Genomic DNA, 55,412 nt, shown 5'->3' on the forward strand with positions numbered 1-55,412 from the left:
GTACGGCGCCGCCGTCGGGCTCGGTGATCCGCTGAGGGCCGGTGACTGCGTGCTCGCCGACTGGCCCGGCGCGGTCCCCTTCCAGGGCACGCCCCGGCTGAGTGTGGATCCCAGCTGCGGGGCGAAGGCGCCGGACGGGCAGGTGATGGCGTTGGTGGCGGCCGCGTCCGCCGCCGAGGCGCGCGAGAAGGGGCCGGCGGCGTGCGAGGAGCGGACGGCGGAGATCCGCGGGCGGCTCGCGGACGTCCGCGGCTTCGCCGTCGTACCGACTCGGGCGGGGTTCGAGGCGGCCGGGCGGCGCACCGCCTGTCTGGTGCTGGGCGCGCACGGGCCTGTGTACGGGCCGCTGGGCGAGCATCGGAAGGCGGGGTCGGCCTTCGCGGACACGGCGACCATGCAGCGGCGGGACTGTCTGGATGTCCGGTCCCAGCGGGACGCCCGCCTGGTGTCCTGCGCGGGTCCGCACGACGAGCAGGTGCTCGGATTCACCCGACTGGGCGCCGACGTCACGCCGGCCGAGGCACGCACCGAGTCGGACACGGCGTGCGCCCGGGAGGTGCCGCCGGGCGAGTACGGCTTCGACCCTTCCGTGTACACGGCGGGCTCCTGGACGAGCGAGGGGTCCTGGAAGAACGGCACTCATTTCGTCGTGTGCACCGTCCGGAGGCAGAACGGGGGCACCATGGAGGGGGACGAACCATGAGGAGGGTGTTGCGATGCCCGGTTCTAGCGGTTCCAGCGGTTCTACGGACGGTTCTACGAAAGCGATGGGGGTGCTCACCGTCGGCGGACTCGTCGTGGTGACGGCCTACACGGTGGCGCTCGGGAGCAATGGCTGGCTGTGGTTCGGGTGGGTGGTGCTGGGGCTGATCACGCTGGGGATGGTCGCCAGCCGCAGCACCTGAGTCTCACTCGCGGGTGAGCCGCCCTGCGGAGTGCACGCCCGGCTGGTACTTCGGCAGCCGGGCGGTGATCTTCATGCCCGCTCCCAGGGCGGTCTCGATGACGAGGCCGTAGTCGTCGCCGTACACCTGCCTCAGCCGGTCGTCGACGTTGGACAGCCCGATGCCACCCGACGGGCTGACCTCGCCGGCGAGGATGCGGCGCAGCAGGGCGGGGTCCATTCCGGCGCCGTCGTCCTCGATCACGACGAGGGCCTCGGCGCCGGCGTCCTGCGCGGTGATCTGGATGCGGCACTTGTGGGCCTTGCCCTCCAGGCCGTGCTTGACGGCGTTCTCGACGAGCGGCTGGAGGCAGAGGAAGGGCAGGGCGACCGGCAGTACCTCCGGGGCGATCTGGAGGGTGACCGACAGGCGGTCGCCGAAGCGTGCCCGGACCAGCGCCAAGTAGTGGTCGATGGCGTGGAGTTCGTCGGCGAGGGTGGTGAAGTCGCCGTGCCTGCGGAACGAGTAGCGGGTGAAGTCGGCGAATTCCAGGAGCAGTTCGCGGGCGCGCTCGGGGTCGGTGCGCACGAACGAGGCGATCACCGCGAGCGAGTTGAAGATGAAGTGCGGTGAGATCTGGGCGCGCAGGGCCTTGATCTCGGCCTCGATCAGGCGGGTGCGGGACTGGTCGAGGTCGGCCAGTTCCAGCTGGACGGAGACCCAGCGAGCCACCTCGCCGGCCGCCCGCACGAGCACCGCGGATTCGCGGGGCGCGCAGGCGACGAGGGCGCCGTGGACGCGGTCGTCGACGGTGAGCGGGGCGACCACGGCCCAGCGCACGGGGCAGTCGGGGGTGTCGCAGGTGAGCGGGAAGGCCTCGCCGCGGCCCGACTCCAGGGGTCCGGCGAGGAGTTCCATGATCTGCGTACGGTGATGTCCGCCGACCCCGTCCCAGACGAGGACCCGCTTCTCGTCGGTCAGGCACAGCGCGTCCGTGCCGAGCAGTGAGCGGAGCCTGCGGGCCGACTTGCGGGCGGTCTCCTCGGTGAGGCCGGCGCGCAGCGGGGGCGCGGCGAGGGAGGCGGTGTGCAGGGTCTCGAAGGTGGCGTGTTCGACGGGGGTGCCGAGGTCGCCGAGGTTCTCGGGGCGGGTGGTGCGCCGGCCGAGCCAGAAGCCGGCGGCGAGCAACGGCAGGATCGCCACGCACAGGCCCGCGATGAATCCGCTCATGCCTTCACCTCCGCCCGCAGCTCCTCCGGCAGATGGAACCGCGCCAGGATCGCCGCCGTCCCGGCCGGTACCCGGCCCGGGGTGGCCAGGGACACCAGGATCATGGTGAGGAAGCCCAGGGGCACCGACCAGAGCGCGGGCCAGGCGAGCAGGGCGTGCAGCGCCCCGGAGCCGGGGAAGCCCGCCATCGTCGCGGCGACGGCGAGGAGCGCCGAGCCGCCGCCCACCAGCATCCCGGCCGCGGCGCCGGGCGGGGTGAGCCGCCGCCACCAGATGCCGAGGACGAGCAGCGGGCAGAAGGACGACGCGGAGACCGCGAAGGCCAGGCCCACCGCGTCGGCGACCGGCAGCCCGCCGACCAGGGCACTCGCGGCGAGCGGGACGGCCATGGCGAGGACCGTGCCGAGCCGGAAGTGCCGTACGCCCCGGGACGGGAGCACGTCCTGGGTGAGGACGCCCGCGACGGCCATGGTCAGGCCCGATGCCGTGGACAGGAACGCGGCGAAGGCGCCGCCCGCGACCAGTGCGCCGAGCAGGTCGCCGCCCAGGCCGCCGATCATGCGGTCGGGCAGGAGGAGTGCGGCGGCGTCCGCGTCGCCGGCGAGGGTGAGTTCGGGGGCGTAGAGGCGGCCGAGGGCACCGTAGACCGGGGGCAGCAGGTAGAAGGCGCCGATCAGGCCGAGCACGGCGACGGTGGTGCGGCGGGCGGCGACGCCGTGCGGGCTGGTGTAGAAGCGGACGACGACGTGCGGCAGGCCCATGGTGCCCAGGAAGGTGGCGAGGATCAGGCCGTACGTGGCGTACAGCGGGCGTTCGCCGCGGCTCTCGGCCTGCGAGGGGGACAGGTCGCCGTTGGCCGAGCGGTCGGGTTCGGGGACCTCGGCGCCCTTGGCGAAGGTCAGGCGGGTGCCGCCCTCGATGTGGTGGGTGCCGGCGGGAAGCCGGAGCTGCTTGTCTTCGTGGCTGCGGCCGTCGATGGTGCCGGTCACCGTGACGGTCAGGGGGCGGTCGAGCTTCATGTTGAGGGTGTCGTCGACGCGGACGACGCTCTGTTGGCGGAAGGTCGCCGGTTCGTCGAAGGCGTGGCGGGGCGCTCCGTCGCCCTGCCAGGCGAGGATCAGGAAGAGGGCGGGGACGAGCAGGGCGGTGAGTTTGAGCCAGTACTGGAAGGCCTGCACGAACGTGATGCTGCGCATGCCGCCGGCGGCGACGATGGCGACCACGACGACGGCGACGATCACTCCGCCGAGCCAGTCGGGCGCCTCCGTGAGCACGGTCAACGTCAGCCCGGCGCCTTGGAGCTGGGGCAGCAGATACAGCCAGCCGGTGCCGACGACGAAGGCGCCCGCGAGCCGCCGTACCGCCGGGGAGGACAGGCGGGCCTCGGCGAAGTCGGGGAGGGTGTAGGCGCCGGAGCGGCGCAGCGGGGCCGCGACGAAGAGGAGCAGGACGAGGTATCCGGCGGTGTAGCCGACCGGGTACCAGAGCATGTCCGGGCCCTGGACGAGGACCAGGCCCGCGATGCCGAGGAAGGAGGCGGCGGAGAGGTATTCGCCGCTGATCGCCGCCGCGTTGAGGCGGGGGCCGACGGTGCGGGAGGCGACGTAGAAGTCGGAGGTGGTGCGGGAGATGCGCAGGCCGAAGGCGCCGACGAGGATGGTCGCGAGGACGACGAGGGCGACGGCGGGGACGACGTAGCTGGAGTTCACGGCCGCATCGGTTCCTCTGGCTCAGCGGTCTGGGCAGGTCGGGCGAAGTGGGCTGCGGTTCTGCGGTGCCCTGAAGGGGCCGGGGCCGTATCCATGTGCGGCTCCGCCGCGTGGGCGCGGCCGGCCACGATGGCGCTGCGGACGATCGACGGCATATCCCGGCCTTCCAGCGGAGCGCTCAGCGGTCTTCGACGAGCCGTACGAAGTCCCGTTCGTTGCGCTCCGCGCGGCGCACGAACCAGCGGGCCAGCAGGACCAGCGGTGCGTAGAGGCCGAAGCCGAGGACCGCCCATTCCAGGTGGCGGGAGGCCGGCATCGCGGCGAACAGCAGGGGCAGGGGGCCGACGAGCAGGCCGAGGACGGCGAACACGGCGAGGGCGCTGCGCAACTGGGTGCGCATCAGGGAGCGGACGTAGGTGTGGCCGAGGGTGGTCTGCTCGTCGATCTCGGTGCGCGGGCGGTAGTAGCCGGAGACGCGGCGGGCCTGCCGGGGCGGGCCGGTGACGACGACGCGGCGGTCGGCGGGGTTGCTGGGCATCGTCAGGGTCTCCTCATGAGCAGGTCCCGCAGTTCGCGCGCGTGCCGCCGGCTGACCTGGAGTTCCTCGGAGCCGACCATCACGCTGACGGTGCCGGCGTCCAGGCGGAGCTCGCCGATGTGGCGCAGGGCGACGAGATGGCGGCGGTGGATGCGGACGAAGCCGCGGGCGCGCCAGCGCTCCTCCAGGGTCGACAGAGGGATGCGGACGAGGTGGCTGCCTTTGTCGGTGTGCAGGCGGGCGTAGTCGCCCTGGGCCTCGACGTGGGTGATGTCGTCGACGGAGACGAAGCGGGTCACACCGCCGAGCTCGACGGGTATGTGGTCGGGGTCGGGCTCGCTGACGGGTATGCGGGGGGCGGTGTCGCGCAGCTCCGCGGCGCGCAGTTCGACGGCGCGGCGGACCGCCTCCGCCAGGCGCTCCTTGCGGACGGGTTTGAGGACGTAGTCGACGGCCTTGAGGTCGAAGGCCTGCACGGCGAAGTCCTCGTGGGCGGTGACGAACACGACCAGCGGCGGCTTGGCGAACCCGGTGAGCAGCCGGGCCAGGTCCAGGCCGTCCAGGCCGGGCATGTTGATGTCGAGGAAGACCACGTCGATCGCCTCGGGCCCGCCCGGCCCCGACTCCAGGGCGCGGTTGATCCGGCGCAGCGCCTCGGTCGCGTCGCCCGCGCCCTCCGCGCTGCCGATGCGGGGGTCGGCGTTCAGGAGGTAGAGCAGCTCCTCCAGCGAGGGGCGTTCGTCGTCGACAGCGAGGGCGCGCAGCATGAACCCGGAGTGTAGGAGTAATTCGCACGCTTGCACATGTGCTCCCGGTGGACGTTCGCGCTGCGTATCGCGCCGCTTACAGTGCCCTCATGAACAGCGGCGCGGCGTCCTTCGACGAACTCGACCGGAAGATCATCACCGCCCTCATGGCTAACGCCAGGACGAGCTTCGCCGAGATCGGCACGAGCGTCGGGCTGTCCGCGACGGCGGTGAAGCGGCGCGTGGACCGGCTGCGCGACACGGGTGTGATCACCGGGTTCACGGCGACGGTCAGGCCGTCGGCGCTGGGCTGGCGTACGGAGGCGTACGTGGAGGTGTACTGCGAGGGCGCGGCCCCGCCGCGGCGGCTGGCGGAGGTGGTCCGCAACCATCCGGAGATCACCGCGGCGATGACGGTGACGGGCGGCGCGGACGCGTTGCTGCATGTGCGGGCGCGGGACGTGGAGCACTTCGAGGAGGTGCTGGAGCGGATCCGCGTCGAGCCGTTCATCCGGAAGACGATCAGCGTGATGGTGCTGTCCCATCTGCTCCCGGAGAGCCCCGAGGCGGGCGCGAGCCAGCCCGCGCCCGAGCAGACGTCCCGTTAAACCTCGCGGTGCGCAGCAGGCCTGCGTCTGTCGAAGAAACTACGCAGGATTCCTGCGTGGACACGCAATATTCCTTCCTTGTCGCTCGTATCCGGCAGTTCCTACCTTGGTGTCAACCCTCAGTCGACACTCACAGGAAGCGGAGGAACCCCTCTGTGCCCGACTCCCGTGTGCCGCGCCGGCGGCGGTATCTCGTCTGCGAACCCAGACACTTCGCCGTGCAGTACGCGATCAACCCCTGGATGCGGCCCGACGCCCCCGTCGACGTCGATCTCGCCCAGGCTCAGTGGCAGGCGCTGATCAGCGCCTACCGGACCCACGGCCACACCGTCGACACGGTGGAGCCCGCGCCCGGCCTGCCGGACATGGTCTTCGCCGCGAACTCGGCGGTCGTCGTGGGCGGCCGTGTCTTCGGCTCCCTCTTCCACGCGCCGGAGCGGCGCCCCGAGTCCACGCACTACGACACCTGGTTCAAGACGGCGGGCTACGACGTGTACCGCCCGGAGTCCGTCTGTGAGGGCGAGGGCGATCTGGTCTGGACGGGCCGGTACGTGCTGGCCGGCACCGGATTCCGGACGACCCGCGAGGCCCATCGCGAGGTGCAGGAGTTCTTCGGCCATCCGGTGATCAGCCTGACGCTGGTGGACCCGCGCTTCTACCACCTGGACACGGCGCTGTTCGTCCTCGACGACGACAACATCGCGTACTACCCGGAGGCGTTCTCGCCGGGCAGTCGTGAGGTGCTGGCGCGGCTGTACCCGGACGCCGTGCTCGCCACCCTCGACGACGCCCTGGCCTTCGGCCTGAACTCCGTCTCCGACGGCCGCAACGTCTTCATCGCGCCCCAGGCCGAAGCGCTCACCTCCGCCCTCGCCGACCGCGGCTATGTCCCCGTCCCCGTCGACCTGTCGGAGTTCCGCAAGGCCGGCGGCGGCATCAAGTGCTGCACTCAGGAGATCCGCTGATGACCGCTCCCGTGACCACCCGCTCGTCCGCCGACCTGATCCGCGCCGAGGAGCCGGTCCTGGCGCACAACTACCACCCGCTGCCCGTGGTCGTCGCGCGCGCCGAGGGCACCTGGGTGGAGGACGTGGAGGGCCGCCGCTACCTCGACATGCTGGCCGGTTACTCGGCCCTGAACTTCGGCCACCGCCACCCGGCGCTGATCGAGGCGGCGCACCGACAGCTCGACCGGCTGACCCTCACCTCCCGCGCCTTCCACAACGACAAGCTGGCCGAATTCGCCGAGCGGCTCGCGCAGTTGACCGGCCTGGACATGGTGCTGCCGATGAACACGGGCGCCGAAGCGGTCGAGTCCGCGATCAAGGTGGCCCGCAAGTGGGCGTACGAGGTGAAGGGCGTCCCGGCCGACCGGGCGACGATCGTGGTCGCCGCGGAGAACTTCCACGGCCGTACGACGACGATCGTGTCGTTCTCCACGGACGAGACGGCACGGCAGGGCTTCGGCCCCTTCACGCCGGGCTTCCGGATCGTGCCGTACAACGACCTGGCGGCGCTGGAGGCGGCGGTCGACGAGACGACGGCGGCGGTGCTGCTGGAGCCGATCCAGGGCGAGGCGGGCGTCCTCATCCCGGACGAGGGCTACCTCACCGGCGTGCGCGAACTGACCCGCCGCAAGGGCTGCCTGTTCATCGCCGACGAGATCCAGTCGGGCCTCGGCCGCACGGGCCGTACCCTCGCCGTCGAGCACGAGGCGGTCGTCCCGGACGTGCTGCTGCTGGGCAAGGCGCTGGGCGGCGGCATCGTGCCGGTGTCGGCGGTGGTGGCCCGCCGTGACGTACTCGGCGTGCTGCGCCCGGGCGAGCACGGCTCGACGTTCGGCGGCAACCCGCTGGCCGCAGCGGTCGGCACGGCGGTCGTCGAGCTCCTCGAGACGGGCGAGTTCCAGCGCCGGGCCACCGAGCTGGGCGTGGTCCTGCGGGGCGGCCTGGCGGCCCTGCTGGGCAAGGGCGTCGTCGGCTTCCGCGCACGGGGTCTGTGGGCGGGCGTCGACATCGACCCGGCGGTCGGCACGGGCCGGGAGATCGGCGAACGCCTCCTGCGCGAGGGCGTCCTGGTCAAGGACACCCACGGCTCCACGATCCGCCTGGCCCCACCACTGACGATCACGGCGGAGGAGCTGACGGGGGCGCTGGGGGCGCTGGAGAAGGTGCTGGCGTAGCCGTCCCGGTATGCCGGGCCGGTACGCCGGCCCGGTCCTGGACGCCACCCCGCCAGGGCTCCACTCCAGGACCCCGCTTCCTCACCCCCGCCCCCCCCACGCCCGGCCCCCGCAAAGAGGCAGCGTTGACCGGAAGGGTGAAGATGGGGACATGAGGTGGTAGACCGCTCTCAGCGACAGAGAGGTCGGCCGTGGGCACACACGAGGAGCGGGGCGTTGCCCGGCAGGGGTTCGACGTGGCGGACGCCGTGCCTGTGCTGCTTGACGCGCAGGGCCGGGTGACGGGGTGGACCAGGGATGCTCAGCGGCTGCTGGCGTACGGGGCCTCCGAGGCGGTGGGCAGGAGCGTCGCCGAGCTGCTGAGCACCGACGACGCGGGCCGGGTGCCGGAGCTGATCGAGCGGTGCCGCGTGGAAGGCGGCTGGGCGGGGCTGCTGACCGCCCTGCGCAGGGACGGGCTGCCGGTCAGGCTGATGGTGCGGATCACCGCGGCCCGGGACAGCCAGGGGCCCTCGCGGTGGCTCGCGCTCCTGTCCGAGCTCGACGAGGCGCCCGGCTGGGACATGAGCCGGGCCGTGCTGGAGCAGATGGTCGCCCGCTCCCCCGTGGGCATAGCCATCGTCGACACGGACCTGCGCTACGTCTGGTCGAACAGCGCCCTCGCCCAGTACGGCGGCGGCCCGCCGGCCCGTCGGCTCGGTCTGCGGCTCGCGGACATCCAGCCCGGTCTGGACGCCGAGTCCATCGAGGCGCAGATGCGCCGTGTGCTGACGACCGGCGAGCCGATCGTCGGCTACGAGCACGTGGGCCACGCCCGCTCCGCACCGCTGCGCGAGACCGCGCACATGATGTCGTTCACCCGGCTCGACGACGGCCACGGCCACCCGATGGGCGTGTACTACACGGTCGAGGACATCACCGACCGGCACCGCGCCCGGCAGCGCCTGGCCCTGCTCGACCGGGCCGGCGAGCACATCGGCCGCTCCCTGGACATCACCCGGACCGCTCAGGAGCTGGCCGACGTGGCCGTACCGGGACTGGCCGACCTGGTCACCGTGGACCTGCTGGAGTCGGTGCTGCGGGGCGGGGAGCCCACCGCCGGGCCGCTGAGCGACAGGGGTCCGGTGCCGCTGCGCCGCGCGGGGCACCGTTCGGCCACCGCGCGGGTGCCGGAGGCCGTCGTCGACATCGGCGAGGTGGTCACCTATCCGGCGGACTCGCCTCCGATCCGCTGTCTGAGGACGGCCAGGTCGTGGCGCGAGGAGAGACTGGACCCGCTCGGCGAGGCGTGGACCCAGCACGCGCGCGGCGGGCGGGCCGCCATCTTCCTGGAGCTGGGCCTGCACAGCGTGATGATCGTGCCGATCCGCGCGCGGGGCGTCACCCTGGGCGTCACGACCTTCTTCCGCCGCCACCGCCAGGAGTCCTTCGAGGAGGACGACCTGAACCTGGCGGAGGACCTCGTCTCGCGGGCGGCCGTCTGTGTGGACAACGCCCGGCGCTACACCCGCGAGCGCGACGCGGCCCTCGTCCTGCAGCGCAGCCTGCTGCCGCACCAGCTGCCCGAGCAGGACGCCCTGGAGGTCTCCGCCTGCTACCGGCCGGCCGACGAGCTCACCGGCCTCGGCGGCGACTGGTACGACGTCATCCCGCTGTCGGGCGCCCGCGTCGCCCTGGTGGTGGGCGAGGTGCCCGGGCACGGCATCGACGCCGCCGCGGCGATGGGGCGGCTGCGGACCGCCGTACGCACCCTCGCCCTGCTGGATCTGCCGCCCGAGGAGGTGCTGGCCCACCTCGACGACCTGGTCGCGCGGTCGGCCCGGGAGGAGGCCGTCCAGATGGGCGCGGAGGAGGCCGCCATCGCCCAGTCCGTGGGGTCCGGGTGCGTGTACGTCATCTACGACCCGGTCGACGGGCAGTGCACCATGGCGGCCGCGGGCCACCCGGCGCCGGCGGTCGTGCGGCCCGACGGCGGCGTCACCTTCGTCGATCTGCCGCAGGGAGCGCCGCTCGGGGTCGGCGGCCCCCCGTTCGAGTCGGTCGAACTGGCCCTGCCGGCGGACAGCACGCTCGCCCTGCACACCGACGGGCTGCTCGCGCGCGGGGACGACTGGGCCATCGACGCCGACCGGGACCGGCTGCGGGCGGCCCTGGAACGGCGCGCCGACTCGCTCGAACTGCGCTGCCGGACCGTGGTCGACGCGCTGGTCCCGGACCGCCCGCACGACGACGTGGCCCTGCTGATGGCCCGCACCCGCCTCCTCGGCAACGATCAGGTCGCCGACTGGGACCTGCCGACCGACCCGGCCGCCGTGGCCGACGCACGCAAGACGGCGACCCGGCAGCTGTCGGAGTGGGGGCTGGAGGAGTTCGCCTTCACGACGGAACTGGTCGTCAGCGAGCTGGTCACCAACGCGATCCGGTACGCCGACGGCCCGATCCGCCTGCGCCTGATCAGGGAGCGCGCGCTGATCTGCGAGGTCTTCGACGGCGGCGCCACCGCCCCGCATCTGCGCCATCCGCGGACCACCGACGAGGGCGGGCGCGGGCTGCTGCTGGTCTCGCAGTTCACCCAGCGGTGGGGCACCCGCTTCGTCCCCGAGGGGAAGATCATCTGGGCCGAGCAGTCCCTGACGGATCCGTCGCCCTGACCAGTCCTACTCACACAGACGCACCGGATCGGCACATAAGTCATACACCGTGGGAAACTGGTCTGATCCCGGTGGTGAGGCGGGAGCCATGAACGAGAAGGCGATCGACTACGAGGCAGTGTTCCAGGGCCTGCCCGGCATGGTGGCGCTGCTGACCCCGGAACTGGTCTACGCCGACGCCAACGAGGACTTCCAGCGCCTGTCCGGGCGCACCCGCGCACAGCTGGTAGGCCGGTACATCTTCGACGTCTTCCCCGACAACCCCAACGACCCCGCCGCCACCGGCATGCGCGACGTCCAGGCGTCCATGCTGCGCGTGGTGGCCACCGGCGAGCGCGACACCATGGCCCTGCAGCGCTACGACGTCGAGGACCCCGTGCGCCCCGGCCACTGGGAGGAGCGCTACTGGAGCCCCGTCAACGCGCCCGTCTTCGGCCCCGACGGGCGGGTGGCCCTCATCGTGCACCGGGTGGAGGAGGTCACCGAGCTCATCCGCCTCCGCGGCACCCAGGGCGGTGACTCCCGGGCGCGGGTCCTGGAGGCCGAGCTGTACACCCGCGCCCGCGAGCTGCAGGAGCTCAACGAACGGCTGCGGCAGGCCCACGCCCGCGAGCGCGAGGTGGCCCTGGCGCTGCAGGAGGCGATGCTGCCCGCCGGCCGGCAGGTGCGCAACCACCGGGCGGCCGTGCGCTACCGGCCCGCGCTCGGCGCGCTGAACGTGTGCGGCGACTGGTACGACGTGGTCGACCTGGTGGGCGGCGACCGTATCGGCGTGTCCGTGGGCGACGTGGTGGGCCACGGCTTGGAGGCCGCCGGTGTCATGGGTCAGCTGCGCAGCGCGCTCAGCGCCACCTCGCGCGTCGCCGACGGCCCGGCGCAGGCGCTCGATGTGCTGGGGCGGTACGCCCATGTCGTCGACGGCGCCGAATCGGCCACCGCGGTCACCACGTTCGTCGACTTCGACGCCCACACGATCACCTACAGCAGCGCGGGCCATCCACCGCCGGTGCTGGTCCACGCCGACGGCCGCGTGGAGTTCCTCGACCTGGCCACCGACCCGCCGCTGGACGCCCGCCCCGATCCGATGCCGAGACCGCAGGCCGTCACCGGCTTCACCGACGGCGCCACGCTGGCGCTGTACACCGACGGCCTGATCGAACGCCGCCGCGAGGACATCGACACGGGCCTGGCCCGCCTGGCCGACTCCCTCGTGCGCCACCGCCAGGCCGACCCCGAACCGCTCGCCGACTCCGTCCTGCTGGAGTTGCTGCCGCCGGGAGGCGCGACGGACGACACGGCGCTGATCATCGTGCGGCTGTGATGAACGAACAGAAGAAGGAGCAGACAAAGGAGCAGATGAACGAGCAGACCAGAAGGCTCCGCGCAAGTGCGGGCGCCCTGCCACCCGGTCACCGTGATCACGCCAAACCGCGCCATCGGGTTGCCGCGCCCCTGCCCATGACACCAGGCTGGTCCGGCGGTCCTCCCCACCCGCAAGTCACGCCGACGGCCGATCTCCTGACCTCCACTCGGGACATTCGGTGTCGGTCGGCATCCGCACGACCCGACCCGGTTCCGGCCTGTCACCCCTGCGCCTACACTGGCAGCCCCACGGCACGCCGGTTGACCTGCCAGAACGCGGCGGTAGGAACTGATCCGCCGGAGTGAGGAGCGACCCCTTTGTTCTACTACGTACTCAAATACGTGTTGTTGGGACCTCTGCTGAGACTGGTCTTCCGCCCTCGAATAGAGGGCCTGGAGCACGTGCCGGCCACCGGCGCGGCCATCGTCGCCGGCAACCACCTGTCGTTCTCCGACCATTTCCTGATGCCGGCGATGCTCAAGCGCCGTATCACCTTCCTCGCGAAGAAGGAGTACTTCACGGGCCCGGGCATCAAGGGACGCCTGACCGCGGCCTTCTTCCGCAGCGCCGGGCAGATCCCGGTCGACCGCACCGGCAAGGAGGCGGGCCAGGCCGCGATCCGCGAGGGGCTCGGGGTCCTGAGCAAGGACGAACTCCTCGGCATCTACCCGGAGGGCACCCGCTCGCACGACGGCCGCCTCTACAAGGGCAAGGTCGGCGTCGCCGTGATGGCTCTCAAGGCCGGGGTCCCGGTCATCCCCTGCGCCATGATCGGCACGTTCGAGGCACAGCCGCCGGGCAAGGTCATTCCGAACCTCCACCCGGTGACGATCCGCTTCGGCGAGCCCCTCGACTTCTCCCGCTACGCCGGCATGGAGAACGAGAAGGCGATCCTGCGCGCGGTGACCGACGAGATCATGTACGCGATCCTCTCGCTCTCCGAGCAGGAGTACGTCGACCAGTACGCGGCCGTCGCCAAGGCCGAGGAGGCCGCCGCCAAGGCCGAGAAGGATCGCAAGTTCCCCCGGATGCCCATCAGTTGACGTGTCGTGTCGTCCGGCAGGCCGGGGCGGCGACCTGACGGCGGGCGACACCACGACCGACACCCGGCGAAGGTGCGGGCTGCCGCCCGCCGATGCCCGCCCGACGGTAGCGGCAGCCGCCCCGGCAGAGTTCGCGAAGGCGCCGGGCGACCCGCCCGGCACGGACGGCTCCAGCAGGACCGCCCGAAGGAGCCGAGCAGCCCAACAGGCCCGGCGCAAGAGCCACCCGCCCGACAGAACCGACGGGGGGCGCGCCCGGACTCGACGAAGACGCACCTCCGCCCGAGAGACAGGCGCCCACCCGGCGAGGCTCATTCGAGAGACTCAAGCACCCCGCGCAGCCGTAACGCGTCCGCCGCCGCGCTCACCAACACGGCGGGAACGGATCCACCCGGCATGCTCAGCCGAGAGACTCAAGCACCCCGTCAAGCACCCCGCGCAGCCGCAGCGCGTCCGCCGCCACCGCGCTCACCAACACGGCGGGACCGGCGAGCGGTAGGACGGCGGCGCTCTCCCCCAGCACCCGAGCCGCCACCGGAGACTCGGCGAACTCGGGGCGGACGACGACGAGTTGGCCGACGGCCCGATGGCCGCCGAGTCCGGCGGGCCCGTCCCAGCCACCCGGTGCACCGGGACCGCAGACAAGCTCCTGATCGAGTACGACCCGACCCGCGACGCTCACCCGGATCCGACTGCTGAGCCGGCCCGGTTCCTCCCCCACCCGCCCGAGCACCTGCTCCTCACGCAGTACGAGCCGCCCCGCCGCACCGACGTCGACGCGTGTCGTGACGTAGAGATCACTGCCTCGGGCGGAGATCAACTGCTCGGGCAGCCAGTGCAGTTCGCCCCCGTCGGCGACGGAGAGCCGTACGTCGTAACGGGCCTCGCCCTTGCTCTGTCCCGGCAGCGCGATGGTGGCGGCCGCCGATCCGACGCGCAGCCGGGCGCCGGCCTGAACGTCGGCCTCCACGGTGAAGTGGTCGCCGCCGAGAGGCCCGCTCATCGCCCCGACGAGCATGACCCGCGCCTCGGCGCCGCTCCCCCGGGTCCGCCGCAGCGCCAGCGGCCCGTCACCCTCCAGCACGGGCAGCGAGGTGCCGCCCCGCCCGTCGTCCCGGGCGGCGATCCGCGCGACGGCCCGTACGCCACCTGTCACGGTCACGCCGTCCACGCCGCTAGCCGCGTCCGCACCCAGTCGGCGACGTCGCGCACGCCGGGCTCGCTGCGCAGCGACTGGAAGACGACCGGCAGTTCGGCCCGCTGCGTCTTGGCGTCGGCCGCCATCCGCGCCAGGTCGGAGCCCACGTACGGCGCGAGGTCGGTCTTGTTGACGACGAGCAGATCGGCGGTGGTGACGCCGGGTCCGCCCTTGCGCGGGATGTCGTCCCCACCGGCGACGTCGATCACGAAGATCTGCGCGTCGACGAGCCCCTTGGAGAAGGTCGCGGTGAGGTTGTCCCCGCCGGACTCGACGAGGATGAGGTCGAGGGGGCCGACCTCGTCCTCCAGGTCCTCGACGGCTTCGAGGTTCGCGGAGATGTCGTCCCGGATGGCGGTGTGCGGACAGGCCCCCGTCTCCACGGCGGTGATCCGCTCGGGCGGCAACACGGCCTCCCGCAGCAGGAACTCGGCGTCCTCACGCGTGTAGATGTCGTTCGTGACGACGGCGAGGGAGAGCTCGTCACGAAGGGCACGGCAGAGCGCGGCAACGGTGGCCGTCTTACCGGACCCGACGGGCCCCCCGAGCCCGATGCGCAGCGCACGGCGCGCCCCGTCGGGACGGTGAGCGTCGGCACTGACGGCGGAGGGGCCGTGGTGGGAGTGGTCGAGGTGCATGGGCGGCTCCTTTGGACTCGGGGCTTCATTCAGCCCGTCCGGCGTTTGAGGACGAGGCCGTTCAGGCCGAAAGCGGGGGTCTGGGGGCGGCAGCCCCCAGGGGCGGGGTCGAAGGGGCGGCAGCCCCTGGGGGATGGGACGGGTAGGGGCGGCGGGGGCGAAAGAACCCTAGGAGGCGAACAGCCGCACACCCCAAGCCGCATGCACCTCCGCCCCGATCTCCAGCAACGGCCCCGAAGTGGCAGGCAACTCGTCGACTCCCCCGTCGACGACCAGTCGCCCCGCCTCCACCGCCCGGTCCACCACCCGATCCAGCTCCGGCGCCAACCGAGCCAGCACCGCCGTGGCGTCGAACGGATCAAGACTCAGCAACCGCACCGTCGCGGAAGCCGGCCCGCTCACACTCTCGTACGCCGCACAGTAAGCCGCCTCGACGGCCCCCAACCCCGCCACCCGGGCCACGACCCCCAGCACAACCGGCTGATGGGCCCCCTTGGGAAACCGCCGCGCGAGGTCATCCAGCTCCGGGGACGGCCACGTCGCCCGAGCGGCCCGCATCAGCTGCCGCCCCAGCTTCCGTGCGGCGAGCCGCAACGCGGGCGACGGCGTACGGGCATCGGCGGCCTCGTCCAAGGCGACCGCGTCCACGCCGAGCGCGGCCGCAGAGGCGAGCGAGGCCGCGACCAGCCCCGCCGTGTGCAGCCGCCCCCGGCAGAAGTCCTCCAGGCTCGCGGCCCCGCTGATCCGACCCGCCTTGACGGCCTCCTCCGCCCCGCCGGAGTGCGCGTGCCCCCCGGCGGGAAAGCGGCCGTCGGCGAGGACGAGAAGTGCTGCCCGTGACATCGAAACCCAGCTCTCAGAACAGGAAGTAGCGCTGGGCCATGGGCAGTTCGGCGGCGGGCGTGGCCTCCACCAGCTCCCCGTCGATGTGCACGGCGAAGCTGTCGGGATCGATCCGTACGTCGGGCCGCGCGTCGTTCTGCCGCATGTCGGCCTTGGTGACTGCACGCGTCGACTCGATGGCCACGAACCGCTTCCCGAGCTGGAGCCGCTCCACGAGCCCGTCCTCGATGGCGAGCGGCGCCACGAAGTTGACGGAGTTCGAGGCGGGCGCCCGTCCGATCGCGCCGAACATCGGCCGGGGCAGGATCGGCTGCGGCGTCGGAATGGACGCGTTGGCGTCGCCCATCTGCGCGTACGCGATCTGCCCGCCCTTGATGACGAGGTGCGGCTTGACACCGAAGAACGCCGGCTCCCAGAGCACCAGGTCGGCGAGCTTGCCGCTCTCCACGGAACCCACCTCGTGGGAGAGCCCCTGGGCGACCGCCGGGTTGATCGTGTACTTGGCGACGTAGCGCCGCACCCGCTGGTTGTCGGCCCGCCCGTCCCCCGGCAGCGCGCCCCGCCGCCGCTTCATCACATGCGCGGTCTGCCAGGTCCGCATGATGACCTCGCCCACCCGGCCCATGGCCTGCGAGTCCGACGAGATGATCGAGATCGCGCCGAGGTCGTGCAGGATGTCCTCCGCCCCGATGGTCGACGGCCGGATCCGCGACTCGGCGAAGGCGAGGTCCTCCGGCACCGCCGGGTTGAGGTGGTGGCACACCATCAGCATGTCGAGGTGTTCCTCGGCGGTGTTGACGGCGAAGGGCCGCGTCGGGTTGGTCGAACTGGGCAGTACGTGCGGCTCGGAGACGACGGTCATGATGTCCGGCGCGTGCCCGCCGCCCGCACCCTCGGTGTGGTACGCGTGGATGCCGCGTCCGGCGATCGCGGCGAGCGTGTCGCCCACGAAGCCGGCCTCGTTCAGCGTGTCCGTGTGGATCGCGATCTGGATGCCGGTCCGGTCGGCGACGGTCAGCGAGGCGTCGATGACGGCCGGGGTGGAGCCCCAGTCCTCGTGCAGCTTGAGGCCGAGCGCGCCGCCCCGGATCTGGGACAGCATCGCCTCGTGGGAGACGGTGTTGCCCTTGCCCAACAGGCCGAAGTTGACGGGGTGTTCCTCCATCGCCTCCAGCATCCGGGCCAGATGCCAAGGGCCCGGCGTGACCGTGGTCGCCTTGGAGCCCTCGGCGGGTCCGGTGCCGCCGCCGATCAGCGTGGTGATGCCGGAGGCGAGGGCCTCGTCGGCGATCTGGGGGCAGATGAAGTGCACGTGCGCGTCGATGGCCCCGGCCGTCAGGATCCGGCCGTTGCCCGCGATGATCTCCGTCTCCGGGCCGATGACCAGATCCGGATGTACCCCGTCCATCGTGTCGGGGTTGCCCGCCTTGCCGATGCCGGTGATCCGGCCGTCGCGGATACCGACGTCGGCCTTGACGATGCCCCAGTGGTCGATGATCACGACGCCGGTGATGACGGTGTCGGGGGTGCCGTCCGCACGCGTGGCACGGGACTGGCCCATGGATTCGCGGATGACCTTGCCGCCGCCGAACACGGCCTCGTCCCCGGCGAGTCCGGGACCGCCGGAACGGTCCTCGTCGATCTCGATCAGCAGGTCGGTGTCGGCGAGCCGGATGCGGTCACCGGTGGTCGGGCCGAACAGGTCGGCGTACGCGGCGCGGGAGATCTCAGGCATCGAGGGCACCTCCGGTCTCGCCGCGCAGGCCGGGCACCACGCGGGCGCCGGCGAGCGGGACGAGTTCGACGTCGACGGGGATCCCGGGTTCGAAGCGCACGGCGGTGCCGGCGGCGATGTTCAGCCGCTTGCCGCGGGCTGCGGCGCGGTCGAAGTCCAGACCGGGGTTGGCCTCGGCGAAGTGGTAGTGGGAGCCGACCTGGACGGGCCGGTCGGCGGCGTTGAGGACGGTCAGACGGGTGACCTCACGGCCTTCGTTGTAGGCGATCGGGCCGTCGGCGAAGAGGATCTCTCCGGGAATCATCGCCGCCCCCTTCAGACGATCGGGTCGTGGACGGTGACGAGCTTCGTACCGTCCGGGAAGGTCGCCTCGACCTGGACGTCGTGGATCATCTCGGGGATGCCCTCCATGACGTCGTCCCTGGTGAGCAGCTTGCGCCCGGAGGCCATGAGCTCGGCGACCGTACGGCCGTCACGGGCGCCTTCGAGGATGTGCGACGTGATGAGGGCGACCGCCTCGGGGTGGTTGAGCTTCAGCCCACGGGCGCGGCGCTTTTCGGCCACGTCGGCCGCCACGTGGATGAGCAGCCTCTCTTGCTCGTGCGGGGTCAGTTGCACGTCCCACCTCACAGTCCTCGCTCCGGACCGTGCGGGGTCCGGTTGCCTCAGCCGCCGGGCAAAGTCCCTGGTGGCGTGGATCGGCAGGCTAGTTGGACCGAGTTTCAAGCAAGTTAACCGAGCTGTGATCCATCAGGGCGTGGCGGACTCGTCCCGCATGCTCATCAACGCGCGCAGACCGTCCCGGAGGACCTCGACCGGGGCGGGCCCGAACAGGGACTGCTGCGCGATGAAGCCCAGCACGGCGGAGATCATCGTGCGGGCCACATGGTCCGGCTCCACATCCGTCCGCATCATCCCGGCCTTCTGGTAGCCCTCGACGATCTTCGACCAGGACGCGCGCACCGAGCCGTAGCCCTCGCGCAGGACGGCCGCGAGCTCTTCGTTGCGCAGCGTCTCCGTCCACACCTGGATGACGAGGCGCGGAAACGCGGGGCGCCCGTCGACGACCAGGGAATCGCGGGCGGCGAGTGTCCTGCCGAGGACCGAGGTGATGAGTTCGTCCGGGGGCGGGGGCGGGGTCTGCCGCGCCGCCTCCTCGAAGGCCGCGCGGACCGATCCGAGCACCTCGGCGACGATCGCGCCGATCAGCTCCTCCTTGCCGCTGAAGTACCGGTACACCGCCCCCGCGGAGAGATCGACCTCCTTCAGGACGTCCTGCATGGACGTGGCGTGGAAGCCGTTGCGGGCGAAGCAGATCGCGGCGCCGTCGAGGATCTGCCGGCGGCGGGCGTCGAGGTGTGCCTGGGATACGCGGGCCATGTCACCAACGTAAAACGAACATTCCTTCTTGACAAGAAGCCGCCTGCGCAGGACGGTAGCGACATAACTAAAACGAACGATCCTTCTTTTTGACGGGACCCTTCCCGTCGGGCCCTCCCGTCGGGCCCTCTCAGTCGGGCGCGCCCAGCCAAGCCCTCTCACTCGAACCCTCAGGGAGTTCCCATGTCCACCCGCCGCCTGATCGCGGTCGTCGTCCTCGTCCCCGTCCTGGCCGCCCTCGCCCTGTGGGCCTTCGCCTGGCCCGCCGCCCGAACGGCCCCCCGCGACCTGCCGCTCGGCGTGGCCGGACCGGCCGCCGCCACGGCCCAGGTGGAGAAGCAGCTGGGCCGGCACGAGGGCGCGTTCGAGATCCACCGCTACGCCGACGCGGCCGCCGCACGGGACGCCATAGAGGACCGGACCGTATACGGCGCGATCGTCGTCACCGCCCAGGGCCCCGAACTGCTGACCGCGTCGGCGGCGGGCCCGGTCGTCGCCCAGCTGCTCCAGCAGGCGGTGACCCAGCAGGCGTCGGCCGCCGGTACCCCGGTCAGGACGGTCGACGTCGTTCCCGCTCCCGAGAAGGACCCGCGTGGCGCGGCCCTGACCTCGAGCGTGCTGCCGCTGGCGCTGGCCGGTATCGCGGCCGGCGTGCTGGCGACCCTGCTCGGACTGCGCGGCCTGCGCGCCGTGACCGCCCTGGTCGGCGCCGCCGCGCTGGTCGGCCTGGCCGCGGCGGCGATCGCACACAGCTGGCTGGGAGTCCTCACCGGCGACTGGTGGGCCGAGGCCGGGGCACTGGGCCTGGCGACACTGGCCGTGAGCGCCGGCGTGGCAGGACTGGCCGCCCTTGTAGGCCCCGCCGGCAGCGGGATCGTGTCGGCCGTGGTGATGCTGTTCGGCAACCCCTTCTCCGGCGCCTCGTCGGCGCCACAGCTGCTGCCCGAGCCGGCGGGCGCGATCGGTCAATGGCTGCCGCCGGGCGCGGGCGCCACCCTGCTGCGCTCCGTGTCGTACTTCGACGGCGCGGCAGCGACAGGCCCCGCCCTGACGCTGACCTGGTGGGCAGCACTCGGCCTGGGAGCCGTCCTGCTCGGGAACGCCCTCAAGACGCACACCAAGACCGACACACCCGCGACCGAGCGCGAACTGACCACCGTCGGCTGACCGCGCTCGACGGCGCCACAGCTGCCGCCCCAGCCGACGGGCGCCATCGGCCAATGGGCGCCACCGGACGCGGGCGCCACCCTGCTGCGCCCCGCGTCGTACGTCGACGGCGCGGCAGCGACAGGCCCCGCCCTGACACTGACCTGGTGGGCAGCACTCGGCCTGGGAGCCGTCCTGCTCGGGAACGCCCTCAAGACGCACACCAAGACCGACACACCCGCGACCGAGCGCGAACTGACCACCGTCGGCTGACCGCGCTCGTCGGCCCCACCCCGGCCACACCGAAACGACCGTGCACCCCGTCCTCCGTAGCGGACGGGGTGCACGGTCCTGTTGTTTCCGGAAGTCCGAAGGCCGGCTCTACGAGGGCGGCGCCATAAGTCCGGCGCTACGAGGGACCCGCCCCCCGATGCTCGGCCGCGATTCCGAACCGCTGCCGTTCGCGGGGAGCGGACGCCACCTCGCGGACGCTGGAGACCGCGCTGATCACCTGCTCCTCGGCGAGGTCCGCAGGCTCCCCGAGCTTCTCCAGTCGTTCGAGGTCAGAGGCGGACACAAGGGCGACGAGGGGCTTGCCGTGCCGCGTCACGACGACGCGCTCGCCGCCGTACACCACGCGATTGATCAGTTCGGCGAGCTCAGCCCTGGCTTGCGTCACCGGAATCTCGTAGGCCATGCTCCCCACATTACGTCATGTACGTCCTGTACATTTTTTACAGGCACCCCGGCAAGGGAGCGTGAGCCATGACCCGACCGACCGCCCGTCACGTGCTGCCCGAGTTCACCGAGCGCACGAGTCACGGCACCCGGACCCAGGACCCGTACTCGAAGCTGCTGGAGGAGCGCATCGTCTTCCTCGGCACGCAGATCGACGACATCTCGGCGAACGACGTGATGGCCCAGTTCATGTACCTGGAGCACAAGGACCCCGGCCAGGACATCTCGCTGTACATCAACTCGCCCGGCGGCTCGTTCAGCGCCATGACGGCGATCTACGACACGATGCAGTTCGTCACCTGCGACGTGGAGACGATCTGCCTGGGCCAGACAGGGGCATCCGGGGCGGTGCTGCTGGCCGCGGGCACCCCGGGGAAGCGCTTCGCGCTGCCGGGGGCCCGGATGGTGATCCACCAGCCGGGGCTGCCCGAGCCGATCGAGGGACAGGCGAGTGATCTGGCCATCCAGGCCGACGAACTGACGCGTATTCGGGCCCGCCTGGAGGAGTTGCTCGCCCGGCACACCGGGCGCAGCCGCGAGCAGGTGAACCGGGACATCGAGCGGGACAAGATCCTCAGCGCCCAGGAGGCGCTGGAGTACGGGCTGGTGGACCGGATCATCCCCAGCCGCAAGGCCACCCTCGCCCCGCCCACGGGGCGGTGATCGACCGGTGCTTCCACCCGAGTTGCCGCCGCTGCCCGCACTGACGCGCGCGGAGGGGGAGTTGATCGACCGTTACCTCGATGTGGTGGACCTGCTCGGCCGGATCAATCCGACCCGGCACGGCGACACCTACCGCGGACTGCGCGCCGCCCAGGCGCTCGTCGGCAAAGCGACCGAGCTGCGGGACGCGCTGGCGGTGATGCACCAGCGGGGCGAGACCGAACTGCACTCCCCCACGCTGGCGCGTGCGCTGCGCGTGCTGGACGGGGAACGCCGCACGGCCCGCGTCAGGGTGCCTCCGCGCTCCGACAGTTGACGATTGGTGCAGAACGATTCCGGACGCCTCGGCCCACGGACGAGGCGTCCGGATGGACGTCGAAACGAACCAAAAGGCGTACCCACTTTCGGCGTAGCAACCTGCCCTTTTACGCGCTCCTCCGGTTGCGCAACAGGCATGACCCCAAAGCGGAATGGAAGGCTCCATCGCTGGTCCGAGGCTCGTCGAGCAGCTGGACACCCGGTCGAACACGGGGGTGTCCACCCGAACGGGCGAGTGGTGAGTAACGCCACAAATCCCCGGTTCCGTTGGGTTTTTCGTTCATCCGTGCGTCAAGATCCCTGTCTGACGACAAGCCCCCGCCACAGCGGCGGGGCGGTCCGGGCGGACGCCGAGTCCTGCCGCCGCCCGGATGACCGGTCGACAGGAGTGGATCGGCAGGAGTGGAGGACCCGAGCAAGACGGGTCGCCGGAGCGGACGTTCGTTCGATCCGAGCAACCCTTGGGGTGAAGCCGCGGCAACGCGGCCGGGCAACTTCGCCAGCCCGAATCCGACAGGTCATCCTTCACAGGCGGCTGACGAAGGGTTGCGCATGACTGCGCTCAATCGTGTCCCGTCGCTCATGGCCCGAGCCGGTACGGCCTCGGCTCTCACCATCGCCGCAGTGGGCGGCTCGATCGTGGCGCCCGGCTTCGCCTCCGAGGCCGAAGCCGCCACGCCGGCGACCAAGGCACTTCAGATCGCGGCCTCCAAAAAGGGCTCCCCGTACAAGTGGGGGGCCACAGGTCCGCACAGGTTCGACTGCTCCGGGCTCACGCTGTACTCGTACAAGAAGGCGGGCAAGAAGCTGCCCCGTACGGCGGCCCAGCAGTACAACAAGACCCGCCACATCTCCGCCGGCAACCGCAAGGCCGGTGACCTGGTGTTCTTCCACTCGGGGTCGAACGTCTACCACGTCGGCATCTACGCCGGGAAGGGAAAGATCTGGCACTCCCCCAAGAGCGGGGACGTCGTGCGGCTGCAGAAGATCTGGACCAGGAGCGTCTGGTACGGCCGGGTCAAGTGACCTTCCCGGGGGCGGTGACGGCGGCCTGACGCGCCGTCACCGCCCCGGGGCACCGGACTGAGGGCCAGTCGTCGGAAAGGGCGTCAGACGGCCACCAGGGGCCCTGCGAGGAGCGCCACACCGAAGGCCGTCAGCGCGGCACCGGTGACGGTCGCGACCGTCCGTGCGACGCGCGGCCGGCGCAGCCACCTGCCGAGCCGGTCCACCAGCAGGGCGACGACCTGGAACCAGACGAGCGCGATCGCGACCACGATCAGCGCGAGCAGCAGTGTCCGGGGCAGTGCCGGGGCGCCCGCGGGCACGAACTGCGGCAGCACGCTGAGGAACGTGAGCGACGCCTTCGGATTGAGGGCATTGGTGACGAAGCCCTGCCGCAGCGGTCGCGCGGTGGAATCCTCCTGCGCGGCCTCGCCTTGCGCATGCCGCTGCCGCAGCGTCTGGACGCCCAGATACAGCACATAGACGCCGCCCACCACCTGGAGCGCGCGCAACAGCGCCGGGACGGCCGTCAGGACCGCGGCGACTCCCACCACCGCCAGCGTCACATGGACCAGCAGCCCGGCCCCGATCCCGAGCGCGCAGGCGATTCCGGCCCGGCGGGAGACGAGGGCGTTGCGTACGACGACGGTGAAGTCGGCCCCGGGCATGGCGACCAGGCCGGCTGAGACCCCGGTGAAGGCGATGAGCTGAGCGTCCATGCCGCCAGAGTGCCGTGCACAAGCCTTCAGCAGGTATTTCGAATATTCTGAGGAGTCCTAAAGCATTCGTTTAGGCCCTGGGAGACCCGCATGTACGACCCGACCCGACTCGCCGCCCTGGTGGCGGTCGCCGAGGCGGGTTCGATCACCCGGGCCGCCGAGCGGCTGGGCTACACCACGCCCGCGCTCTCCCAGCAGCTGGCCAAGCTGGAGCGTGAGGCGGGCACCGCCCTTCTGGTGCGGCACCACCGCGGGGCGCGGCTGACGGGTGCGGGCGAGCTGCTCGTGACCCGGGCGCGGCGGGTGCTCGACGAGTTGGAGCGGGCCCGGCACGAACTGGCCCGGCTGACCGGCCTGTCGGGCGGCACGCTCCGCCTGGGCACCTTCCAGACGGCCGGCATCCATCTGCTGCCGCCGGCCCTCAGCGCCTTCCGCCGGGCCCATCCGGACGTGGAACTGACCGTCACCGACTACGAACCCTCGGCCGGTGTCTCCGCCGTGGCGGCCGGCGAGGTCGACCTGGCCCTGACGCACGCCTATACACCGGGTGACCCGGTCCCGCTCCCCTCCTCCGTCGGCACCGAGCCGATCCTGGTCGAAGAGCTGGTCCTGGTCTCCGCCCCGGGCCACGCCCTCACCAGCGGAACCGCACGGCTGCCGCTGACCGAGCTCGCCGGGCAACCGCTGATCAGCATGGCCCCGGACGCTCCGGCCCGCCGGGGCGTCGAGGCGGCACTGGCCCGGGCCGGGGCCACGCCCTCGGTCCTGGTACCGACCCCCGGGTACCTCCTGGTCTGCGCGCTGGCCAGCGCGGGCCTCGGAGTAGCGGTCGTACCGGAGATGGTGGCGCGCACGTCGGTCACTCCGGTGGGGGTGCGCGCACTGGAGGGCGCGGAGCTCCGCCGTACGATCTCGGTCGCTTTCCGGAGCGACGAGGCCGCTCCGGCCACGGACGCCTTCCGAGCGTTGTTGCGCGGGACTTTCAACCGAGCTCAGCTGTCCTGACCTCAGGGGCGCGGGACTGTATCGATATGCGGCTCCGCCGCGCGGGCGCGACCAACCACGACGGGCCCGCAGCCGACAGCCAACCGACCGCGGCGCCGCCTTCACGGCCCTTCCCGCGGAGCGCTGGGCACGGCCTCCGCCGGAACGATCCACGGCAACTCGATGGAGACGGTCTTGCCGCCCTCGCGGGTGGGCCGCACTCTCAGCTTGCCGCCGCACTCCGCGGTCAGCCAGCGGATGATGACCATGCCGCGGCCGTTGTCCTGCTGGACGGCGGCCGGCAGCCGCTTGGGGAAGCGCGGGTGGCTGTCGGTGACGCCGATGCGCAGGTGTTCGTCACGGTCGAGCTCGAGGTCCACCGTGAAGGTGGGTGACTGACCGAGGGTGTGCTGTACGGCGTTGGTGGTGAGTTCGGAGACGATCAGCCGGATGGTGTCGGCCGTTTCCGTGTCCGGTGGCAGTCCCCACTCCGCGAGGGTGGTGACCACATAGGCCCGGGCCGCGGAGACCGAGGCGGGATCGCTCGGCAGAGTGACGGATGCTTCCAGGTGATCTGCCATGGCGACGTCGTCCCTTTCCCAACGGGACCGCAGTCCGACACGGAGCGGATGGTTCGAGTACGGTCCCGGACTGGTGCTTCGTCGCCAGACTGCCACTACCAGGGCCGTCAGGGTGCCGATCCACCAAGATATGCATATATCTGTCGCTCGATGCGGTGAACTCTGCGACGGCAGACCGTATTTGGGCGGCTCGGTTGGAGTAAGGAGTTGCCCATGCAGCACGGTCCCGCGGTGCGCCGCCGGAAACTGGGCGCGGAACTGCGTGCGTTGCGCACCGGGGCCGGGCTCACCAGTGGTGAGGCGGCCCGGCTGGTGGGCTGGCACCAGTCCAAGGTGAGCCGGATCGAGACCGGCGCCAGCGGGGTGAAACCGGCCGATGTGCGGTTACTGCTCGACGCCTACGGAGTGCAGGACTCCCAACTGCGTGAGTTGCTCCTGGTGTTGGCGGGATCGGACGAGGGTGGCGGGCGGCACCACTGGTGGCACGCGTACCGCGGAGTGCTGCCGCCGACGTACCGGGACTTCATCAGTCTGGAGTCCCAGGCGAGCGCGATGCGCACGCTGGAGACCTCCGTGGTGCCCGGGCTGCTTCAGACGCCGGAGTACGCCCGGGCGGTGACGCGGGCCGCCGTGGGCGGGTTGGACGACGCCGCCGACGAACGGCTCGACGCGCTGGTCGCGGTCCGTCTGGCCAGGCAGGACGTGCTGCACGGCGATCCGCCGCTGCAATTGAGCGCGGTGCTCGACGAGGCGGTGTTGCGCCGGGAGATCGGCGGACCCGCGGTGATGGCGCGGCAGTTGAGGCGGCTGATGGAGGCGGCGCGGCTGCCCCAAGTCCGGCTGCAGGTCCTGCCGTTCGCGGCCGGGGAGCACATCGGCATCACCGGGCCTTTCGTTATCTTCTCATTTTCGCGCACTTCTGATCTGGATGTGGTTGTTCTCGACCACTTGACGAGTAGCCTCTACCTCGAACGGAAAGAAGACCTCCAGGCCTACACGGAGGCCTTCAACGCTCTTCGGATCCACGCCCTTTCGCCCGAGGAATCGTTGGATTACATCGCCGCGATAGGCGGCGGCGCGTAAGGAGGCACCATGACCGCACTGCCTCGGAACGTACCTTCCACCACCGATCTGCACGGCGTGCGATGGCTGCGCAGCAGCTACAGCACGGGAGCGAACAACTGCGTCGAGACGGCACGGCCGCATTCCGGTCCCTGGACCGGGCTGCTCGCCGTGCGCGACTCCAAGGACCCGGCCGGACCCGCGCTGCTCTTCTCCCCCGAGAGCTGGGCGGGCTTCACGACCGCGTTCCAGTCCTGACCATTCCGATCAGTTCTGACCAACTCTGATCGACCGACTCTGATCAGTTACGCCAGGTACGGCGGCAGGGCCGTGTCACGCCGACTCATGGTCGTGTCTCGCCAATGACCCGTACAGCGCGTTCGATCTGCCCCTCGGAGAGGTCCGCGCGGGCGGTCAGCCTCAGCCGTGAGATGCCGTCGGGGACGGAAGGAGGACGGAAGCAGCCCACGGCGAGGCCTGCCGCCCGGCACTCGGCCGCCCAGCGCACGGCCCCTTCGGGGGACGGCGCGCGCACGGAGACCACGGCGGCGTCCGGACGTACGGCTTGCAGGCCCGCCGCAGTCAGCCGGGCGTGCAGTTCGTTCGCGACCGCGCGGGCCCGCGCCGCACGCTCCGGCTCGCGGCGCAGCAGTCTCAGTGCCGCCAGGGCCGCGCCCGCCGCCGCGGGGGCGAGGCCCGTGTCGAAGATGAACGTCCGGGCCGCGTTGACCAGGTGGTCGATCACCCGGGCGGGGCCGAGGACGGCTCCGCCCTGGCTGCCGAGCGACTTGGACAGCGTGACCGTCACGACGACGTCGTCGGCGCCCGCGAGTCCCGCCGCGTGCGGGGCGCCGCGGCCGCCGTCGCCGAGTACGCCGAGGCCGTGGGCGTCGTCGACGACCAGCCCGGCACCGTGTTCCCGGCTCGCCTCGGCGAGCCCGGCCAGCGGGGCGGCGTCGCCGTCGACCGAGAAGACGGTGTCGGACACGACGACGGCGGGCCCGTCGTGCGTGTGCAGCGCCTTGCGTACGGCGTCCGGTTCGGCGTGCGCGACGACCTGTGTGGTGCCGCGCGCCAGCCGGCAGCCGTCGATCAGCGAGGCGTGGTTCCCGGCGTCGGAGACGATCAGCGAGCCGTGCGGCGCCAGCGCGGTGACCGCGGCGAGGTTGGCCGCGTAGCCGGACGAGAAGACCAGCGCCGCCTCGAAGCCGCAGAAGTCGGCCAGCTCTCGCTCCAGCTCGGTGTGCAGTTCCGTCGTGCCGGTGACGAGCCGGGATCCGGTAGCACCGCCGCCCCACGTCCGGGCGGCCCGCGCCGCGCCCTCGGTGACCTCGGGGTGCTGGGCCAGGCCCAGGTAGTCGTTGCTCGCGAGGTCGAGGAGCGGCGAGTCGGCGGGGCGGGGACGCAGGGTCCGTACGAGTCCGGCGCGGCGGCGCAGCTCCGCCTGCTCGTCGATCCAGCCGAACGCCATGGCTCCTCCGGGCTTTTGTAGGCAGTGCACAGACACTAGTCGCACGGTCGGCCACCCACGGTGTGGCAATACCCACACATCGAAGTGACAGGGTTGTCCGAAGTCTCCTTGGCTCGGAGCCCCTCCGTACGTCAGGATCAGCTCCCATGGACCTGCTGAACACGCTGGTGGACAAGGGGCTTCGGCGCGAGCTGCCGACCCGCGAGGAGGCGCTGGCCGTCCTCGCCACTTCCGACGACGACCTGCTCGATGTGGTGGCCGCGGCCGGAAAGGTGCGCCGGCAGTGGTTCGGCCGACGGGTGAAACTCAACTATCTCGTCAACCTCAAGTCGGGCCTGTGCCCGGAGGACTGCTCCTACTGTTCCCAGCGGCTCGGCTCCACCGCCGGCATCCTGAAGTACACCTGGCTCAAGCCGGACGAGGCCTCCCAGGCCGCGGCCGCCGGTTTGGCGGGTGGCGCCAAGCGGGTCTGTCTGGTGGCGTCCGGGCGCGGCCCGACCGACCGTGATGTGGACCGGGTCTCCGACACCATCAAGGCGATCAAGGACCAGAACGAGGGCGTCGAGGTGTGCGCCTGTCTCGGTCTGCTCTCCGACGGCCAGGCGGAGCGGCTGCGCGAGGCCGGCGCGGACGCGTACAACCACAACCTCAACACCTCGGAGTCCACGTACGGGGACATCACGACCACGCACACCTACGCCGACCGCGTCGACACCGTGCAGAAGGCGCACGCGGCCGGTCTGTCCGCCTGCTCCGGCCTGATCGCGGGCATGGGCGAGAGCGACGAGGACCTGGTCGACGTCGTCTACTCGCTGCGCGAGCTGGACCCGGACTCGGTGCCGGTCAACTTCCTGATCCCGTTCGAGGGCACCCCGCTGGCCAAGGAGTGGAACCTCACCCCGCAGCGCTGCCTGCGCATCCTGGCGATGGTGCGGTTCGTGTGCCCGGACGTCGAGGTGCGCATCGCGGGCGGCCGTGAGGTGCATCTGCGCTCGATGCAGCCGCTGGCCCTGCACCTGGCCAACTCGATCTTCCTCGGCGACTACCTGACCAGCGAGGGCCAGGCGGGCAAGGCCGACCTGGAGATGATCGCGGACGCCGGGTTCGAGGTGGAGGGCGCCGACCAGGTGACGCTGCCGGAGCACCGGGTGGCGGCCGGGGGCGGCTGTGGCTCGCACGAGAGCGCGGGCTGTGGGTCCCAGGAGAGCGCCGGGTGCGGTGGGCACGAGAGCGCCGGGTGCGGGTCGCACGAGGGGGGCGGTATGTGCGGTACGACCACTGCCGCGCCGGCCGCCACCGAGGCGCGCACCGACCTGGTCGCCGTGCGCCGCCGGGGCGCCGGAACGGACCTCGCGCCCAATGCCTGACCCGCACCCCGTGCCCGACCTGACCGTGCCCGAGCTGCTGGAGCTCGACCGGCGGCACGTCTGGCACCCGTACGGCCCCATGCCCGGCCGCATCGAGCCGCTGGTCGTGGAGTCGGCCGGCGGGGTGCGGCTGAAGTTGGCGGACGGCTCGGGCGAGCTGGTCGACGGCATGTCGTCCTGGTGGTCGGCGATCCACGGCTACAACCACCCGGTGCTCAACGAAGCCGCGCGCGAGCAGCTGTCGCGCATGAGCCACGTCATGTTCGGCGGGCTCACGCACGAGCCCGCCGTACGGCTGGCGAAGCTCCTTGTCGACATGTCGCCCGACGGGCTGGAGCATGTGTTCCTCGCCGACTCCGGTTCGGTGTCGGTCGAGGTCGCGGTCAAGATGTGCCTGCAGTACTGGCGTTCGCTGGGCCGCCCCGGCAAGCAGCGGCTGCTGACCTGGCGCGGCGGCTACCACGGGGACACCTGGCAGCCGATGTCGGTGTGCGACCCCGAGGGCGGGATGCACGAGCTGTGGACCGGCGTGCTCCAGCGCCAGGTCTTCGCCGACCCGCCACCGACGGAGTACGAGGAGTCGTACGCCGACCGTCTGCGGTCGCTGGTCGAGCGGCACGCGGACGAACTGGCCGCGGTGATCGTCGAGCCGGTGGTGCAGGGTGCGGGCGGGATGCGCTTCCACTCCCCCGCGTATCTGCGGGTGCTGCGGGAGGCGTGCGACGCGCACGACGTGCTGCTGGTGTTCGACGAGATCGCGACCGGGTTCGGACGCACGGGCGCGCTTTTCGCGGCGGAACACGCGGCGGTGACGCCGGATGTGATGTGCGTGGGCAAGGCGCTGACCGGCGGCTACATGACGATGGCGGCCACCTTGTGCACGTCTCGCGTGGCCGACGGGATCTCGCGGGGCGAGGTGCCGGTGCTGGCTCACGGCCCGACCTTCATGGGCAATCCGCTGGCGGCCGCGGTCGCCTGCGCCTCGATCGAGCTGCTGCTCGGCCAGGACTGGCCGGCCGAGGTCAAACGGATCGAGGCGGGGCTGCGGGACGGGCTGGCCCAGGCGTCGGACATTCCGGGCGTGAAGGATGTCCGAGTGCTCGGCGCCATCGGGGTCGTACAGCTCGACCACGACGTGGACATGCAGGCGGCGACCGCCGCCGCCGTACGTGAGGGCGTGTGGCTGCGGCCGTTCCGCGACCTCGTCTACACGATGCCGCCGTACGTCACCGGTGACGCGGACGTGGCACGGATCGCCCGCGCGGTGTGCGCGGCGGCGCGGGAGGGCTGAGATGCCGGTACTGGTGATCACGGGCACGGGCACGGAGGTCGGCAAGACGGTCACGACGGCCGCGGTCGCCGCGGCCGCGGTGGCGGCGGACCGGTCGGTGGCGGTGCTGAAGGCCGCGCAGACGGGCGTGCGGCCGGACGAGCGCGGCGACGCGGAGGAGGTGGCGCGGCTCGCCGGTGCCGTGACGGTCGCGGAAGTCGCCCGGTATCCCGAGCCGTTGGCGCCGGCGACGGCCGCGCGCCGGGCCGGCCGCCCTCCGGTCCGCCCCCACGAGATCGCCGAGGCCGCAGCGAAGCTGGCCGCCGAGCACGACCTCGTCCTGGTGGAGGGGGCGGGCGGGCTGCTCGTCCGCTTCGACGAGGCGGGCGGCACGCTGGCGGACGCGGCCGAGCTGATGGCGGCACCGGTCCTGGTCGTCGCGTCGGCGGGGCTGGGCACGCTGAACACGACGGAGCTGACGGCCCGTGAACTGCGCGGTCGGCGGCTGGACCTGCTCGGCGTGGTGATCGGCAGCTGGCCCGAGGCACCGGATCTGGCGTCGCGTTGCAATGTCGCGGATCTGCCGGAGGTGGCGGGGGCGCCGCTGTTGGGTGCCGTGCCGGCGGGTGCGGGGGCGCTCTCGCCCGCCGACTTCCGTGGCGCGGCGCCGGGTTGGCTGGCTCCGCGGCTGTTCGGGACGTGGGACGCGGACGGGTTCCGGGTGCGGGAGGCGCCCTGACGCATGCCCACGGGTGACGCCGTCGGCGATGTCAGACCCTCGTGCCATGCTCGGATCATGGTCAATGCAGACGCGGTCACCGAGTGGGACGCCCTGATCGGCGCGTGGGACGAGATCCGGCACGGCTACTACCTGGGCGATGCGCCGGCGAGAGTACGGGAGTGCGCGAGGAGCCTCGAGGCGAGCGTGGCGGCGGCCGGGCCGGACACGGCGCTGTGGACTCTCGGGCTGGTGCTCATAGGCCCCTACGTGATCTACGCCTACCCGGACGCGGAGGCCGAGGCGCACGTGCTGAAGGCGATGGGTGCCGTGGAGCAGGCGCTCGGGCAGACGCCCTGCGCCCATGACGAGCATCCGTGTGACGACATCGAGGGCGATGACGAGCTGGACAACTTTCGGTACGTCCTGGACATGCTGGCCCACCCGGAGCGGGAAGCCGCCGGTGCAGCGGCCCCGACCGATGGCGAGCTCTGGCCCGACGACGAGTCGGACACCTGGTTCGAACGCCGGATGACACGGGAGATATGGGCCTGCCCCCGGAACCTCGCCGGGTTCGCCCGCGCCTTTACCGAGGCCTAGTCGGCTCGCTCTCGCCGCTCCCGTCCCTCTCCTCGACGATCCGCACCAGTTCGATGCGCGAGCGGATTCCCAGGCGGGTGAAGACGCCGCGCAGGTGGTGGTCGATCGTGCGCGGGCTCAGGGCCAGGCGGGCGGCGATCTCCCGGTTGGTGGCGCCCTCGGCGGCCATGCGGGCGACCAGGAGCTGTTGGGCCGTCAGACGGCCGGCCGGGGCGTTGGGGCCGGGCCGCGCGGCGCCGGCCGGGGTGCCCAGCGCGCGGAGTTCGGTGCGGGCCTGGTCCGCGCAGTGCGGGGCGCCGAAGGAGTCGAACGCCTCCAGGGCGCTGTGCAGGCGGTCGCGTGCCTCCGTACGGTGGCGCAGTCGGCGCAACGCGCTGCCGAACAGCAGTTCCGTGCGGGCGCGTTCGAAGTCGCGTGTGCCGTGGGAGTGCAGGTCGAGTGCCGTGCGGTAGTGGTCCACCGCTTCCTCGCCGGGTGCGAGCAGGGCGCGACAACGGGCGCTGAGCGCCAGGTCGTCGGGGCTGCGCACGGTGCTCGCCCAGCGGTCGTAGTCGGCGTGCGCGACACGGGCGACACGGGTGTCGCCGGTGCGGACGGCGGCCTCGACGTAGTGCGGGGTGGCCAGGTGGCGGACGGCCCGGTGGCCGTGGCCGGGGCCGAATCCGGCGAGGGCACGCAGTCGGGCGGCCGCGGCGGCGAAGTCGCCGGTGCTCAGGTCGAGGAAGGCGAGCGCCCACTGGGCGAGGGCCGCGGGCAGGCCCAGGCCTCGGGCGAGGGCGTACGACCGTGCGGTCGCGGCGCGTTCGCGGCAGACGTCGGCGTCTCCGGTGAGCGCGGCGAACATGGCGAGGGCGGCCTGCAGATGACAGGCGCCGTTGTCCTGCCCCGTGGCGTGGGCCTGCCACAGGGCGTCCGTCGCAGTGGCCTCGCCGGCTCTGGGGCGCCCGGTCCAGAAGTCGGCGTACGCACGGAACTCCATCGCCTGCGGTACGGCCACCGGGACGCCCCGCGCCCGGGCGGAGGCGGCCGCGCGGACGGTCGCGGTGGCCGCACGGGTGTGGTCGCCGAGGAGCAGCTCGGCGATCCCGGCGTGGATGAGGACGGTGGGGTCGCTTCCCGGCTCGCACTGCCCGGCGGCCCCCTTCAGCAGGTCGCGCGCGTCCTCGTAGCGCCCGTCGAAGGCGGCCACGAGCCCGCTCAGCGTGCCGGGCGGCGCGACGCCGAGCCGATCGGCCACGCGGGCGGCCTCGCGCAGGCGGCGAATGTCTCCGGTGTAGATGGCGGCTTCGGTGGCCCGGGCGAGGAGGTGGGCGGTGGGGTCGGGGGTGGAGTCAGGGGCGGGCGCCACGGCTGTGGCTGACGCGGCGGGGTCGGGGGTGGGATCCTCGGCGACGGCCGTGGCCTTGGCCACCGCGGTGGAGTCAGCGGCGGAGGCGGGGGCGGAGGCGCAGGCGTCCACGTCTGACGACTGCACAGGGCCCGCGGCTGCCGCGGTGGCGCAGGCGTCACCGGCCGACGACCGCACAGAGCCCGCGGCAGCGGAGGCGGAGGCGGAGGCGGAGGCGGAGGCGGAGGCGGAGGCGGAGGCGGAGGCGGAGGCGGCCGAGGGTACGGGAGCCTTGCCGACGGAGGGCGTCACCCGCCCAGCAGCGGTGCGCGTCGGGGGCGGGCAGGTCACCGCCGTCAGCAGGGCGTCGAACGCCTCCGGCGCGTTCCCCGCCCGAAGGGCGAGCACCCCGTTCAGCGCGTCGTCGGCGCCTGCGGCAGCCAACCCGCGCGCCCGGTCCCCGTCGCCCGACTGCCAGGCGTAGGCGGCGGCCCGGGCGACCAGGCGGGCCTGCTCGGACGGGTCGGGGCACAGTTCGGCCGCCCGTTCCGCCAGCGCCCGTGCCAGGGACAGCCGACCCGCCTCACCCGCCTTTGCCGCGGCGGCGCCGAGTTCCGCCGCCAGCCGTCCGCTGGGGCCGACCGCCCCCGCACCCCGGTGCCAGGAACGCCACGGCGTCTCCGCTTCGCCGCCGAGCACCCGGGCCAGCAGACGGTGCACGTCCCGGCGGTCGGCCGGGGAACCCGTCTCGTAGGCCGCGATCCGCGCCCAGGCGTCGCGGAACACCACCCCGCCCGCTCCGGCGTGCGCGAGGCCGGCCGCCTCGGCGGCGTCCAGGGGCCGGATGTCGAGGCGGGCGGCCATGACGGCGCGCAGGAAGGCGTCGGTGGGGACCGGGTACTGGTCGGCCGCGGCGAGCAGCAGCAACAGGCGGGTGTCGTCCGGCAACGCCCTTGTCTCCGCCCGGCGTTCGCGCAGCAGGGCCGGGGCCAGCTCCGCCGGTGTCGTCGGGAGCGGGTCGGTGCCCGCAGCCTGCCGGTCGGTCAGGCGCGGGACCAGTTCGGCGGCGGCGCGCACATCGCCGTACACGGCACGCAGCACCCGTACGCGGACGCCCTCGGGAAGGGCGGCGGCCGGCTGTCGCCACTGGTCCGTGAACCGCGGTGGCGAAGTGCGGTCGAGGGGCGGGGGGTTCACCGGAGTCACCACACAAATGACGTTACTGGCGAGTTAATTGAACCGTAAAGACCGGCGATTTCACCGATGCGGCGCGCGTAGACCCGGCTCGACACTCCTGACAACCCCACACGTTTCAGGAGGCATCATGCAGCGCCGCACGCGTCGCATGGCCACGGCCCTCACGGCCCTGGCCTCATCGCTCCTTCTGTCACTCTCCCTCTCCCCCACACCCGCGCACGCCGCCACCCACGACCCCGTCGTCTTCGTGCACGGCCTGAGCAGTTCGGCGAGCAGCTGGGACGACTGGATCGGCTACTTCAAGGCCGACGGCTACACCTCGGCCGAGCTGAACGCCGTGTCGTACGACTGGGCCAAGTCGAACGCCACCACCGCCCAGCAGCTCTCGACCGAGATCAGAAACGTGCTCGCCCGGACCGGTGCCTCGAAGGTCGACCTCGTCGTCCACTCCATGGGCGCGCTCAGCTCCCGCTACTACCTCAAGAACCTCGGCGGGACGTCGTACGTCGACGACTTCGTCTCGACGGCCGGCACGAACCACGGCACCTCCACCGCCTCGTGGTGCGCGTGGCTGTACACCTCCTGCGCGGAGATGAACACCGGCAGCTCGTTCCTGACCGCCCTGAACTCCGGTGACGAGACTCCGGGCAGTGTGTCGTACGCCAGCTACTGGTCGAACTGCGACGACGCGCTCACCCCGGACACCACAGCGATCCTCAGCGGTGCGACGAACGTCGAGGTCGGGTGCGTCTCGCACACCGACATGAACAACGACCACGGCGTGTACGAGCAGGTCAGGGACTTCATCGGCTGAGGCCGGGCCCGCCTGAAGGACAGCCGTACGACAGCCGTACGACAGCCGTACGACAGGCTGACGACCGCCACAGCGACAGCGGGGGTGCGCCGGTCCCGGACGGGGGAGAATCGGGAGTGAGTCCCGTCCCGCCCGCCCGGGAGGTCCCCATGGCCCTACGGTCCCTACGGTCCGCCGGTTCCGGCAAGGTGCCGCGGGATGCCGTGCACCATCCGCTGTTCGCCCGCTTCTACGCCCGGATCAGCGTCAACGCCGAGACACGCATGGGCATGGGCGACGTCCGCGACCGGCTGCTGACCGGGCTGTCCGGCCGAGTGATCGAGATCGGCGCGGGCAACGGTCTGAACTTCGCCCACTATCCGCGTGCGGTCTCGGAGGTCGTCGCCATCGAACCGGAGCGGCTGCTGCGGAAGTTGGCGGTGGAGTCCGCGCTGCGGGCCGGGGTGCCGGTGGACGTGGTGCCGGGCGCGGCGGAGGCGCTACCGGTCAAGAGCGAGGCCTTCGACGCGGTGGTGCTCTCGCTGGTGCTGTGCAGCGTGCGGGACGTGCCGCGGGCGCTCGGTGAGGTACGGCGGGTGCTGCGGCCCGGCGGTGTGGTGCGGTTCTTCGAGCACGGCCGGGGCGGCGGGCGGGCCATGCTCCTCACGCAGCGCGCGCTGGACCGGACGGTGTGGCCGCTGGTGAGCGGCGGCTGCCATGTCTCGCGCGACCCGGTCGCGGCGCTGCGCGAGGCGGGGTTCGAACTCGGCCCCCACCGGCGGGTGATGATGCCGGAGAAGGGGCCGGTGCTCCCCTCGTCGTACTGCGTGCTGGGCACGGCTTGGCGGCCGGCGGAGGAGCAGCCCGGCTGATCACGGGCTCCGCTTCACCGACTCCGTTTCACAGGCTCCACTGGCGCAGTTCGCGCGCGATGTCCTCGACGGAGGCGTCACCACTCTTGACCAGGCGTGCCAGATCGCGCACCTGCTCGGGCGAGGTGACGACCTTGAGGCCGCTGGCCACCAGGTAGGCGTAGGCCACCGCGGAGGCGAACAGCGCGTTGGAGCGCTCCAAGGCCGGGACGTGGATGAGCAGTTGGAGCAGGGCCGCCGCACGGGCCTGCGGACTGTCGTAGACGGGGACATCGAATATCTCCGCCTGATGTCGGGCGACGGCGGCGACGAGAGCGCCCCAGTCGGTGATGTGAGGGTCCCCCGGTGTCCTCTTCTCGGCGAGCATCAGCAGCCAGGCAAGGTCGACGTTCAGATTGCTCAAGGGATCAGCGACGACCTTCGCGCTCCGCGCCGAACTCCTCGGCGAAGACGGACTCGTACTGCTTCATGAAGTCGGCGGCGGCGTCCACGAACGTGTGACCGACCTCCCCGGTGTCCTTGCGGACCAGCTCCTCTATGTAGCGGTTGACACTCATGCCGCGGGCCAGGGCACGTTCGCGTGCCGCGCGGGCCGTGCCCTCGTCGACTCTCACGTTCAACTGGGTCTTCGCCATACTTCGAAGCTAGCGCGCCGGTGCTAGCACCGGCAAGGGGCAGCCGAGAGGCCGGAAGGTGCCCCTTACATCGAAATCAGGGGCCCGACCTGGGGCGGAGAGCGACCGGGACCTTGGGCGGATACCGGATGTGCGGTGGATCACATTAGGCTCGGCTGGGCGAGGAGTCCGTTACGTCCGCGAGGAGGCGGCCTTGTCCACAGCAGCTGCGGAGCACGTCCCGAGCCCTGCGCCGGCCGACGGGACCGCGGCCCGCGCCCGCGGCCTGACCAAGGCGTACGGCTCGGGCGAGACGACGGTACTGGCCCTCGACGCGGTGGACGTGGACATCGCGCGCGGCCGGTTCACGGCGGTCATGGGCCCGTCGGGTTCCGGGAAGTCCACGCTGATGCACTGTCTGGCGGGCCTCGACAACGTCTCGGCGGGGCAGGTGTGGCTGGGCGACACCGAGATCACCGGGCTGAAGGAGCGCGAGCTGACCCGGCTGCGGCGGGACCGGATCGGGTTCATGTTCCAGTCGTTCAACCTCATCCCGACCCTGAACGCGGCCGAGAACATCACCCTGCCCATGGACATCGCGGGCAGGAAGCCGGACGAGAAGTGGCTGGACCAGGTCATCGACACGCTGGGCCTGCGGGACCGCCTGGGGCACCGGCCCGCGCAGCTCTCCGGCGGCCAGCAGCAGCGCGTCGCCTGCGCCCGTGCGCTGGCCTCCCGGCCCGAGCTGATCTTCGCGGACGAGCCGACCGGCAACCTCGACTCGCGGGCCGGCCTGGAGGTGCTCGGCTTCCTGCGGGAGGCCGTCGACCAGCTGGGGCAGACCGTCGTCATGGTCACCCACGACCCGGGCGCCGCCGCCCACTCCGACCTGGTGCTCTTCCTGGGGGACGGCCGGATCGTGGACGAGATGGAGCGGCCGACGGCGGAGGCCGTCCTGGAGCGCATGAAGCGCTTTGACGTGATCCGCGGCCAGTTCGACGGCAGCGGTCCCGCTCCGGGCGCGGTCCCGGCCGACGGCCCGTCGCCCGAGGAGCGCTGACCCCGTGCTCAAGGCGACGCTGCGCAGCTTCCTCGCCCACAAGGGGCGGCTGCTGCTCTCCGCCCTGGCGGTGATCCTGTCCGTGGCGTTCGTCGCGGGCAGCCTGATCTTCTCGGACACCGTCAGCCGCACCTTCGACCGGCTCTTCGCCTCGACCGCCGCCGATGTCACCGTCACCCCGAAGGAGACCCTCGACGAGACCGTGCCCTCCGGGCAGACCCTGACCCTGCCCGCCTCGCTCGCCGACCGGCTCGCCCGGGTCCAGGGCGTGGCGGCGGCCCGCGCGGAAGTGGACGTGGACGGCCTCACCGTCGCCGACGAGGACCGCGAGTCGGTGGGCCCGACCACGGGCGCCCCGACGATCGGCACCGCCTGGAACCCGACCGAGCGCAGCCCCGTGGAGCTCACCTCCGGCCACGCCCCCGAGGGCGACTCGCAGGTGCTGATCGACGCGGACACCGCCGACAGCAAGGACGTGCGGATCGGCGACCGTCTCACGGTCATCGGGCAGGAGGGCTCCTTCCCGGTCGAGGTCGTCGGCATCGCCACCTTCACCACCACCAACCCCGGCGCCGCCCTGGTCTTCTTCGACCCCGAGACCGCGCAGACGAGGCTTCTCGGCGACCCGCGGGCGGCCACCGCCATCTCGGTCGACGCGGGCGAGGGCGTCAGCGACACGGAGCTCAAACGGCGCGTGGCCGACGCCCTCGGCACCGACGCGGGCACCTACGAGCTGCGCACCGCCGAGGAGCAGGCCGAGTCGGACGTCGACCAGCTGGGCGGGTTCCTCGACATCATCAAGTACGTCATGCTCGGCTTCGCCGGGGTCGCCGTACTCGTGGGCGTGTTCCTGATCGTCAACACGTTCTCGATGCTGATCGCCCAGCGCACCCGCGAGCTGGGTCTGCTGCGCGCGCTCGGCGCGGACCGGCGTCAGGTGCGGCGCTCGGTCCTCACCGAGGCGCTGCTGCTCGGGCTGGTCGGCTCGACGCTGGGCCTCGCGGCCGGTATCGGGCTGGCCGTCGGGCTCATCGAGCTGATGGGCCTGATGGGCATGAACATCAGGACGGCCGAGATGGTCATCGGCTGGGGAACGCCGGTGGTCGCGTACGTCGTCGGCCTGGGCGTCACCTTCGTCGCGGCCTACCTCCCGGCCCGGCGCGCTGCGGGCGTCTCACCGATGGCGGCCCTCGCGGACGCCGAGATCGCCGACATCGGGCGGCCGCTGCGGCTGCGCGCGGTGGTGGGCTCGGTGGTCGGCGCGGCCGGTGCGGCGGCGCTCGTGGGGTGTGCCGTGTCGTCCGAGACGTCGTCGGCGGCATCCCTGCTGGGGCTCGGTGTCCTGCTGACCCTCATCGCGACCGTGATCGCGGGACCGCTGCTCGTACGGCCCGTGATCCGGGTCCTCGGCGGGGCCTTCCCGACGTTGTTCGGCCCGGTCGGCCGGATGAGCCAGCGCAACGCCCTGCGCAATCCGCGCCGCACCGGAGCCACGGCCGCCGCCCTGATGGTGGGCCTCGCGCTGGTCGGCGGGATGTCGGTGGCGAGCGCCTCGATGACCAAGTCCTTCGACCAGCAGATCGACAAGACGCTGGGCGCCGACTTCGTGGTGCAGAACAGCAACTTCGTGCCCTTCCCACGGGAGATCACCGACAAGATCCGGGACACCGAGGGCGTGGGGCTCGTCGTACGCTCGCAGTTCACGACCATCGCCGTGCGCCTCCCGGACGGCGACCGCGTGAAGACGACGGCCGCGGGCTACGAACCCGAGCTCGACAAGGTCGCCAACATCACCTACGCGCGGGGCGACTCCGCGGCCGCGCTCGCGGACGGGCACCTCGCCATGGACAAGGACTTCGCCGAGGACCACGGCGTACGGGTCGGCACCACCCTCCCCGTCGACTTCCAGGGCGATCGCCGGGCCGAGCTGACGGTGAGCGCCCTGACCGACCAGGAGTCCGCCGAGGGGTTCGGCGCGCAGGGCGGGATCTACTTCGGCCTGGACACGCTGGAGAAGTACGCGCCAGGCGGGCAGGACGCGGCCGTTTATGTCAACGCCGCCTCCGGTACGAGCCCGGACGACCTGCGGGCCGGCCTGGAGAAGACGCTCGACCCGTACCCCCAGGTGCAGGTCCGGGACATCGCCGACTACAAGGACCTGGTGCACGACCAGATCGCCGTCCTGCTCTACCTCGTCTACGCCCTGCTCGGCCTCGCGATCATCATCGCGGTGCTCGGTGTGGTGAACACCCTCGCGCTGTCGGTCGTCGAGCGCACCCGGGAGATCGGCCTGCTCAGGGCCATCGGGCTGGCCCGGCGGCAGCTGCGCCGGATGATCCGGCTGGAGTCGGTGGTGATCGCCGTGTTCGGCGCGGTCCTCGGCCTCGCGCTGGGGCTGGTGTGGGGTGTGTGCACCCAGCAGGTGCTGGCTTTGCAGGGCATGACGGCGCTGGCGATCCCCTGGGGCACGATCGTGGCGGTGGTGATCGGCTCGGCGGTCGTGGGCATCGTGGCGGCGCTGCTGCCCGCGTTGCGTGCATCGCGCATGAATGTGCTGGCGGCCATCGCGCACGAGTGATGGAATCGCGGGCAGGCACTCAAGTTCCTTGCGGATGAGGAGAGTTCATGTCGCGACCGGATGGCCCGCGCCCGTTCCGCTTCGGCGTCAGCCTGATCACCCCCGCCCCGGCCGACGAGTGGCGGGCCAAGTGCCGCCGGGCCGAGGAACTCGGCTACGACGTGATCCTGGTCCCCGACCATCTGGGCATGCCCGCGCCGTTCCCGGCCCTGGTCGCGGCGGCCGAGGCGACGGAGCGGCCGCGGCTGGGCACGCTCGTGCTCAACGCGGGGTTCTGGAACCCGGCCCTGCTCGCCCGGGAGGTGGCGACGACCGACGCCCTGACCGGCGGACGGCTCGAACTCGGGCTCGGTGCGGGCTATGTGCGGACCGAGCACGACACGGCAGGTCTGCCCTTCGGCAGTCCCCGTGAGCGGGTGGACCATCTGCGGCGCACGGTCGAGGAGCTGGAGCGGCTGATCGGCTCGCAGGAGTTCCCCCACTCTCGGCTTCGCCCGAGCGGGGGCACCCCCATGCCGCAGCCGGCTCAGCAGCCGCGCGTACCGCTGCTGATCGGCGGAAACGGCGACCGCGTCCTACGGCTGACCGCCGAGCACGCCGACATAGCGGCGTTCGGAGGCGCGTACCCGGACCCGGAGAGCACGACCGGCCGGCTCATCCCCGTCACGGCCGAGCAGTTCGACGAACGGGTGGCCCGTTACCGGAAGTTCGCGCAGGGCCGGGCGGAACCGGCGGAGCTGAACCTGCTGCTGCAGATGGTGGCCGTCACGGAGGACCGCGCGGGCGCGGTCCGGCCCCTCCTCGACCGTGTTCCGGAACTGACTCTGGAGCAGGTCCTGGAGCTGCCGATCCTCCTGGTCGGCGCCTTGGAGCAGATCGTCGAGCAGGTGCTGGCCCAGCGGGAGCGGTACGGGTTCTCGTATCTGACCGTCCTGGAGCCGTATATGGAGGCGTTCGCGCCGGTGATGGAGCGGCTGCGCGGCAAGTAGCCGTCCGGATAGTGGAATTGCGCGTCCCGCCTCGTCGCCCGTGATGGGATCACGGCATGACTGATCTGCGCATACGGCCCGCGACGGCCGCCGACCTCGACACGGTGCTGGCCTTCTGGAAGACGGCCGCCGAGGGTACGAGCATCAGCGACGACCGGGACGGCGTGGAACGGCTGGTCGACCGCGACCCCGAGGCGCTGATCCTGGCGGAGCTCGACGGCGAGCTGGTCGGCACGGTGATCGCGGGCTTCGACGGCTGGCGCTGCCATCTGTACCGGCTGGCGGTGCACCCCGAGCGGCGCCGCCGGGGCATCGGCTCGGCACTGCTGACCGCCGCGGACGAGAGGTTCGTACGGCTCGGCGGGCGCCGCGGTGACGCGATGGTGCTGCAGCGCAACGAGACCGCGCACCATGCCTGGCGCGCGGCTGGGTACACGCCCCAGGAACAGTGGCGGCGGTGGGTGAAGCAGCTCACGGACTGATCGCCGGGTGATCAGGCATCGATCACCCGGCAGGAGCACTTTGCTCACCCTTTACTATTGGAAGGTCACTTCGGTCCTCCAATGAAAGGTGTGAGCGTCCGCCCATGGGCGAGCCTCCCAGTACCCGACATCGCGCGTTCCTCCCCACCGTGTCCGACCATGGGACGGAGGTGACCCGATGACCGAAGTGATCCTCCTGCTGGTGGCGATCCTGCTGTCGCTCGCCTGCGGTGCCTTCGTCGCGGCCGAGTTCTCGCTGACCACGGTCGAGCGCAGCGAGCTGGAGCGGGCCGTGGAGCGCGGCGAGCGCGGCGCCGTCGGCGCCCTCAGGGCCGTACGGAATCTGACGTTCCAGCTCTCCGGCGCCCAGCTCGGCATCACGGTCACCAACCTGGTCGTCGGCATGCTCGCCGAACCGTCGATCGCCGCGCTGCTCGCGGGCCCGCTGGAGTCGATCGGCGTCTCCCGCTCGACGGCGAGCTCGATCGCGCTGGTGATCGGTACAGCCCTGTCGACCATCGTGCTGATGGTGGTCGGCGAGCTGGTGCCCAAGAACTGGGCGATCTCCTCGCCCCTGGCCGTGGCCAAGACGGTCGGGAACGCGCAGCGCTGGTTCAGCGCGGTCTTCCGCCCCTTCATCACCCACCTCAACAACACGGCTAACCGCATAGTGCGCCGCTTCGGCGTGGAACCCACCGAGGAGCTGGCCGCCGCGCGCGGCCCCCAGGAGCTCGCCGCCCTCGCCCGGCACTCCGCCCGGGAGGGCGCCCTGGAGGCGGACACCGCCGAGCTCTTCGTACGGACCCTGAACCTGGCCGATCTGACCGCGGAGAACGTCATGACCCCCCGCGTCCAGGTCATCGCCCTGGAGGCCCAGGCGACCTGCGAGGACGTGGCGAACGCGACGCGGGCGACCGGGCTGTCCCGGTTCCCCGTCTACCGCGGCACCCTCGACGCGGTCGTGGGCACCGCGCACATCAAGGACATCCTGACGGTGCCCGCCGAGCGCCGGCCCCGCGTCTGTGTCGCCGAGCTGATGCGCGAGCCGCTCCTCGTCCCCGAGACGCTCACCGTGGACCGGCTCCTCGACCGGCTCTCCGGCAAGCGCACCATGGCCGTGGTCATCGACGAGTACGGCGGTACGGCGGGCGTCGCCACGCTGGAGGACATCGTCGAGGAGGTCGTCGGCGAGGTACGCGACGAACACGACCCGCACGAGACGCCCGACCTCGCCCATGCGGGCAGCGACGACGAGGGCCGGGCGCTGTACTCGGCCGACGGGTCGGCGCGGGTGGACCAGCTCGCGCGCGTCGGGCTGAGGGCACCCGAGGGGCCGTACGAGACGCTGGCCGGTCTCGTCGCGGCCGAGCTCGGCCGCATTCCCGAGGTCGGTGATCTTGTCGAGGTCGTCGGCTGGCGGCTCGACGTGGTGGACGCCGCGGGCCGCAGGGCCGCGCGGGTGCTGCTGCACGCACCGCTCGACGACGAGGCGACCGACCACGAGAAGGAGGGCGGACGATGACCGCCGTACAGCTGCTCATCGGTTTCGCGACGCTGGTCGTCAACGCTTTCTTCGTGGGCGCCGAGTTCGCGCTGATCTCGGTGCGCCGCTCGCAGATCGAGCCGTACGCCGACCAGGGCGACCGGCGCGCCAAGAGCGTGCTGTGGGGTCTGCAGCACGTGTCGGCGCTGATGGCGGCCGCGCAGCTGGGCATCACGCTGTGCACGCTGGTGCTCGGTGTGGTCGCGGAACCCGCGATCGAGCATCTGCTGGAGCCGGTGTTCCACGCGGTCGGCGTGCCGGAGAGCGCCGGGCACGCGGTGTCGTTCGTGATCGCGCTGGCGCTGGCCACGTATCTGCACATGCTGCTCGGTGAGATGGTGCCGAAGAACATCGCGCTGGCCGAGCCGGTGCGCAGCGCCCTGCTGCTCGGTCCGCCGCTGGTCGCGCTCTCCCGTGCGCTGCGGCCGGTGATCTTCACGATCAACGCGTTCGCCAACACTCTGCTGAAGCTGCTGCGCGTCGAGACCAAGGACGAGGTCACCGCGACCTTCTCGGACGCCGAGCTGGCCCGCCTGGTGCGGGACTCGGGCGAGGCCGGCCTCATCGACGAGCGCGCGCGGGAGCGGCTGCACGACGCTCTGGAGCTGGGCCGCCGGCCGGTGCGTGACGTGGTGCTTCCGCTGGAACGGGTCGTCTACGCGCGCGTGGGCGTCACGCCGGAGGAGCTGGAGCGGCTGTCGGCCGAGTCGGGCTTCTCCCGGTTCCCGGTCGTCGACGAGGCCCGCCGCATCGTGGGCTATCTGCATGTGAAGGACGCGCTGGACGCCTCCCCGCGGGACCTGCCGTTCCAGGTGCGGGACATGCGGCCCATCGCGCGCGTGCGGGAGAGCACGCCGCTGGACGACGTGCTCACGGCGATGCGGGGCAGCCGTACGCATCTGGCGGCCGCGCTCGGCGGCGACGGCCGGCTGGCGGGGCTCGTGACCATGGAGGACGTGCTGCGGGAGCTGTTCGGACAGCGGGCCTGACGGCTGGGATCCGCCTGAGTGCCGGGCTCTGCTCGAGCGCCGGGTCCAGGCGGGTTCGAGACCGACCGACCGATGGGTATGGAGCCGGGTTACCATCTCTGTCGCCATGCAGACGAACCCCACTCACACCAGCCTGGTCGCGGTCGGCGACTCCTTCACCGAGGGCATGTCGGACCTCCTCCCGGACGGCTCCTACCGGGGCTGGGCCGACCTCCTGGCCGGGCGGATGGCCGCCCGCACGCCCGACTTCCGGTACGCCAACCTCGCGGTGCGCGGGAAGCTGATCCGGCAGATCGTCGACGAGCAGGTCGACGTGGCGGCCGCGATGGGCGCCGACGTGATCACGCTGGTCGGCGGGCTCAACGACACGCTGCGGCCCAAGTGCGACATGGGGCGGGTGCGCGGACTCCTGGAGGAGGCCGTGGAGAAGCTCGCCCCGTCGTGCCGGCAGCTGGTGCTGATGCGCAGCCCGGGGCGGCAGGGGCCGGTCCTGGAGCGGTTCCGGCCGCGCATGGAGGAGCTGTTCGCCTGCGTCGACGAGCTGGCCGAGCGGCACGGAGCGATCGTCGTCGACCTGTACGGGGCACCGTCGCTCGGCGACCCCCGTCTGTGGGACGTGGACCGGCTGCATCTGACGGCCGAGGGGCACCGCCGGGTCGCGGAAGCGGTGTGGCAGGCGCTCGGCTACGACCCCGAGGACACCGAGTGGCGCACCCCGATGCCGGCCACGCTGCCGCCGGGGTGGGCCGCCCGGCGTGTCGCGGACGCGCGGTTCGCCCGGCGGCATCTGCTGCCGTGGATCGGGCGGCGGCTCACGGGACGCTCGTCCGGAGACGGGCTGCCACCGAAGCGGCCGGAACTGCTGCCGTACGAGGGCCCGGCGTAGCCGCGGACAGGGGAAAGCGCCCGGTGGTCCTTCGTGGGGTACCGGGCGCTGTCCCAGGTGTGCGCGCTACTGCTGACGCGCGGCCCGGCTTCGCCGGTACAGGAAGGCTCCGCCGACCAGCAGCGCCCCACTGCCGATCACGCCGCCGACGATGGCTCCGGTGTTGGTACCGGTCTCGGGCATCTGGGGGTGCTCCGGCTTCGCGGGCGGCTCGGACGGGGCCGGCTCCGGCTTGTGGGGAGGCTCGCTGGGCTCGCTGGGCGAGGGTTCGGGGGTCTGCGGCTCCTTGCCGTAGCCGTCCGGCTCCTCTTCGCCGTAGCCGCTCGACTCCTCCTTGCCGTAGCCGTAGCCGCTCGACTCCTCTTCGCCGTAGCCGCCCGACTCCTCCTTGCCGTAGCCGTAGCCGCTCGGCTCCTCCTTGCCGTAGCCGCCCGACTCCTCCTTGCCGTAGCCCTTCGGCTCTTCCTTGCCGTAGCCCTTCGGCTCCTCCTTGCCGTAGCCGTGGTCCTTCGGCTTCTCGGCGCCGTACCCGTGGTGCTTCGGCTCCTCCTTGCCGTAGCCGTAGCCGTGGTCCTTCGGCTTCTCGGCGCCATAGCCGGAGTTGCCATATCCGGAGGTGCCCTGCTCGTAGGTCCCGTGTTCGTAGGTGCCGTGTTCGGACGCGGGCTCCGGGTAATCCGGCGAGGTGAATTTGTCATTCAGCTCATAGAATTTGTCCCGCATCGCGCCGAACTTTTCCTGCATCTGGCCGAATTTCTCCTCCAGCCCTTCCGGCCCGTCCGAGTCCCATGGATCCGTACGGCCCGACAGCGCAGCCGCGGAGTTCACCACGGTCCCCTGCATACGCGGGGCGGCGGACGCCCACGTGCCGGATAGTGACAGGGCGCTCGTCGCGGCGGCGGCCACGATCAATCCCCTGGTCAGGGCCTGTCGCATTCTCGTTGTCTTTCTCTCAGGCGGAATGGGGAAGCCAACGTCGGTCATTGACGCGATCTTGTCGATTACCGGGATTTTGCGAGGTCATCGCAGGAGCCGTGATGCCGCACGTTCAAACTCGCCACGACCCGCAGACTATGAACGAGACAGGCGGGTCCCAGAAACCAGGACGCGTCGATGTCCAGGGAATTCACCCGATCGCCGGGTATGCGGCCGGCGGCCTCACTCCAATGGCGACAGCGGCGTCCGTCGCGCGGCGCACCCTCGCGGACCAGCGGAAGGACGGTCTGCAGAGCACGCCTGACCTGGGGTGCTCCGGGCCGTATGCGCCATCGGGGGCCCTCGGGGCGCCGGGTAAACTCCGGACACGTGACTTCTGCGCCCGTCAAGCCCCGCATCCCGAACGTCCTCGCCGGACGCTACGCCTCCACCGAGCTCGCCACGCTCTGGTCCCCCGAGCAGAAGGTGAAGCTCGAGCGGCAGCTCTGGCTCGCCGTGCTGCGGGCCCAGAAGGACCTCGGGATCGAGGTTCCGGACGAGGCGATCGCCGACTACGAGCGCGTCCTGGACACCGTCGACCTGGCCTCCATCGCCGAGCGCGAGAAGGTCACGCGGCACGACGTGAAGGCGCGGATCGAGGAGTTCAACGACCTCGCCGGGCACGAGCACGTGCACAAGGGCATGACGTCCCGCGACCTCACGGAGAACGTCGAGCAGCTGCAGATCCGGCTCTCGCTGGAGCTGATGCGCGACCGTACGGTCGCCGTCCTGGCCCGCCTCGGCAAGCTGGCCGGCGAGTACGGCGAGCTGGTCATGGCCGGCCGCTCGCACAACGTCGCCGCGCAGGCCACGACGCTGGGCAAGCGTTTCGCGACCGCCGCCGACGAGCTGCTCGTCGCGTACGGCCGGGTCGAGGAGCTGCTCGGCCGCTACCCGCTGCGCGGCATCAAGGGCCCGGTGGGCACGGCTCAGGACATGCTGGACCTGCTGGGTGGGGACGCCTCGAAGCTGGCGGACCTGGAGGGCCGGATCGCCGGGCACCTGGGCTTCTCGCAGGCGTTCACCTCGGTCGGCCAGGTATACCCGCGCTCGCTGGACTACGAGGTCGTGACCGCGCTGGTGCAGCTGGCGGCGGCGCCGTCGTCGCTGGCGAAGACGATCCGGCTGATGGCCGGGCACGAGCTGGTGACCGAGGGCTTCAAGCCGGGCCAGGTCGGCTCCTCCGCGATGCCGCACAAGATGAACACCCGCTCCTGCGAGCGCGTCAACGGCCTGATGGTGATCCTGCGCGGCTACGCCTCGATGACGGGCGAGCTGGCGGGCGACCAGTGGAACGAGGGCGACGTGTCCTGCTCGGTGGTGCGCCGGGTCGCGCTGCCGGACGCGTTCTTCGCGCTCGACGGGCTGCTGGAGACGTTCCTGACGGTCCTCGACGAGTTCGGCGCCTTCCCGACGGTCGTGGCGCGTGAGCTGGACCGTTACCTGCCGTTCCTCGCCACCACCAAGGTGCTGATGGGCGCGGTGCGCGCGGGCGTGGGCCGTGAGCTGGCGCACGAGGCGATCAAGGAGAACGCGGTCGCCTCCGCGCTGGCGATGCGCGAGCAGGGCGCCGAGCGCAACGAGCTGCTCGACAAGCTCGCCGCCGACGAGCGCATTCCGCTCGACCGCGCCGCACTGGACGCGCTGATGGCCGACAAGCTGTCCTTCACGGGCGCCGCGGCCGACCAGGTCGGCGTCGTCGTGGGCCGCATCGAGGAGATCGTGAAGCAGCGCCCGGAGGCCGCCGGTTACACGCCCGGGGCCATCCTCTAGCGCGTCGATCGGCATGGCGCGCTTCACAGCCGAGCAGTTGGAGGCCGCTCGCGACCGTCTGGTACCGGACGTCGTCGCGGACGGTCTCCATGTGCTGTTCTGCGGCATCAACCCCGGTCTGATGACGGCCGCGACCGGCCATCACTTCGCCCGCCCCGGCAACCGTTTCTGGCCGGTGCTGCACCTGTCCGGCTTCACGCCGAGGCTCATGAAACCGTCGGAGCAGCGGGAGTTGCTGTCCTACGGGCTCGGCATCACGAACGTCGTGGCACGGGCGACGGCACGGGCCGACGAGTTGAGCGCGGAGGAGTATCGCGAGGGCGGACGGCTGCTGGCGACGAAGGTGACGCGGCTGCGGCCACGTTGGCTGGCCGTGGTGGGCGTCACCGCGTACCGCGCCGCGTTCGAGGACCGCAAGGCCCAGGTGGGCCCGCAGGAGCGGGTGATCGGGGACACGCGCGTGTGGGTGCTGCCGAATCCGAGCGGGCTGAACGCGCATTGGACGGCGGCGACGATGGCGGAGGAGTTCGGGCGCTTGCGGGTGGCGGCGCGAGAGGGCTGACGAGTCATGGTGGGTCGATTTCCGTGACTACTGCCAGAAGCTGCACGTCGTCGGCCTCGTCCCGGTCGGCGACGGCCACCGCGACCCAACGGCCCGTCCCCTCCGCTTCCCACACGTGAGCGACGCGGGCTCGGGCGCTGAGTGAGGCCCAGGGCTCGGGTATCTCCTCTCGCTCGGTGCGCAGCGAAGTGGTCTGCAGATTCAGTGGATCCGTGTCACCCCAGCGGGGCGCGAGCAACTCGTAGAGCGCGTCCCGGTACTTCTCGTACTGCTCCACCGTCGCCGCCCGCATCCCGCAGTCACCCTGGCTCCCCTCTAACACCACGACGTGATAGCCCGGGCCCTCGTCGCCGACGTCCGACGGGCCGTGCTCCGCCGGGAAGGGGCGCAAGCACAGCTCGTCGATGAGGGCGAAGTGCCGTGCGATGTCCATGTGGTCCAGTAAACCCGGCCCCACTGACAATTGGCGTCCTGTCAGGCGTCCCGTCGCCGCACGCTCCACGCCCCCGCCACCAGCGCGGCAGCCGTCCACAGTGCGGTCACCGTCAGGCCCGACCATGGCCCGAGCGTGCCGTCGTAGGTCTGGTGGATCACGATCTGTCCCGCCTTGTCCGGCAGGAAGTCCGCGACGGTGCCCGCGGCATCGCCGATCACGAACGACACCACGAGGATGAACGGGATCAGGATGGACAGCGTGGCGACACCGCTGCGCAGCAGGACGGTGAGACCGGCCGCGAACAAGGCCATCAGCATGAGATAGATCCCGCAGCCCAGGACCCCGCGCACCTGCTCGGCCACGGTGAGCCCGCTCGCCGCGGAGCCGAGTCCCGCGCGTGCCACGAGGAGCGCGATGAAGGCGGTGGCCAGTCCGACGATCAGGGCCGGTACGGCGATGGCCGTCACCTTCGCGGCGAACCACCATCCACGCTGCGGGACCGCGGCCAGCGACAGTCGGAGCGCACCCCCGTGGTACTCCGACGACACAGCCAGCGCGCCGAACGAGATGGCCGCGATCTGGCCCGGCAGCACGCCGGACAGCGCGGTGAAGAGCGGGTCGAAATCCGGCTCGGAGGTCCCGGACGCGCCGGCCAGCGCGGAGAACGCCGTGGTCGCGGCGAGCAGTGCGAGCAGCGCTCCCGGCAGCGAGCGGAGCGTACGGATCTTGAGCCACTCCGAGTGGAGTACGGGCGCGAATGCCATGGTTCAGGCCTCCTGGGGGTGTGCGGTGAACTCGGCCTCGGTCGCGGTCAGATCGAGATAGGCCTGCTCCAACGTGCCTTCCTCGGCGGCGAGTTCGAGGACGGGGACGCCTGCCTGGGAGATCAGGCGGCCGATGTCGTCCACGCGCGCGTGGCGCACGGTCCAGTGCCCGTCCTCGTGCTGGACGGCATCGTGACCGTGTCGGGCGAGGGCGGTCTTGAGAGCGGTGGTGTCCGTGGTGCGGATGCGGACGCGGGGTTCCACGCGCGCGCGGATGAACTCCCGCATCGGGGTGTCGGCCAGCAGGCGCCCCCGGCCGAGGACCACGAGGTGGTCGGCGAAGGACGCGGTCTCGTTCATGAGGTGGCTGGAGACCAGGACCGTGCGCCCCTCCCCCGCGAGGCGACGCAGCAACTGGCGTATCCAGATGATGCCTTCGGGGTCGAGGCCGTTGGACGGCTCGTCGAGCATGACCACCTCCGGGTCGCCGAGGAGGGCGGCCGCGATACCGAGCCGCTGGCGCATGCCCAGGGAGTACGTCTTCACCCGACGGCGTGCGACCGACGTGAGCCCCGTCTCCTCCAGGACCTCGTCGACCCTGCGGTTGGGGATGCGGTTGCTCGCGGCCAGGACACGCAGATGGTCGCGAGCGGTGCGGGAGCCGTGCGCGGCCTGGGCGTCGAGCAACGCGCCCACCTGGCGCAGAGGTTCGTGGAGCGTCGCGTAGGCGCGGCCGCCGATCGTCGCGGTTCCGGAGGTTGGCCGGTCGAGGCCGAGCACCAGCCGCATGGTGGTGGACTTTCCGGCGCCGTTGGGGCCGAGGAAGCCGGTGACGCGGCCGGGCTCGACGCGGAAGGTGAGGTGGTCCACGGCCCGGCGGGTGCCGTACTCCTTGGTGAGGTCTTGGACGTCGATGCTGGTCATGGCAACAGACTGGCCGTCGGGGACAGGTGGGGGCCTCCCCCGTCCGAGGAGATCGTCTCCCCCGTGCGGGGGAGGCCCGTTGTCAGTGGCGGCTGGCACGATGGCGAAATGGTCCGCTTGCTGCGCCCGTTCGGCCGGGCGGTGACGTACACACGAGTGCTGCATCTGTTCATCGCCATCGTGTGGCCGTCGATGCTGCTGTTCATCGAGGAGGCGTGGTGGACCTGGGTGTCGGCGGCCGTGCTGCTCGCCCCGGCCGGGCTGATTCCCGCGATGCGCACCGTGGAAGGGCTGCAGGCGAAGCTGCTGCTGACCGGTCACCGGCACGACAGTGCGAGCGCCGACATCGTCGTCGCCCCGTCCGCCTCCTGGAGCGACCGCGGGCGGCTCGTCGTGTGGCTGGAGGCACGGCTCGTGCTCGGCTGCGCGACCTCCACATTCATCGTCCAACTGATGCTCGCCTCAGTGGACTTGGCGTTGTCGGCGTTCGGCCGCGACGCCGAGGAGGGTGTGCTGCTCTACCTCGACGGCCACCACTGGTGGCACCTCCTGCTCGCGCCCGTGTCGCTGGCTGTGCTGGCGCTGACCGTGGTCGGCTCGGGCCGGATCATCACCGCCCTCGCCCACCGCCTCCTCGGCCCTTCCCCCGCCGAGCGCCTCGCCGCCCTGGAGGAGCGCACCGAGCAGCTCCTGGAACGCACCCGCATCGCCCGCGAACTGCACGACTCCATCGGCCATGCCCTGACCGTGGCCGTGGTGCAGGCGGGTGCCGCGCGCGCGGCGGGCGACCCCTCCTTCACGGACCGGGCCTTGGACGCCATCGAGGAGACCGGCCGGGCCGCGCTGGAGGACCTGGAGCGGGTCCTCGGCATCCTGCGCGAGTCCGAGCGGCCGGTCGGCAGCCGGCCGACGCTCACGGACGCCGACCGGCTGCTGGAATCCGCACGTACCTCCGGCGCGAAGGTCGACGTCGACATGACCGGCCCCCTGGAGACAGTGCCGGGACCGGTCTCCCGGGAGGGCTACCGCATACTCCAGGAGTCGCTGACCAATGTGCTGCGGCACGCGGGCGCCGTCCCGGTACGGATCCGCATCGAGGTCACGGACGACGCCCTGGGTCTGGAGGTCCGCAGTCCGCTCGGCGCCGACATACCCGGGCCCGGCAGAGGCAGCGGCTTGCGTGGCATACGCGAGCGCGCGGCCCTGCTGGGCGGGCGCGCGCGGACCGGTCCCGACGAAGGTGACTGGCAGGTTCATGTTGAGCTGCCGCTCGGTTGATCTGCGAGTTGATCTACGCTGACCGGATGCCGGTCACCGTTCTCCTTGTCGACGACGAACCCCTCGTACGCGCCGGTCTGCGGGCGGTGTTGGAGGCCCAGCCCGACATCGAGGTCGTCGGGGAGGCGGCCGACGGGGCGGCGGTGATCCCGCTGGTCCGTCAGTTGCGGCCCGACGTGGTCGCCATGGACGTGCGGATGCCGCTGCTGGACGGGATCGAGGCCACGCGCGCGGTGCTGCGGACGGTCGACGAGCCGCCGAAGATCGTCGTCGTGACGACCTTCGAGAACGACGAGTACGTGTACGAGGCGCTGCGGGCCGGTGCCGACGGGTTCCTGCTGAAGCGGGCCCGGCCGGCCGAGATCGTGCACGCGGTGCGGCTGGTGGCCGCGGGCGAGTCGCTGTTGTTCCCCGCCTCGGTGCGCCGGCTCGCCGCGCGGTACGGCGACGACGGCGGCAACCGGGCGGCGCGCGCCGTACTGGAGCGGGCCCGGCTGACCGAACGGGAGGCCGAGGTGCTGCGGCTGATGGCACGTGGGCTGTCGAACGCGGAGATCGCCGCCCGGCTGGTCGTCGGCACGGAGACCGTGAAGTCACATGTGAGTGCCGTCCTGGCGAAGCTCGGGGCGCGCGATCGCACGCAGGCGGTGATCACGGCGTACGAGTCGGGGTTCGTGGCGCCGGGGTGATCCGGGCTTGCGGGGTGTGCGGTGAGGCACGACGGCCCTGTCCGGTGGTGTCGGCGTACGGACCGGCCGGTAGGCGCGGCGGGTGCCCACCCCTCGCCCGCGTCCGTCCCGGCGAGTAGCATCCGCCCAACATGCGTACGAGCTGGGAGGACGGACGTTGGGGCGGCTGACCGGCGGGGATCCCTCGCTGCTGCGAAGGATCAATTCCGCGGTGGTGCTGCACGCGCTGCGTGCCACGGACGCCGCGACGCTGACGGAGATCACCCGGGTCACCGGACTGTCCCGCCCGACCGTGGAGGGCGTCGTCGAGGGCCTCATCGAGGCGGGTTACGTCGTCGAGAAGGCCGCCGACGAAAGTGTCGTCCGGCGTCAGGGGCGGCCCGCGCGGCGGTTCCGGTTCCGGGCGGAGGCTGGGCATCTGCTGGGCGTGGACATCGGGTCGCATCGGGTGGCCGCGCTCCTCGCCGATCTGGACGGCCGGGTGCTCGGCTCCATCGCGAAGGACGTCGACGAGACGGCTCCGGCCGACGAGCGGCTGGAACGGCTGCGTACGGCGGTCGCCGAACTGTTGCGCCGGGCCGGTGTCGCGCGCGGCTCGTTGCGGGCCGTGGGTGTCGCGACGCCGGGCATCGTGGAGGCGGACGGCACCGTGCGGCTGGGCGCCGCGCTGCCCGAGTGGACGGGGCTGCGGCTGGGCGAGCGGCTGAGCCGGTCCTTCAAGTGCCCGGTGTTGGTGGAGAACGACGCCAACGCGGCGGCGGTCGCCGAGCACTGGAAGGGTTCGGCGACCGAGTCGGACGACGTGGTGTTCGTGCTGGCCGGGCTGAGCCCGGGCGCCGGTGCGCTGATCGGCGGGCAGCTGCACCGGGGATTCGGCGGGGCGGCCGGCGAGATCGGCGCGCTGCATCTGCTGGGCCGCGAGGCGACTCCGGAGACCCTGCTGTCCACCACGGACGAGCCCCTGAGGCCACTCGACGAGCACGCTGTCGCCGAGGTCTTCGCGCAGGCCCGGGAGGGCGACGAGGGGGCCCGCGCGGCCGTCGACCGCTTCATCCAGCGCCTCGTCCACGACGTGGCAGCCCTCGTCCTCGCGCTCGACCCCGAGCTGGTCGTCGTCGGCGGCTGGGCGGCGGGCCTGGACGGCGTACTGGAGCCGCTGCGGCGCGAGCTGGCCCGCTACTGCCTGCGCCCCCCGAAGGTCGCCCTGTCCCTTCTCGGCGAGGCGGCGGTGGCGACGGGAGCGCTGCGGCTCGCTCTCGACCATGTGGAGGAGCAGCTCTTCGCGGTGGAGGGCACGGTGACGGGACGGCGCTGACGCTCGGCGGTCAGTCGCCGCTCCCGGCGGCGGTGCGGTGCCGGGTGTGCCGGTGAACGCGTCGCGCCCCGGAGCGGGTCCGGGGCGCGAGGCAGGTGCCGGTGCGGCGGTCAGGACGCCCGGCGTTCCGGGTCCTGGTGGATCTCCACGCCGCCGAGGTCGCCGAAGGTCAGCCGGCACGTGTCCGCGCGGTACGTGGCGACGGAGAGCGCCGCGGTGCGGCCCTCGGCGATGTAGCGGGTGGTGACGACGAGGACGGGCGCCCCCGGCAGACGGTCCAGCTCCTTGGCGTCGTCCGCGCGGGCCGAGCCCAGCTCGACGGCGTTCTCCTGCCCCTCGAGGTCCAGGCGCTGCAGCTCGCGCAGCACGGCACGCGCGCGTGCGGCTGCGGACGGGGCGTCGATGGCGGAGAGGTCGGGCACCGACGACTGCGGGATGTAGAGCAGCTCGGCGGCGACGGGCTGGCCGTGCGTCACGCGGGAGCGGCGCACGATGTGCACGGCCTCGTCCCGGCCGATTTCCAGGGCGGCGGCGACGGACGCGGGCGGGACCGCCAGGGTGCAGTCCGCGGGCTGCCAGACGTCGTCGGCCGTCCCCGGCCAGGTGTGCTGCTCGGTGCCGACGGCCACGCCCACGCGGGGCGGCGCGACGGTCGTACCGACACCGCGGCGGCGCTGCAGTCGGCCTTCCAGTTCGAGCTGTTCCAGTGCCTGGCGGAGCGTGGCCCGGGCGACGCCGAAGCGGGCGGCCAGGTCGCGCTCGTTGGGCAGGATCTCGCCCACGGAGAACTCGGATTCCAATGCCTCACTGAGTACGGTCCTCAGGTGCCAGTACTTCGGTTCCGGCACCGATTCCAGCTGCGTGGTCCCCACCCTGTCCTCCGCAATCGCCGTGGCCCGTCGGCGTTTTAGCGCCCTTGTTTATTAAAGGTTGTTGCACTTCTCTGCGACCATAGGGCGGCCCTCACCCTTGGTCAATACCAATCGCCGGGAACGTTCACGGGGACGGGATCGAGCCGCCAAGCCCGGGGCTCGGCGGCGGGAACTACGCCGTGGCCAGGGAGGTCAGCTTGTCGGGGTTACGGATGATGTAGACCGACTGGATCCGCCCGTCCAGGACATCCAGCTGGAAGACGCTGTCGGGCTTGTCGCCGGACCGCACCAGCACCGCGGGGCCGCCGTTGAGCTCCAGGAACCGGAAGGACACATCGGCGACGCCCTTCCGCGCGGCGCCGACGAGGAAACGGCCCACCTTGTCGGCCGTCTCCAGGACCCGCACCGGCGCCTTGGCCTTGCCGCCGCTGTCGCCGACGAGGCGGACGTCCGGGGCCAGCAGGGACATGAGCCCCTCCAGGTCGCCCTCCGCCGCCGCGGCCAGGAACCGTTCGGTGAGATCGCGCCGCTGGACGGGGTCGACCTCGTAGCGCGGCCGCCGCTCGTCGACATGCTTGCGGGCCCGCCCGGCCAGCTGCCGCACCGCCGCCTCGCCTCGGTCGAGCATGGCGGCGATCTCGGCGTACGGGTAGCCGAAGGCCTCCCTGAGGACGAACACCGCCCGTTCCAGGGGCGAGAGCGACTCCAGGACGACGAGGACGGCGAGGGAGACGGAGTCGGCGAGGACGGCACGTTCCGCGCTGTCCGGGACGGTGTGCCCGAAGTCGGTGACGTACGGCTCCGGCAGCCAGGGGCCGATATACGTCTCGCCCCGCGCCTTGACCTGGCGCAGCCGGTCGATGGCGAGGCGGGTGGTGATGCGCACCAGATAGCCGCGCGGTTCGCGCACCTGCGACCGGTCGGCACCGGACCAGCGGAGCCATGCCTCCTGCACCACGTCCTCCGCGTCGGCCACGCGGCCGAGCATGCGGTAGGCGACCCCCAGGAGAACGGGGCGGTGCTCTTCGAAGACGTCGGTCTCGATGTCGGTGGTCACGTCTCCATCCCAGCCGACCCGTCCGCCCGTGTCCAGGCGAATTCGGC

Annotated in this window: 57 protein-coding genes and 1 riboswitch (1 of these 58 only partly in view); of the genes, 33 read left to right on the forward strand and 24 right to left on the reverse strand. The window is 71.8% G+C overall.

Features of this window, described 5'->3' with window-relative positions; genetic code table 11:
* Positions 1-703, forward strand: the 3' end of a protein-coding gene (locus tag ACIREI_RS31960) for a protein kinase (RefSeq protein ID WP_403340173.1). The gene continues 1,391 nt to the left of window position 1, outside the view; 703 of the gene's 2,094 nt are visible here — the last part of the coding sequence; the start codon falls outside the window, past its left edge; its stop codon occupies positions 701-703.
* Between the two features lie 13 nt (positions 704-716).
* The gene (locus ACIREI_RS31965; RefSeq protein ID WP_128430451.1) at positions 717-905 is read left to right on the forward strand and encodes a hypothetical protein; all 189 of its coding nucleotides are present in this window, start codon (positions 717-719) and stop codon (positions 903-905) included.
* A gap of 3 nt (positions 906-908) precedes the next feature.
* Here the strand turns inward: ACIREI_RS31965 and ACIREI_RS31970 are convergent, their stop codons facing one another.
* The 4 genes from ACIREI_RS31970 to ACIREI_RS31985 form a co-directional block, all read right to left on the reverse strand.
* On the reverse strand, positions 909-2,114 hold the full coding sequence (locus tag ACIREI_RS31970) for a sensor histidine kinase (protein ID WP_403340176.1): 1,206 nt from the start codon (positions 2,112-2,114) through the stop codon (positions 909-911).
* The gene (locus ACIREI_RS31975; protein WP_403340178.1) at positions 2,111-3,823 is read right to left on the reverse strand and encodes a cation acetate symporter; all 1,713 of its coding nucleotides are present in this window, start codon (positions 3,821-3,823) and stop codon (positions 2,111-2,113) included. Before ACIREI_RS31975 ends, ACIREI_RS31970 begins: the two co-directional genes overlap by 4 nt.
* A gap of 178 nt (positions 3,824-4,001) precedes the next feature.
* Positions 4,002-4,361 carry a hypothetical protein gene (locus ACIREI_RS31980; protein ID WP_403340179.1) on the reverse strand — a complete coding sequence of 120 codons (360 nt, stop codon included), beginning with the start codon at positions 4,359-4,361 and terminating at the stop codon, positions 4,002-4,004.
* A 2-nt stretch (positions 4,362-4,363) separates the two neighbouring features.
* On the reverse strand, positions 4,364-5,128 hold the full coding sequence (locus ACIREI_RS31985; protein ID WP_403340181.1) for a LytR/AlgR family response regulator transcription factor: 765 nt from the start codon (positions 5,126-5,128) through the stop codon (positions 4,364-4,366).
* Between the two features lie 89 nt (positions 5,129-5,217).
* Between ACIREI_RS31985 and ACIREI_RS31990 the strand changes: the two genes are divergently transcribed.
* From ACIREI_RS31990 to ACIREI_RS32015, 6 genes are all read left to right on the forward strand, one after another.
* Positions 5,218-5,715: an Lrp/AsnC family transcriptional regulator gene (locus tag ACIREI_RS31990; protein WP_302002606.1), complete on the forward strand. Its 498-nt coding sequence runs from the start codon at positions 5,218-5,220 to the stop codon at positions 5,713-5,715.
* Between the two features lie 155 nt (positions 5,716-5,870).
* The gene (ddaH, locus tag ACIREI_RS31995; protein WP_403340184.1) at positions 5,871-6,680 is read left to right on the forward strand and encodes a dimethylargininase; all 810 of its coding nucleotides are present in this window, start codon (positions 5,871-5,873) and stop codon (positions 6,678-6,680) included.
* Positions 6,680-7,897 (forward strand): ornithine--oxo-acid transaminase, encoded by a 1,218-nt coding sequence (gene rocD, locus ACIREI_RS32000; protein WP_403340187.1) that lies wholly within the window; start codon positions 6,680-6,682, stop codon positions 7,895-7,897. Before ddaH ends, rocD begins: the two co-directional genes overlap by 1 nt.
* A gap of 191 nt (positions 7,898-8,088) precedes the next feature.
* Positions 8,089-10,548, forward strand: coding sequence for a SpoIIE family protein phosphatase (locus tag ACIREI_RS32005; protein ID WP_403340190.1), 2,460 nt, complete (start codon positions 8,089-8,091; stop codon positions 10,546-10,548).
* Between the two features lie 88 nt (positions 10,549-10,636).
* Positions 10,637-11,869 (forward strand): PP2C family protein-serine/threonine phosphatase, encoded by a 1,233-nt coding sequence (locus ACIREI_RS32010; protein WP_403340193.1) that lies wholly within the window; start codon positions 10,637-10,639, stop codon positions 11,867-11,869.
* 359 nt (positions 11,870-12,228) lie between these two features.
* Complete coding sequence (locus ACIREI_RS32015; protein ID WP_403340196.1) at positions 12,229-12,954, forward strand: lysophospholipid acyltransferase family protein; 726 nt, start codon at positions 12,229-12,231, stop codon at positions 12,952-12,954.
* Between the two features lie 400 nt (positions 12,955-13,354).
* Here the strand turns inward: ACIREI_RS32015 and ACIREI_RS32020 are convergent, their stop codons facing one another.
* From ACIREI_RS32020 to ACIREI_RS32050, 7 genes are all read right to left on the reverse strand, one after another.
* Positions 13,355-14,125, reverse strand: coding sequence for an urease accessory protein UreD (locus tag ACIREI_RS32020; protein ID WP_403340198.1), 771 nt, complete (start codon positions 14,123-14,125; stop codon positions 13,355-13,357).
* Positions 14,113-14,790: an urease accessory protein UreG gene (ureG, locus tag ACIREI_RS32025; RefSeq protein WP_403340200.1), complete on the reverse strand. Its 678-nt coding sequence runs from the start codon at positions 14,788-14,790 to the stop codon at positions 14,113-14,115. Before ureG ends, ACIREI_RS32020 begins: the two co-directional genes overlap by 13 nt.
* A gap of 168 nt (positions 14,791-14,958) precedes the next feature.
* Positions 14,959-15,633 (reverse strand): urease accessory protein UreF, encoded by a 675-nt coding sequence (locus ACIREI_RS32030; protein WP_403340203.1) that lies wholly within the window; start codon positions 15,631-15,633, stop codon positions 14,959-14,961.
* A gap of 13 nt (positions 15,634-15,646) precedes the next feature.
* Complete coding sequence (locus ACIREI_RS32035) at positions 15,647-17,368, reverse strand: urease subunit alpha (RefSeq protein ID WP_403340205.1); 1,722 nt, start codon at positions 17,366-17,368, stop codon at positions 15,647-15,649.
* Positions 17,361-17,672, reverse strand: a complete 312-nt coding sequence (locus ACIREI_RS32040) for an urease subunit beta (RefSeq protein WP_067028474.1) — start codon at positions 17,670-17,672, stop codon at positions 17,361-17,363. The genes ACIREI_RS32035 and ACIREI_RS32040 overlap by 8 nt, the downstream gene beginning before the upstream one ends.
* 11 nt (positions 17,673-17,683) lie before the next feature.
* Positions 17,684-17,986, reverse strand: coding sequence for an urease subunit gamma (locus ACIREI_RS32045; protein ID WP_010355509.1), 303 nt, complete (start codon positions 17,984-17,986; stop codon positions 17,684-17,686).
* A 132-nt stretch (positions 17,987-18,118) separates the two neighbouring features.
* Positions 18,119-18,748, reverse strand: coding sequence for a TetR/AcrR family transcriptional regulator (locus ACIREI_RS32050; protein WP_403340209.1), 630 nt, complete (start codon positions 18,746-18,748; stop codon positions 18,119-18,121).
* 183 nt (positions 18,749-18,931) lie between these two features.
* On the opposite strand from ACIREI_RS32050, the gene ACIREI_RS32055 reads away from it, so the two are divergent.
* The gene (locus tag ACIREI_RS32055) at positions 18,932-19,915 is read left to right on the forward strand and encodes an ABC transporter permease (protein ID WP_403340212.1); all 984 of its coding nucleotides are present in this window, start codon (positions 18,932-18,934) and stop codon (positions 19,913-19,915) included.
* 388 nt (positions 19,916-20,303) lie between these two features.
* Here the strand turns inward: ACIREI_RS32055 and ACIREI_RS32060 are convergent, their stop codons facing one another.
* Positions 20,304-20,591, reverse strand: coding sequence for a type II toxin-antitoxin system Phd/YefM family antitoxin (locus tag ACIREI_RS32060; RefSeq protein ID WP_403340215.1), 288 nt, complete (start codon positions 20,589-20,591; stop codon positions 20,304-20,306).
* Between the two features lie 68 nt (positions 20,592-20,659).
* Here ACIREI_RS32060 and ACIREI_RS32065 point away from each other — a divergent pair, with 68 nt between their 5' ends.
* The 3 genes from ACIREI_RS32065 (at position 20,660) to ACIREI_RS32075 (ending at position 22,639) form a co-directional block, all read left to right on the forward strand.
* Complete coding sequence (locus ACIREI_RS32065; RefSeq protein WP_403340218.1) at positions 20,660-21,295, forward strand: ATP-dependent Clp protease proteolytic subunit; 636 nt, start codon at positions 20,660-20,662, stop codon at positions 21,293-21,295.
* A 7-nt stretch (positions 21,296-21,302) separates the two neighbouring features.
* Positions 21,303-21,611 (forward strand): hypothetical protein, encoded by a 309-nt coding sequence (locus tag ACIREI_RS32070; protein WP_403340221.1) that lies wholly within the window; start codon positions 21,303-21,305, stop codon positions 21,609-21,611.
* Positions 21,612-21,951: 340 nt separating this feature from the next.
* Positions 21,952-22,162, forward strand: a riboswitch (cyclic di-AMP (ydaO/yuaA leader).
* 3 nt (positions 22,163-22,165) lie between these two features.
* The gene (locus tag ACIREI_RS32075; protein WP_302002591.1) at positions 22,166-22,639 is read left to right on the forward strand and encodes a C40 family peptidase; all 474 of its coding nucleotides are present in this window, start codon (positions 22,166-22,168) and stop codon (positions 22,637-22,639) included.
* Between the two features lie 83 nt (positions 22,640-22,722).
* Here the strand turns inward: ACIREI_RS32075 and ACIREI_RS32080 are convergent, their stop codons facing one another.
* The gene (locus tag ACIREI_RS32080) at positions 22,723-23,337 is read right to left on the reverse strand and encodes a LysE family translocator (RefSeq protein ID WP_403340224.1); all 615 of its coding nucleotides are present in this window, start codon (positions 23,335-23,337) and stop codon (positions 22,723-22,725) included.
* A 90-nt stretch (positions 23,338-23,427) separates the two neighbouring features.
* On the opposite strand from ACIREI_RS32080, the gene ACIREI_RS32085 reads away from it, so the two are divergent.
* A complete protein-coding gene (locus ACIREI_RS32085) occupies positions 23,428-24,342 on the forward strand; it encodes a LysR family transcriptional regulator (protein WP_403340227.1) in 915 nt (304 codons plus the stop codon).
* 101 nt (positions 24,343-24,443) lie between these two features.
* On the opposite strand, the gene ACIREI_RS32090 is transcribed toward ACIREI_RS32085, so the two are convergent.
* Positions 24,444-24,902, reverse strand: a complete 459-nt coding sequence (locus ACIREI_RS32090) for an ATP-binding protein (RefSeq protein WP_403340230.1) — start codon at positions 24,900-24,902, stop codon at positions 24,444-24,446.
* 213 nt (positions 24,903-25,115) lie between these two features.
* Between ACIREI_RS32090 and ACIREI_RS32095 the strand changes: the two genes are divergently transcribed.
* Positions 25,116-25,985: a helix-turn-helix domain-containing protein gene (locus ACIREI_RS32095; protein WP_403340232.1), complete on the forward strand. Its 870-nt coding sequence runs from the start codon at positions 25,116-25,118 to the stop codon at positions 25,983-25,985.
* Between the two features lie 9 nt (positions 25,986-25,994).
* Entirely contained in the window at positions 25,995-26,222 is a 228-nt protein-coding gene (locus ACIREI_RS32100) for a DUF397 domain-containing protein (protein ID WP_403340234.1), read from the forward strand.
* Positions 26,223-26,307: 85 nt separating this feature from the next.
* Here the strand turns inward: ACIREI_RS32100 and ACIREI_RS32105 are convergent, their stop codons facing one another.
* Positions 26,308-27,435 (reverse strand): 8-amino-7-oxononanoate synthase, encoded by a 1,128-nt coding sequence (locus tag ACIREI_RS32105; RefSeq protein ID WP_403340236.1) that lies wholly within the window; start codon positions 27,433-27,435, stop codon positions 26,308-26,310.
* A 146-nt stretch (positions 27,436-27,581) separates the two neighbouring features.
* Here ACIREI_RS32105 and bioB point away from each other — a divergent pair, with 146 nt between their 5' ends.
* Genes bioB through ACIREI_RS32125 form a run of 4 tightly spaced genes read left to right on the forward strand, consistent with a single transcriptional unit; the run spans position 27,582 to position 31,390 of the window.
* Complete coding sequence (gene bioB, locus ACIREI_RS32110; protein WP_403340238.1) at positions 27,582-28,802, forward strand: biotin synthase BioB; 1,221 nt, start codon at positions 27,582-27,584, stop codon at positions 28,800-28,802.
* Positions 28,795-30,093 carry an adenosylmethionine--8-amino-7-oxononanoate transaminase gene (locus tag ACIREI_RS32115; protein WP_403340240.1) on the forward strand — a complete coding sequence of 433 codons (1,299 nt, stop codon included), beginning with the start codon at positions 28,795-28,797 and terminating at the stop codon, positions 30,091-30,093. The genes bioB and ACIREI_RS32115 overlap by 8 nt, the downstream gene beginning before the upstream one ends.
* Position 30,094: 1 nt before the next feature.
* A complete protein-coding gene (gene bioD / locus ACIREI_RS32120) occupies positions 30,095-30,811 on the forward strand; it encodes a dethiobiotin synthase (protein ID WP_403340243.1) in 717 nt (238 codons plus the stop codon).
* A 57-nt stretch (positions 30,812-30,868) separates the two neighbouring features.
* Entirely contained in the window at positions 30,869-31,390 is a 522-nt protein-coding gene (locus tag ACIREI_RS32125; RefSeq protein WP_403340245.1) for a hypothetical protein, read from the forward strand.
* Here ACIREI_RS32125 and ACIREI_RS32130 read toward each other — a convergent pair.
* On the reverse strand, positions 31,377-33,923 hold the full coding sequence (locus tag ACIREI_RS32130) for a LuxR C-terminal-related transcriptional regulator (protein ID WP_403340685.1): 2,547 nt from the start codon (positions 33,921-33,923) through the stop codon (positions 31,377-31,379). The two genes, ACIREI_RS32125 and ACIREI_RS32130, sit on opposite strands and share 14 nt — an antisense overlap.
* A gap of 118 nt (positions 33,924-34,041) precedes the next feature.
* On the opposite strand from ACIREI_RS32130, the gene ACIREI_RS32135 reads away from it, so the two are divergent.
* Both ACIREI_RS32135 and ACIREI_RS32140 read left to right on the forward strand, forming a co-directional pair.
* A complete protein-coding gene (locus tag ACIREI_RS32135; protein WP_403340248.1) occupies positions 34,042-34,728 on the forward strand; it encodes an esterase/lipase family protein in 687 nt (228 codons plus the stop codon).
* A gap of 149 nt (positions 34,729-34,877) precedes the next feature.
* Positions 34,878-35,579, forward strand: a complete 702-nt coding sequence (locus ACIREI_RS32140) for a class I SAM-dependent methyltransferase (protein WP_403340251.1) — start codon at positions 34,878-34,880, stop codon at positions 35,577-35,579.
* Positions 35,580-35,607: 28 nt separating this feature from the next.
* Here ACIREI_RS32140 and ACIREI_RS32145 read toward each other — a convergent pair whose 3' ends face one another.
* Positions 35,608-35,982, reverse strand: coding sequence for a fic family toxin-antitoxin system, toxin component (locus tag ACIREI_RS32145; protein WP_403340252.1), 375 nt, complete (start codon positions 35,980-35,982; stop codon positions 35,608-35,610).
* 4 nt (positions 35,983-35,986) lie between these two features.
* Positions 35,987-36,214 (reverse strand): antitoxin, encoded by a 228-nt coding sequence (locus tag ACIREI_RS32150; RefSeq protein WP_062704383.1) that lies wholly within the window; start codon positions 36,212-36,214, stop codon positions 35,987-35,989.
* Positions 36,215-36,407: 193 nt separating this feature from the next.
* On the opposite strand from ACIREI_RS32150, the gene ACIREI_RS32155 reads away from it, so the two are divergent.
* The 7 genes from ACIREI_RS32155 (at position 36,408) to ACIREI_RS32185 (ending at position 44,720) form a co-directional block, all read left to right on the forward strand.
* On the forward strand, positions 36,408-37,253 hold the full coding sequence (locus tag ACIREI_RS32155) for an ABC transporter ATP-binding protein (protein ID WP_403340254.1): 846 nt from the start codon (positions 36,408-36,410) through the stop codon (positions 37,251-37,253).
* A 4-nt stretch (positions 37,254-37,257) separates the two neighbouring features.
* Complete coding sequence (locus ACIREI_RS32160) at positions 37,258-39,831, forward strand: ABC transporter permease (RefSeq protein WP_403340256.1); 2,574 nt, start codon at positions 37,258-37,260, stop codon at positions 39,829-39,831.
* A 47-nt stretch (positions 39,832-39,878) separates the two neighbouring features.
* Positions 39,879-40,820, forward strand: a complete 942-nt coding sequence (locus ACIREI_RS32165) for an LLM class F420-dependent oxidoreductase (protein WP_403340259.1) — start codon at positions 39,879-39,881, stop codon at positions 40,818-40,820.
* 56 nt (positions 40,821-40,876) lie between these two features.
* Positions 40,877-41,302 (forward strand): GNAT family N-acetyltransferase, encoded by a 426-nt coding sequence (locus tag ACIREI_RS32170; RefSeq protein WP_403340262.1) that lies wholly within the window; start codon positions 40,877-40,879, stop codon positions 41,300-41,302.
* 178 nt (positions 41,303-41,480) lie between these two features.
* Positions 41,481-42,824: a hemolysin family protein gene (locus ACIREI_RS32175; RefSeq protein ID WP_403340264.1), complete on the forward strand. Its 1,344-nt coding sequence runs from the start codon at positions 41,481-41,483 to the stop codon at positions 42,822-42,824.
* Entirely contained in the window at positions 42,821-43,834 is a 1,014-nt protein-coding gene (locus ACIREI_RS32180; protein WP_403340266.1) for a hemolysin family protein, read from the forward strand. The genes ACIREI_RS32175 and ACIREI_RS32180 overlap by 4 nt, the downstream gene beginning before the upstream one ends.
* A gap of 106 nt (positions 43,835-43,940) precedes the next feature.
* Positions 43,941-44,720, forward strand: a complete 780-nt coding sequence (locus ACIREI_RS32185) for an SGNH/GDSL hydrolase family protein (protein ID WP_403340269.1) — start codon at positions 43,941-43,943, stop codon at positions 44,718-44,720.
* Positions 44,721-44,786: 66 nt separating this feature from the next.
* On the opposite strand, the gene ACIREI_RS32190 is transcribed toward ACIREI_RS32185, so the two are convergent.
* A complete protein-coding gene (locus ACIREI_RS32190) occupies positions 44,787-45,656 on the reverse strand; it encodes an LPXTG cell wall anchor domain-containing protein (RefSeq protein WP_403340272.1) in 870 nt (289 codons plus the stop codon).
* Positions 45,657-46,025: 369 nt separating this feature from the next.
* Between ACIREI_RS32190 and purB the strand changes: the two genes are divergently transcribed.
* Together purB and mug are read left to right on the forward strand one after the other, a co-directional pair.
* The gene (gene purB, locus ACIREI_RS32195) at positions 46,026-47,468 is read left to right on the forward strand and encodes an adenylosuccinate lyase (protein ID WP_403340275.1); all 1,443 of its coding nucleotides are present in this window, start codon (positions 46,026-46,028) and stop codon (positions 47,466-47,468) included.
* A gap of 13 nt (positions 47,469-47,481) precedes the next feature.
* Positions 47,482-48,030, forward strand: coding sequence for a G/U mismatch-specific DNA glycosylase (gene mug, locus ACIREI_RS32200; RefSeq protein WP_403340278.1), 549 nt, complete (start codon positions 47,482-47,484; stop codon positions 48,028-48,030).
* A 4-nt stretch (positions 48,031-48,034) separates the two neighbouring features.
* On the opposite strand, the gene ACIREI_RS32205 is transcribed toward mug, so the two are convergent.
* From ACIREI_RS32205 to ACIREI_RS32215, 3 genes are read right to left on the reverse strand one after another with little or no spacing between them, the layout of a single operon-like run.
* Complete coding sequence (locus ACIREI_RS32205; RefSeq protein ID WP_403340281.1) at positions 48,035-48,463, reverse strand: hypothetical protein; 429 nt, start codon at positions 48,461-48,463, stop codon at positions 48,035-48,037.
* Between the two features lie 41 nt (positions 48,464-48,504).
* The gene (locus ACIREI_RS32210) at positions 48,505-49,230 is read right to left on the reverse strand and encodes an ABC transporter permease (protein WP_403340284.1); all 726 of its coding nucleotides are present in this window, start codon (positions 49,228-49,230) and stop codon (positions 48,505-48,507) included.
* A 3-nt stretch (positions 49,231-49,233) separates the two neighbouring features.
* The gene (locus ACIREI_RS32215; protein ID WP_403340286.1) at positions 49,234-50,154 is read right to left on the reverse strand and encodes an ABC transporter ATP-binding protein; all 921 of its coding nucleotides are present in this window, start codon (positions 50,152-50,154) and stop codon (positions 49,234-49,236) included.
* Between the two features lie 108 nt (positions 50,155-50,262).
* On the opposite strand from ACIREI_RS32215, the gene ACIREI_RS32220 reads away from it, so the two are divergent.
* From ACIREI_RS32220 to ACIREI_RS32230, 3 genes are all read left to right on the forward strand, one after another.
* Positions 50,263-51,432 (forward strand): sensor histidine kinase, encoded by a 1,170-nt coding sequence (locus tag ACIREI_RS32220; RefSeq protein ID WP_403340289.1) that lies wholly within the window; start codon positions 50,263-50,265, stop codon positions 51,430-51,432.
* Between the two features lie 26 nt (positions 51,433-51,458).
* On the forward strand, positions 51,459-52,121 hold the full coding sequence (locus ACIREI_RS32225) for a response regulator (protein WP_403340291.1): 663 nt from the start codon (positions 51,459-51,461) through the stop codon (positions 52,119-52,121).
* Positions 52,122-52,278: 157 nt separating this feature from the next.
* Positions 52,279-53,436, forward strand: coding sequence for an ROK family transcriptional regulator (locus ACIREI_RS32230; protein ID WP_403340294.1), 1,158 nt, complete (start codon positions 52,279-52,281; stop codon positions 53,434-53,436).
* Between the two features lie 110 nt (positions 53,437-53,546).
* Here the strand turns inward: ACIREI_RS32230 and ACIREI_RS32235 are convergent, their stop codons facing one another.
* Both ACIREI_RS32235 and ACIREI_RS32240 read right to left on the reverse strand, forming a co-directional pair.
* A complete protein-coding gene (locus tag ACIREI_RS32235; RefSeq protein ID WP_403340297.1) occupies positions 53,547-54,308 on the reverse strand; it encodes a GntR family transcriptional regulator in 762 nt (253 codons plus the stop codon).
* A gap of 172 nt (positions 54,309-54,480) precedes the next feature.
* The gene (locus ACIREI_RS32240; protein ID WP_403340298.1) at positions 54,481-55,365 is read right to left on the reverse strand and encodes an RNA polymerase sigma-70 factor; all 885 of its coding nucleotides are present in this window, start codon (positions 55,363-55,365) and stop codon (positions 54,481-54,483) included.
* Positions 55,366-55,412: the final 47 nt, after the last annotated feature.

It is taken from the genome of Streptomyces sp. NPDC093591 (assembly GCF_044764885.1).
Taxonomy (GTDB): domain Bacteria; phylum Actinomycetota; class Actinomycetes; order Streptomycetales; family Streptomycetaceae; genus Streptomyces.

Coding starts and splice junctions, on each gene's coding strand:
- ACIREI_RS31965 (WP_128430451.1), top strand. CDS start 717: ATGCCCGGTTCTAGCGGTTCCAGCGGTTCTACGGACGGTTCTACGAAA.
- ACIREI_RS31970 (WP_403340176.1), bottom strand. CDS start 2,114: ATGAGCGGATTCATCGCGGGCCTGTGCGTGGCGATCCTGCCGTTGCTC.
- ACIREI_RS31980 (WP_403340179.1), bottom strand. CDS start 4,361: ATGCCCAGCAACCCCGCCGACCGCCGCGTCGTCGTCACCGGCCCGCCC.
- ACIREI_RS31985 (WP_403340181.1), bottom strand. CDS start 5,128: ATGCTGCGCGCCCTCGCTGTCGACGACGAACGCCCCTCGCTGGAGGAG.
- ACIREI_RS31990 (WP_302002606.1), top strand. CDS start 5,218: ATGAACAGCGGCGCGGCGTCCTTCGACGAACTCGACCGGAAGATCATC.
- rocD (WP_403340187.1), top strand. CDS start 6,680: ATGACCGCTCCCGTGACCACCCGCTCGTCCGCCGACCTGATCCGCGCC.
- ACIREI_RS32010 (WP_403340193.1), top strand. CDS start 10,637: ATGAACGAGAAGGCGATCGACTACGAGGCAGTGTTCCAGGGCCTGCCC.
- ureG (WP_403340200.1), bottom strand. CDS start 14,790: ATGCACCTCGACCACTCCCACCACGGCCCCTCCGCCGTCAGTGCCGAC.
- ACIREI_RS32030 (WP_403340203.1), bottom strand. CDS start 15,633: ATGTCACGGGCAGCACTTCTCGTCCTCGCCGACGGCCGCTTTCCCGCC.
- ACIREI_RS32035 (WP_403340205.1), bottom strand. CDS start 17,368: ATGCCTGAGATCTCCCGCGCCGCGTACGCCGACCTGTTCGGCCCGACC.
- ACIREI_RS32040 (WP_067028474.1), bottom strand. CDS start 17,672: ATGATTCCCGGAGAGATCCTCTTCGCCGACGGCCCGATCGCCTACAAC.
- ACIREI_RS32050 (WP_403340209.1), bottom strand. CDS start 18,748: ATGGCCCGCGTATCCCAGGCACACCTCGACGCCCGCCGCCGGCAGATC.
- ACIREI_RS32055 (WP_403340212.1), top strand. CDS start 18,932: ATGTCCACCCGCCGCCTGATCGCGGTCGTCGTCCTCGTCCCCGTCCTG.
- ACIREI_RS32060 (WP_403340215.1), bottom strand. CDS start 20,591: ATGGCCTACGAGATTCCGGTGACGCAAGCCAGGGCTGAGCTCGCCGAA.
- ACIREI_RS32065 (WP_403340218.1), top strand. CDS start 20,660: ATGACCCGACCGACCGCCCGTCACGTGCTGCCCGAGTTCACCGAGCGC.
- ACIREI_RS32075 (WP_302002591.1), top strand. CDS start 22,166: ATGACTGCGCTCAATCGTGTCCCGTCGCTCATGGCCCGAGCCGGTACG.
- ACIREI_RS32080 (WP_403340224.1), bottom strand. CDS start 23,337: ATGGACGCTCAGCTCATCGCCTTCACCGGGGTCTCAGCCGGCCTGGTC.
- ACIREI_RS32085 (WP_403340227.1), top strand. CDS start 23,428: ATGTACGACCCGACCCGACTCGCCGCCCTGGTGGCGGTCGCCGAGGCG.
- ACIREI_RS32090 (WP_403340230.1), bottom strand. CDS start 24,902: ATGGCAGATCACCTGGAAGCATCCGTCACTCTGCCGAGCGATCCCGCC.
- ACIREI_RS32095 (WP_403340232.1), top strand. CDS start 25,116: ATGCAGCACGGTCCCGCGGTGCGCCGCCGGAAACTGGGCGCGGAACTG.
- ACIREI_RS32100 (WP_403340234.1), top strand. CDS start 25,995: ATGACCGCACTGCCTCGGAACGTACCTTCCACCACCGATCTGCACGGC.
- ACIREI_RS32105 (WP_403340236.1), bottom strand. CDS start 27,435: ATGGCGTTCGGCTGGATCGACGAGCAGGCGGAGCTGCGCCGCCGCGCC.
- bioB (WP_403340238.1), top strand. CDS start 27,582: ATGGACCTGCTGAACACGCTGGTGGACAAGGGGCTTCGGCGCGAGCTG.
- ACIREI_RS32115 (WP_403340240.1), top strand. CDS start 28,795: ATGCCTGACCCGCACCCCGTGCCCGACCTGACCGTGCCCGAGCTGCTG.
- bioD (WP_403340243.1), top strand. CDS start 30,095: ATGCCGGTACTGGTGATCACGGGCACGGGCACGGAGGTCGGCAAGACG.
- ACIREI_RS32125 (WP_403340245.1), top strand. CDS start 30,869: ATGGTCAATGCAGACGCGGTCACCGAGTGGGACGCCCTGATCGGCGCG.
- ACIREI_RS32135 (WP_403340248.1), top strand. CDS start 34,042: ATGCAGCGCCGCACGCGTCGCATGGCCACGGCCCTCACGGCCCTGGCC.
- ACIREI_RS32140 (WP_403340251.1), top strand. CDS start 34,878: ATGGCCCTACGGTCCCTACGGTCCGCCGGTTCCGGCAAGGTGCCGCGG.
- ACIREI_RS32150 (WP_062704383.1), bottom strand. CDS start 36,214: ATGGCGAAGACCCAGTTGAACGTGAGAGTCGACGAGGGCACGGCCCGC.
- ACIREI_RS32165 (WP_403340259.1), top strand. CDS start 39,879: ATGTCGCGACCGGATGGCCCGCGCCCGTTCCGCTTCGGCGTCAGCCTG.
- ACIREI_RS32170 (WP_403340262.1), top strand. CDS start 40,877: ATGACTGATCTGCGCATACGGCCCGCGACGGCCGCCGACCTCGACACG.
- ACIREI_RS32175 (WP_403340264.1), top strand. CDS start 41,481: ATGACCGAAGTGATCCTCCTGCTGGTGGCGATCCTGCTGTCGCTCGCC.
- ACIREI_RS32180 (WP_403340266.1), top strand. CDS start 42,821: ATGACCGCCGTACAGCTGCTCATCGGTTTCGCGACGCTGGTCGTCAAC.
- ACIREI_RS32185 (WP_403340269.1), top strand. CDS start 43,941: ATGCAGACGAACCCCACTCACACCAGCCTGGTCGCGGTCGGCGACTCC.
- ACIREI_RS32190 (WP_403340272.1), bottom strand. CDS start 45,656: ATGCGACAGGCCCTGACCAGGGGATTGATCGTGGCCGCCGCCGCGACG.
- mug (WP_403340278.1), top strand. CDS start 47,482: ATGGCGCGCTTCACAGCCGAGCAGTTGGAGGCCGCTCGCGACCGTCTG.
- ACIREI_RS32205 (WP_403340281.1), bottom strand. CDS start 48,463: ATGGACATCGCACGGCACTTCGCCCTCATCGACGAGCTGTGCTTGCGC.
- ACIREI_RS32210 (WP_403340284.1), bottom strand. CDS start 49,230: ATGGCATTCGCGCCCGTACTCCACTCGGAGTGGCTCAAGATCCGTACG.
- ACIREI_RS32215 (WP_403340286.1), bottom strand. CDS start 50,154: ATGACCAGCATCGACGTCCAAGACCTCACCAAGGAGTACGGCACCCGC.
- ACIREI_RS32220 (WP_403340289.1), top strand. CDS start 50,263: ATGGTCCGCTTGCTGCGCCCGTTCGGCCGGGCGGTGACGTACACACGA.
- ACIREI_RS32225 (WP_403340291.1), top strand. CDS start 51,459: ATGCCGGTCACCGTTCTCCTTGTCGACGACGAACCCCTCGTACGCGCC.